General features: G+C 50.9%; 43 protein-coding genes and 1 riboswitch. Of the genes, 33 read left to right on the forward strand and 10 right to left on the reverse strand.

Features of this window, described 5'->3' with window-relative positions; all coding sequences use genetic code 11:
* Positions 1-934 precede the first annotated feature (934 nt).
* From ACNA6I_RS16505 to ACNA6I_RS16540, 8 genes are all read left to right on the forward strand, one after another.
* Positions 935-1,774, forward strand: coding sequence for a tyrosine-type recombinase/integrase (locus ACNA6I_RS16505; protein ID WP_053072235.1), 840 nt, complete (start codon positions 935-937; stop codon positions 1,772-1,774).
* A 70-nt stretch (positions 1,775-1,844) separates the two neighbouring features.
* Positions 1,845-2,045 carry a hypothetical protein gene (locus ACNA6I_RS16510; protein WP_048006601.1) on the forward strand — a complete coding sequence of 67 codons (201 nt, stop codon included), beginning with the start codon at positions 1,845-1,847 and terminating at the stop codon, positions 2,043-2,045.
* Positions 2,046-2,197: 152 nt separating this feature from the next.
* Complete coding sequence (locus ACNA6I_RS16515; RefSeq protein WP_048006618.1) at positions 2,198-2,506, forward strand: PTS sugar transporter subunit IIB; 309 nt, start codon at positions 2,198-2,200, stop codon at positions 2,504-2,506.
* A 16-nt stretch (positions 2,507-2,522) separates the two neighbouring features.
* Positions 2,523-3,827 carry a PTS cellobiose transporter subunit IIC gene (gene celB, locus ACNA6I_RS16520; protein ID WP_048006600.1) on the forward strand — a complete coding sequence of 435 codons (1,305 nt, stop codon included), beginning with the start codon at positions 2,523-2,525 and terminating at the stop codon, positions 3,825-3,827.
* 33 nt (positions 3,828-3,860) lie between these two features.
* The gene (locus ACNA6I_RS16525) at positions 3,861-4,190 is read left to right on the forward strand and encodes a PTS lactose/cellobiose transporter subunit IIA (protein WP_048006599.1); all 330 of its coding nucleotides are present in this window, start codon (positions 3,861-3,863) and stop codon (positions 4,188-4,190) included.
* Positions 4,187-5,563, forward strand: coding sequence for a glycoside hydrolase family 1 protein (locus ACNA6I_RS16530; RefSeq protein ID WP_416313780.1), 1,377 nt, complete (start codon positions 4,187-4,189; stop codon positions 5,561-5,563). Before ACNA6I_RS16525 ends, ACNA6I_RS16530 begins: the two co-directional genes overlap by 4 nt.
* A 38-nt stretch (positions 5,564-5,601) precedes the next feature.
* On the forward strand, positions 5,602-7,524 hold the full coding sequence (locus ACNA6I_RS16535) for a BglG family transcription antiterminator (RefSeq protein ID WP_416313781.1): 1,923 nt from the start codon (positions 5,602-5,604) through the stop codon (positions 7,522-7,524).
* A gap of 79 nt (positions 7,525-7,603) precedes the next feature.
* Positions 7,604-8,056 carry a PrsW family intramembrane metalloprotease gene (locus tag ACNA6I_RS16540; RefSeq protein WP_251528594.1) on the forward strand — a complete coding sequence of 151 codons (453 nt, stop codon included), beginning with the start codon at positions 7,604-7,606 and terminating at the stop codon, positions 8,054-8,056.
* 93 nt (positions 8,057-8,149) lie between these two features.
* Here the strand turns inward: ACNA6I_RS16540 and ACNA6I_RS16545 are convergent, their stop codons facing one another.
* Positions 8,150-8,638 (reverse strand): sigma-70 family RNA polymerase sigma factor, encoded by a 489-nt coding sequence (locus tag ACNA6I_RS16545; protein ID WP_048006597.1) that lies wholly within the window; start codon positions 8,636-8,638, stop codon positions 8,150-8,152.
* Between the two features lie 293 nt (positions 8,639-8,931).
* On the opposite strand from ACNA6I_RS16545, the gene ACNA6I_RS16550 reads away from it, so the two are divergent.
* From ACNA6I_RS16550 to ACNA6I_RS16560, 3 genes are all read left to right on the forward strand, one after another.
* Positions 8,932-9,726 (forward strand): SGNH/GDSL hydrolase family protein, encoded by a 795-nt coding sequence (locus tag ACNA6I_RS16550; protein WP_416313782.1) that lies wholly within the window; start codon positions 8,932-8,934, stop codon positions 9,724-9,726.
* 210 nt (positions 9,727-9,936) lie between these two features.
* Positions 9,937-10,075: riboswitch (cyclic di-AMP (ydaO/yuaA leader) on the forward strand.
* Between the two features lie 86 nt (positions 10,076-10,161).
* Positions 10,162-11,421 (forward strand): cation:dicarboxylate symporter family transporter, encoded by a 1,260-nt coding sequence (locus ACNA6I_RS16555; RefSeq protein ID WP_048013228.1) that lies wholly within the window; start codon positions 10,162-10,164, stop codon positions 11,419-11,421.
* Between the two features lie 109 nt (positions 11,422-11,530).
* Entirely contained in the window at positions 11,531-12,100 is a 570-nt protein-coding gene (locus ACNA6I_RS16560; protein WP_416313783.1) for a serine O-acetyltransferase, read from the forward strand.
* Positions 12,101-12,148: 48 nt separating this feature from the next.
* Here the strand turns inward: ACNA6I_RS16560 and ACNA6I_RS16565 are convergent, their stop codons facing one another.
* Together ACNA6I_RS16565 and ACNA6I_RS16570 are read right to left on the reverse strand one after the other, a co-directional pair.
* Entirely contained in the window at positions 12,149-13,033 is an 885-nt protein-coding gene (locus ACNA6I_RS16565) for a hydroxymethylglutaryl-CoA lyase (protein ID WP_416313784.1), read from the reverse strand.
* 14 nt (positions 13,034-13,047) lie between these two features.
* A complete protein-coding gene (locus ACNA6I_RS16570) occupies positions 13,048-13,701 on the reverse strand; it encodes a GntR family transcriptional regulator (RefSeq protein ID WP_048006593.1) in 654 nt (217 codons plus the stop codon).
* A 152-nt stretch (positions 13,702-13,853) separates the two neighbouring features.
* On the opposite strand from ACNA6I_RS16570, the gene ACNA6I_RS16575 reads away from it, so the two are divergent.
* Genes ACNA6I_RS16575 through ACNA6I_RS16590 form a run of 4 tightly spaced genes read left to right on the forward strand, consistent with a single transcriptional unit; the run spans position 13,854 to position 17,497 of the window.
* Positions 13,854-15,056, forward strand: coding sequence for a CaiB/BaiF CoA transferase family protein (locus ACNA6I_RS16575; RefSeq protein WP_048006592.1), 1,203 nt, complete (start codon positions 13,854-13,856; stop codon positions 15,054-15,056).
* 51 nt (positions 15,057-15,107) lie between these two features.
* Positions 15,108-15,365: a hypothetical protein gene (locus tag ACNA6I_RS16580; protein WP_048006591.1), complete on the forward strand. Its 258-nt coding sequence runs from the start codon at positions 15,108-15,110 to the stop codon at positions 15,363-15,365.
* 3 nt (positions 15,366-15,368) lie between these two features.
* Positions 15,369-16,877 (forward strand): sodium:solute symporter family protein, encoded by a 1,509-nt coding sequence (locus ACNA6I_RS16585; protein ID WP_048015838.1) that lies wholly within the window; start codon positions 15,369-15,371, stop codon positions 16,875-16,877.
* A 59-nt stretch (positions 16,878-16,936) separates the two neighbouring features.
* Positions 16,937-17,497, forward strand: coding sequence for a flavin reductase family protein (locus ACNA6I_RS16590; RefSeq protein ID WP_231578880.1), 561 nt, complete (start codon positions 16,937-16,939; stop codon positions 17,495-17,497).
* 34 nt (positions 17,498-17,531) lie between these two features.
* Here the strand turns inward: ACNA6I_RS16590 and galU are convergent, their stop codons facing one another.
* Both galU and ACNA6I_RS16600 read right to left on the reverse strand, forming a co-directional pair.
* Entirely contained in the window at positions 17,532-18,410 is an 879-nt protein-coding gene (galU, locus tag ACNA6I_RS16595) for a UTP--glucose-1-phosphate uridylyltransferase GalU (protein ID WP_053072161.1), read from the reverse strand.
* Between the two features lie 80 nt (positions 18,411-18,490).
* Positions 18,491-19,855, reverse strand: coding sequence for an FAD-binding oxidoreductase (locus ACNA6I_RS16600; protein ID WP_416313785.1), 1,365 nt, complete (start codon positions 19,853-19,855; stop codon positions 18,491-18,493).
* A gap of 119 nt (positions 19,856-19,974) precedes the next feature.
* Here ACNA6I_RS16600 and ACNA6I_RS16605 point away from each other — a divergent pair, with 119 nt between their 5' ends.
* From ACNA6I_RS16605 to ACNA6I_RS16645, 9 genes are all read left to right on the forward strand, one after another.
* Positions 19,975-20,625: a GntR family transcriptional regulator gene (locus ACNA6I_RS16605; RefSeq protein ID WP_063190582.1), complete on the forward strand. Its 651-nt coding sequence runs from the start codon at positions 19,975-19,977 to the stop codon at positions 20,623-20,625.
* 14 nt (positions 20,626-20,639) lie between these two features.
* A complete protein-coding gene (locus ACNA6I_RS16610; RefSeq protein ID WP_048006587.1) occupies positions 20,640-22,238 on the forward strand; it encodes a M20/M25/M40 family metallo-hydrolase in 1,599 nt (532 codons plus the stop codon).
* Positions 22,239-22,414: 176 nt separating this feature from the next.
* Positions 22,415-22,879, forward strand: a complete 465-nt coding sequence (locus tag ACNA6I_RS16615) for a competence protein ComK (protein ID WP_048006586.1) — start codon at positions 22,415-22,417, stop codon at positions 22,877-22,879.
* 237 nt (positions 22,880-23,116) lie between these two features.
* Positions 23,117-24,016, forward strand: coding sequence for an N-acetylmuramic acid 6-phosphate etherase (murQ, locus tag ACNA6I_RS16620; RefSeq protein ID WP_048013223.1), 900 nt, complete (start codon positions 23,117-23,119; stop codon positions 24,014-24,016).
* A 57-nt stretch (positions 24,017-24,073) separates the two neighbouring features.
* Positions 24,074-25,432: a PTS transporter subunit EIIC gene (locus ACNA6I_RS16625; protein WP_048015841.1), complete on the forward strand. Its 1,359-nt coding sequence runs from the start codon at positions 24,074-24,076 to the stop codon at positions 25,430-25,432.
* The gene (locus ACNA6I_RS16630; protein ID WP_367258142.1) at positions 25,429-26,442 is read left to right on the forward strand and encodes a MupG family TIM beta-alpha barrel fold protein; all 1,014 of its coding nucleotides are present in this window, start codon (positions 25,429-25,431) and stop codon (positions 26,440-26,442) included. The genes ACNA6I_RS16625 and ACNA6I_RS16630 overlap by 4 nt, the downstream gene beginning before the upstream one ends.
* A gap of 115 nt (positions 26,443-26,557) precedes the next feature.
* Positions 26,558-28,258, forward strand: a complete 1,701-nt coding sequence (locus ACNA6I_RS16635) for a LamG-like jellyroll fold domain-containing protein (RefSeq protein ID WP_416313786.1) — start codon at positions 26,558-26,560, stop codon at positions 28,256-28,258.
* Between the two features lie 162 nt (positions 28,259-28,420).
* A complete protein-coding gene (locus ACNA6I_RS16640; protein ID WP_416313787.1) occupies positions 28,421-29,593 on the forward strand; it encodes a beta-ketoacyl synthase N-terminal-like domain-containing protein in 1,173 nt (390 codons plus the stop codon).
* A 13-nt stretch (positions 29,594-29,606) separates the two neighbouring features.
* Positions 29,607-31,994, forward strand: coding sequence for a putative bifunctional diguanylate cyclase/phosphodiesterase (locus ACNA6I_RS16645; protein ID WP_416313788.1), 2,388 nt, complete (start codon positions 29,607-29,609; stop codon positions 31,992-31,994).
* 35 nt (positions 31,995-32,029) lie between these two features.
* Here ACNA6I_RS16645 and ACNA6I_RS16650 read toward each other — a convergent pair whose 3' ends face one another.
* From ACNA6I_RS16650 to ACNA6I_RS16660, 3 genes are read right to left on the reverse strand one after another with little or no spacing between them, the layout of a single operon-like run.
* Positions 32,030-32,959 carry a polysaccharide deacetylase family protein gene (locus ACNA6I_RS16650; RefSeq protein WP_416313789.1) on the reverse strand — a complete coding sequence of 310 codons (930 nt, stop codon included), beginning with the start codon at positions 32,957-32,959 and terminating at the stop codon, positions 32,030-32,032.
* The gene (locus tag ACNA6I_RS16655; protein ID WP_416313790.1) at positions 32,956-34,302 is read right to left on the reverse strand and encodes a glycosyltransferase family 2 protein; all 1,347 of its coding nucleotides are present in this window, start codon (positions 34,300-34,302) and stop codon (positions 32,956-32,958) included. Before ACNA6I_RS16655 ends, ACNA6I_RS16650 begins: the two co-directional genes overlap by 4 nt.
* Before the next feature lie 2 nt (positions 34,303-34,304).
* Entirely contained in the window at positions 34,305-35,126 is an 822-nt protein-coding gene (locus ACNA6I_RS16660; protein ID WP_416313791.1) for a family 16 glycosylhydrolase, read from the reverse strand.
* 461 nt (positions 35,127-35,587) lie between these two features.
* Between ACNA6I_RS16660 and ACNA6I_RS16665 the strand changes: the two genes are divergently transcribed.
* From ACNA6I_RS16665 to ACNA6I_RS16675, 3 genes are all read left to right on the forward strand, one after another.
* Positions 35,588-36,694, forward strand: coding sequence for a histidine kinase N-terminal domain-containing protein (locus ACNA6I_RS16665; RefSeq protein ID WP_231578877.1), 1,107 nt, complete (start codon positions 35,588-35,590; stop codon positions 36,692-36,694).
* A gap of 104 nt (positions 36,695-36,798) precedes the next feature.
* Positions 36,799-37,017 carry a DUF1659 domain-containing protein gene (locus ACNA6I_RS16670; protein ID WP_048015846.1) on the forward strand — a complete coding sequence of 73 codons (219 nt, stop codon included), beginning with the start codon at positions 36,799-36,801 and terminating at the stop codon, positions 37,015-37,017.
* A 36-nt stretch (positions 37,018-37,053) separates the two neighbouring features.
* On the forward strand, positions 37,054-37,272 hold the full coding sequence (locus ACNA6I_RS16675) for a DUF2922 domain-containing protein (protein ID WP_048006576.1): 219 nt from the start codon (positions 37,054-37,056) through the stop codon (positions 37,270-37,272).
* 52 nt (positions 37,273-37,324) lie between these two features.
* Here the strand turns inward: ACNA6I_RS16675 and ACNA6I_RS16680 are convergent, their stop codons facing one another.
* The gene (locus ACNA6I_RS16680; RefSeq protein ID WP_416313792.1) at positions 37,325-38,530 is read right to left on the reverse strand and encodes a M20 family metallopeptidase; all 1,206 of its coding nucleotides are present in this window, start codon (positions 38,528-38,530) and stop codon (positions 37,325-37,327) included.
* Between the two features lie 252 nt (positions 38,531-38,782).
* Between ACNA6I_RS16680 and ACNA6I_RS16685 the strand changes: the two genes are divergently transcribed.
* From ACNA6I_RS16685 to ACNA6I_RS16710, 6 genes are all read left to right on the forward strand, one after another.
* Positions 38,783-40,324: an AbgT family transporter gene (locus tag ACNA6I_RS16685; protein ID WP_231578875.1), complete on the forward strand. Its 1,542-nt coding sequence runs from the start codon at positions 38,783-38,785 to the stop codon at positions 40,322-40,324.
* Between the two features lie 274 nt (positions 40,325-40,598).
* On the forward strand, positions 40,599-41,777 hold the full coding sequence (locus tag ACNA6I_RS16690) for a galactokinase (protein ID WP_048006574.1): 1,179 nt from the start codon (positions 40,599-40,601) through the stop codon (positions 41,775-41,777).
* Complete coding sequence (gene galE, locus ACNA6I_RS16695) at positions 41,774-42,778, forward strand: UDP-glucose 4-epimerase GalE (protein ID WP_048013218.1); 1,005 nt, start codon at positions 41,774-41,776, stop codon at positions 42,776-42,778. The genes ACNA6I_RS16690 and galE overlap by 4 nt, the downstream gene beginning before the upstream one ends.
* A complete protein-coding gene (gene galT / locus ACNA6I_RS16700) occupies positions 42,775-44,262 on the forward strand; it encodes a UDP-glucose--hexose-1-phosphate uridylyltransferase (RefSeq protein ID WP_416313793.1) in 1,488 nt (495 codons plus the stop codon). The genes galE and galT overlap by 4 nt, the downstream gene beginning before the upstream one ends.
* A gap of 12 nt (positions 44,263-44,274) precedes the next feature.
* On the forward strand, positions 44,275-45,267 hold the full coding sequence (locus tag ACNA6I_RS16705) for an aldose epimerase family protein (RefSeq protein ID WP_053073027.1): 993 nt from the start codon (positions 44,275-44,277) through the stop codon (positions 45,265-45,267).
* 125 nt (positions 45,268-45,392) lie between these two features.
* Complete coding sequence (locus tag ACNA6I_RS16710) at positions 45,393-46,772, forward strand: Glu/Leu/Phe/Val family dehydrogenase (RefSeq protein ID WP_416313794.1); 1,380 nt, start codon at positions 45,393-45,395, stop codon at positions 46,770-46,772.
* Positions 46,773-47,744: 972 nt separating this feature from the next.
* On the opposite strand, the gene ACNA6I_RS16715 is transcribed toward ACNA6I_RS16710, so the two are convergent.
* Positions 47,745-48,020 (reverse strand): hypothetical protein, encoded by a 276-nt coding sequence (locus tag ACNA6I_RS16715; protein ID WP_416313795.1) that lies wholly within the window; start codon positions 48,018-48,020, stop codon positions 47,745-47,747.
* Between the last annotated feature and the right edge of the window lie 78 nt (positions 48,021-48,098).

The following is a 48,098-nucleotide window of genomic DNA, read 5'->3' on the forward strand; positions in this document are numbered from 1 at the left end:
AATATAGAGAAAAGTAGCTCATTTGATGGGCTGCTTTTTTTGTTGTTTTTTTTCGTTGGCGGGGAATGTTGATGGTGGTGATGTTGACCGTTTGAAATAGGGTAGGTAGAAAGATTTTGTTGTTGATTAGGAGGGCGAAATTACGGTTAGAGTATGGGATGATATTGGTGAGCAAGGGCGAAGAGACAGACTTTTAGAGCTTTAATGACCTGTGGGAGTATATGATGAGCCAAGTGGGATGGACAGAGGCGTTATCTGGAGATGAGGCTATGGGGGGAGTCACGCTTAATTGCGACTTTATTTCTTTTCTTGCGAAAGGGTAATGATACCTGCGGATAGGGTGCTTGTATCAGTGATGTTTTTCCAATAAATGTATAGGAGTTTGCGTGTGACCCAATTCGACATTCCTCGCAACGTCTTTTCACCATTTTGCGCACTCGAAGAACCGCCGTTCCCCTCCTGGCGTGAAAACACCTGCGCGATTCAACCATTTACTTGCGACATTTTTAAAATTATTTGTGGAATTCCACTTTTTACTTGCGAAACGTACCACTGTGCATTTTTCAATTTGCGATTCATTCTCCTTATTTGCGAACAACTCTATATACTAGCGACTGGATAATCGTCGATGCAAATGATTTTAATAGAAACATGGCCAATTGACTCATAAAAGCCGTTAGAGGTTTCATGACTTAAGATAATATGTAATCATTGAAGTGGAACGGTCAGTAACGGTGTCCGGAGATGAGGCCATGTCCGGAATCACGCTTATTTGCGAAATAGCTTCACGTCTCATTTTAGTTTGCGTTTATGATAGGGTACTTACATGAAACGCTCTCCACCATGATACCTGAACTTCACAGAAGTTGACTTCTTCCTTCCAATTCTCTAGGATTATACAAAAGAACGTTTTCGCTGTGAAAGGGTGGGTCTCTTGAGAGGAACTTCTGGCAGTACGATTGAATTGTTTTTAAGGTGGCTTGAGGAAGAGGGAAAGTCAGGCAAGACGATTTTGACGTATCAGCAGGAGCTTAAGAAGTTTGATCAGTGGCTGGGGGAGCGCGGTGTGGTCCTTGAAGAAATCGGCCATGATGATGTTCAGGAATATATGATTCATTTGGAAGAGCAGGGGAAGAGTCCGATTACGACCGATAAGGTGCTTGGTGTGATCCGGACGTTGACCCGTTTTTTGAAACGGCCGGACGTTGGCCTTGATATCAGGATCAAGCATGCGCCAAAGAAGGATGAGATTGATGTGCTGACCAAGGAAGAGTGTGAGAGCCTCCTTGCCGAGGTGCGGGAAAGTCGGAATGCACGTAATGAAGCAATCGTTCTCACTCTTCTTCACACAGGTGTACGTGTGTCGGAGCTGTGCGGACTGGATTTGACGGATCTGGAGCTGGACCGGGGAGTCGTGAGGGTGACGGATACCCATGGCGATGAGAGGGTGATCCCGCTGACGGATGCGTTGAAATCCGTTCTGAAAGCCTACCTGGATGAAGTGCAGCCTGTTGGACCCCTGTTTGTGTCGCGGTCCCGTGAACGATTGACGGAGAGATCGGTTCAATATATGTTGAAGAAGTTTCACGTCAATGCCCAGAAGCTGCGCCATACCTTCTGTCAGCAGCTTGTGGACCAGGGAGTGAGCCTGGAGGTGGTCTCAAGGCTTGCTGGTCACCGGGATATCAATGTGACGCGGCGATACGTGAAGACAGCGGTGGGGGGTTCTGAGCTAGAGCGTGCCATCAGGGAGACATTTTCCCATAAGGGATGAGGGCATCATTCTCCTCCGCGGTATGATATAGTAATAGGGAAAAATCGATACGTGATGAGAGGTGTCGCTTATGGATAAAGATGAATTGGCAAGGAAACGATGGATGGCGGTTCCGGCCCATATCCGTGAAAAGTTTGAAGGGAACGTATTTTGCCGGACCTGCGGGGTTACAAGGATTATTGATTACATCGTGGATTCGGCGGACTTTAAAGTCTTGTTGATAGGCACCTGCGCTCAATGTGGAGGGCCTGTTAGCCGCGTTATTGATTAAGAAGAGAGCACATGCAAGGCGGATGGGAGACCATCCGTCTTTTTTATTTGCCATATGGAATCACTTCCGTTGGATTAAGGAAAATCAATACGTGTTTATGAAAGCGCTTTTAAAATATAATCAAAGTACGATTGAAAGAGGGGATGATGACAGTGGTAAGAATATTATTGGCATGCTCTGCTGGGATGTCCACCAGCCTGCTTGTGTCGAAGATGAAGGAAGCAGCTGAATCAAAGGGGATGGAGGCAGAGATTTGGGCTGTGGCTCAGGATAAGGCCTTCGTCGACATGGAACGGGCAGATGTGCTTCTGATTGGGCCTCAGATGAGGTTCATGAAGCGGAAGTATGAGGAGAAGGCGAAAGACTATGGAATCCCGGTGGATTCGATCGACCCGGTTTCCTATGGAAGGGTAGACGGAAAATCGGTGCTGGAAAAAGCGATGGATCTTATAAAAAAATGATCAGGGGGGACCTGGGATGAACAAATTTATGCAGGTATTGGAAAATGTGTTGCTTCCGGTTGCGGATAAATTGAATAATAATCGGTATTTGACGGCGCTTAGGGACGGATTCATGGTGGCCCTGCCGTTGATCATCTTCGGATCGATCTTCGTGGTACTCGCCAATCTTCCGTTCTTGGATAAACTGATTGGGAAAGATGCCTATGCCACGTATCAGTCGGCACTCGGGCCTGCATCCGCTGCGACGCTTACGATCATGGGCTTGTTCGTGATCATCGGCATCGGAAGCAAGCTGACGGAACATTACGGGGGAGAAAGTCTTTATGGAGGAGTGGCTGCCCTTGCTGCCTTCCTGATCCTCACGCCGCAGACGTTTGAAGGGGTCAATGGGGTGATTCCGACATCAAGTCTGGGTGCGCAGGGGATGTTCGTAGGGATTTTGACTGCTTTTACGGCAGCGGAGCTCTACCGGTTCTTCACCCAGAGAGGGTGGACGCTGAAAATGCCGAACGGGGTCCCGGATGCCGTAGCCCGCTCGTTCAGCGCGTTGATTCCGATTACCCTGACCTTGAGTACCTTCCTGATTGTCCGGATCATTTTTGAATACCTTCCATATGGAAGCGTACAGAGCTTTGTATATGATGTGGTTCAGGCTCCCCTTACCTCGCTTGGTTCAGGACTTCCTGCAACCATCGTGGCGGTCCTTCTCATCCAGGTGTTCTGGTTCTTCGGACTACATGGACAGATCATCGTGAACTCTGTATTCGACCCGATCTGGTATGCCCTAGCGAATGAAAATCTGCAGGCATTCCAGGCGGGTGAAGAGCTACCGCATATCGTCAGCAAGCAGTTTATCGATTCCTTCATCGTGGGGATGGGGGGATCGGGTATGACCCTTGCCGTCATTCTCGGCATCTTCATCATCGGGAAGAGCAGACAAATGAAAGAACTGGGTAAGATCGGGGCGCCGGCCGGGCTCTTCAATGTGAATGAGCCGATCATCTTCGGTCTCCCCATCATCATGAATCCCCTTGCCTTCATCCCATGGCTGCTGGCACCGGTGATCGTGGCCGTGTTTACGTACTTTGTCATGGCAACGGGAATCGTTCCCCCACCGACAGGGGTCATCGTCCCATGGACTACACCGACGATCCTGAACGGGGCCCTGGCGACGAATTCATGGCAGGGTGGCGTGCTGCAGGCAGTGAATATCTTCATCGTCTTCACCATTTGGTGGCCGTTCCTGCGACTCATGGATAAACAATACTATGAGCTTGAACGCAGAGGAGAAGGATCAACGGATGTCAATAAGAGTGCATAACGCAATGCGATTTCAAAAAAGGTGGCGAATGTAATGGAACAGCAGCAAGCAGATCTTACGGAAATATCCTTTCAAATCATCCTCTATGCAGGAAACGGAAAGTCATTTGCCATGGAAGCCATACAGGAAGCGAAGCGGAAAGATTTCAAGCGTGCAGATGAACTGATCGTCCAGGCTGGGGAGGAACTGGCGAAAGCCCATGAGTACCAAACAAAGCTCATCCAGCAGGAAGCCATGGGGCAGAGCAATCCGCTCAATGTGCTGCTCATCCATTCGCAGGATCATCTCATGACCTCGATGACCGTCAGGGATCTGGCTGTAGAAATCATTGAAATCTACCGATACAAGGAGTGGGATAAATGAAAAGGGAATTTCCAGAGGGCTTTTGGTGGGGAAGCGCGACTTCCTCCACCCAGCTCGAAGGGGCCGCATCTGAAGGCGGCAAAGGAAAGAATATATGGGATCATTGGTATGAAATCGAACCCGGTCGTTTCTTTGACGGTGTGGGCCCGGAGCAAACGTCGGGCTTCTATCATCGCTATCGTGACGATATTGCATTAATGAAGGAGATCGGTCACAATACGTATCGATTCTCGATCTCATGGTCACGCCTCATCCCAGGGGGAGAAGGCCCGGTGAACGAAGAGGCGGCCACCTTTTATGGGAATGTCATCGATGAGCTCCTGAGGCATGGCATCGAGCCGTTCGTCACACTGTATCACTTCGATATGCCGAAGGAGATGCAGGATCAAGGGGGCTTTGAGAACCGCCGTGTCGCCGAGGCGTTTGCACGCTACGCAAACATCTGCTTTGAGCGGTATGGTGATCGGGTGAAGAAGTGGTTCACATTCAACGAGCCCATTGTTCCTGTTGAGGGCGGCTACCTGTATGATTTCCACTATCCCAATATCGTGGATGGGAAGAAGGCTTCTCAGGTGGCGTATCACACGATGATTGCAAGCGCACTGGCGATCTCGGAATATAGGAAAGTAGGAGACGGCAAGATCGGGATCATCCTCAACCTGACGCCTTCTTATCCGAGGAGTGAGCACCCTGCTGACGTCAAGGCGTCCAGGATAGCGGATCTTTTCTTCAACCGAAGCTTCCTTGATCCATCGGTTCTCGGGGAATATCCACAGGAACTGATCGATCTTCTTGCTGACTATGATCATCTTCCGGCTGTACTTGAAGGAGACCGGGAGCTTCTGAAGCAGAACACCATCGATCTCCTTGGGGTGAATTACTATCAGCCGAGGAGGGTCAAGGCGAAAGCGTATTTGCCGAATCCGGAGGCACCGTTCATGCCTGAATGGTTCTTCGATCACTATGAGATGCCGGGAAGGAAGATGAATCCGTATCGTGGGTGGGAAATCTACGAAAAAGGCATCTACGATATCATGATGAATCTGAAAGAAAACTACGGGAATATCGAGTCGTTCGTTTCCGAGAACGGGATGGGTGTCCAGGATGAGGGGCGCTTCGAGAAAGAAGGCATGATCCATGACGATTACCGGATCGACTTCATCCGGGGCCATCTCGAGTGGCTCCATGCGGCCATTCAAGAAGGATGTCAGGCGAAGGGGTATCATCTGTGGACGTTCATGGACAACTGGTCCTGGATGAACGCGTATAAAAATCGTTATGGATTCTATCAGGTGGATCTCGATACAATGGAGAGGAAGCCGAAGAAGAGTGCCCATTGGTTCAGGGAAGTATCGATGCAAAATGGATTCTGAGCAGTGGCAAGAAGGATGGCGGAAGGGAGGAACGGGGCATGAATACGCGATTCAAACGGATTTTAAAAGAATTGATGGCGGTTGACGGCCTGGTGACGGGCAGTCATCTGGCCGGTGTGTCCCGGGTTTCCTCCCGGACGGTCCGGGAAGATGTGAAGCAATTGAATGATTGCCTGGAGGGACACGGTGCCGTCATCAGGGCGGTCCGTGGAAGGGGCTATACCCTTGAGGTCAAGGAGGAATCCGTCTTTAAGACCTTCCTGCAGCAACTTCTTGAGGTCGGGACTGATAAGCCGGTTGCTCCTGAGCAGCGCGTAGGCTATCTTGTCAGACGCTTCCTTCAGACAGATGGCTACTTGAAGATCCAGGACCTCGCCGATGAGATCCACGTGAGCTTTTCCACGCTGCAGAATGATTTGAAGGATGTTAAGGATATCCTCAGCCGCTATGACCTGCTGCTGGTCAAAAAGCCGAATTACGGCCTGAAGGTGGAAGGCGAGGAAGTGAACGTCCGGTTCTGCCTTGCCGAATACGTCATCGATCGTACCACGCCGGTCCGCAGGCAGATCCAGACCCTTCCCGATCTGCATGATGAGGAGCGTCTGGCTTTGATCTGGACGGTGGTGGAAAAGTATGTGGATCGCCACGGACTTCAGATGTCCGATATTGCCATGAACAACCTGGTTATCCACATTGCGATTGCCTGTAAGCGGATGATGTCGGGGAATCTCATATCCGCCATCACCCTCCAGATGGAGGAGATCCTTAAGGAAAAAGAGTACACCATCGCAGAGAAGATGGTGGAGGAGCTCAATGAAGTGCTGGAGGTGCGTTTTCCGCAGGTTGAGATCGCCTATATTGCCCTTCATTTATTGGGTACGCGCCTTGTGACGGAGCAGCGGCTTGAAGTCGAGTATCTGCAAGATGTAAAAGGTGAGGGGTATGCCACGCTCGTTGATGATATCCTTCTCGCAGTCGAGCGTGAATGGAAGATCCGCCTGACGGAAGATGAAGAACTGCGCGCAGCCCTCCTCATCCATCTGAAGCCAGCCATCAACCGATTCCGCTACGGCATGAATATCCGCAATCCCCTATTGGACGATATCAAGAAGAACTATCCCGTTGCATTCGAAGCAGGGGTCGTCGCCGGCAGGATCATCGATGAAAACATGGAGGTGCAGATCGATGAAAACGAGATCGGTTACTTGGCTCTGCACCTGGGAGCGGCCATCGAACGGCAAAATCTAGCCGGATCAGGGCCAAAGCGCGTCATCATCGTTTGTGCATCCGGTGCAGGAAGCGCCCGTATGATCAAGTATAAGCTTCAATCGAAATTCCGCCATGAAATGGACGTAGTGGCCACCACCGAATACTACCATCTGAAGAACCACAACTTGGAGGAAATCGACTTCATCATTTCCTCCATTCCCCTGGAAGAAGACCTCCCCGTGCCCGTCATACATGTAAGAACCATCTTATCAGGAGAAGACTATGCCAGGATCCAGTCTCATCTGGATCTCCAGCCGCATTCACACCTGGCCTATTTGAGGAGGGATTGCCTGTGGGTAAATGAACACTATTCCACAAAGGAAGAAGTACTCTCCGGACTGACAGATAAACTGGTGAAAAAAGGGCTCGTCGACCCTACCTTTTTTGACAGCGTAATGCGACGGGAAGAGATTGCCTCCACCTCTTTCGGTCCTCTTTTGGCCGTTCCCCATCCGATTTCTCCACAGTGGGATGAGACCTTTCTCGCCATCTGTTCCCTTGAAAAGCCGGTAGTATGGAATGGTGAGCCTGTGCAGCTCGTCTGTATCCTGAATGTAAAAAAGGAAAGTACCGAAGACCTGCAAATGGTCTATGCCTTTTTAACCGGTTTGGTGGAGAACCAGGAGCTGGTCCAAAAATGTCTCAGGTCACGGTCTGTAAGCGAGCTGTGGGAGATCCTGACCGGCGTCTGAATATGCCATCGATCCCTTTTGACCTCATCCGCCCTGGGCGGTATAATCTGGTATGAATGGCTTTAGGGAGAGGATTCAGGTGCACGTCGAAGAAGTAAGGAAACACCTCCATGCTTTCAAGGATGATGCCGGCCAGGGAGTGATCCAAAAGCTCGACCTGGAAAAGGAGGAGCGCCTCCTGAACAGGATGGCGGATCTGGAACCCTGCGATGAGTGTGAATCGGGGCTGATGGAGCTTGGAGAAGAATATAAGAGATTGAGAGCAAGATTGCCTGAACTGGAGAAAGCGGATTTTCGTTCACATAGGAAAGTGCTGAACAAGCTGTTGAATCATGTCCATAAGGTTCATAAGGTGGTGCCCCAGAACTACTATATTGGTGTATTCATGCCGCTTGGCCTGACCTTCGGAATGCTGATCGGCCTGGGATTCCTCGAGAATATGGTCTATGGCTTCACCTTGGGGATTTCAATCGGTATCGCCATCGGTGCCGGACTTGACGCGAAAAGCAAAAAAGATGGATTGACGTTTTAAAAAGAAGGATGACGATAGGGTCATCCTTCTTTTTTGTTCTGTTATACGACCGTTTAAGCAAATGACATCCGGTTTATCAACAGGTTATCCACTTTAAACAAACGTTTGATTTAATAACGCCTGCCGGATCCGTTCCTTTGCCCCCTTTCGCCACTTCTTCACAGCTTCGGGTGACACACCTTCCATGTCGGCGATTTCGCTGATCGACAGCATATGAAGGGAGTGAGCGATGACCCACTTCTTCTGATTGGCCGTAAGGTTCTCGCAGTAGGAGAGGAGGATTTCCACCGATAGGGTGTCCAAATCGTCACCGCCTGCTTCCGTGGCTCCCTCCTCCAGTGCGACCCCACGCTCTTCTACCTGTACTTCCCTCTTTAGCTCAGACAGAATCCGTCCCCTGATATACGAATAAGCGAAGGACGTGAACGTTCCTTTAGATGGTTCAAATTTCATATATGCCTCCCAGAGGGCGATCAAGCCGGTCTGGTAATAGTCATGATGATTCTTATAGATGCGCAGGGTGTGGATGATTTTGTGGATCATCTGGCTGTACTGTTCATGGACGAGTTCAAATGGTTCCATCTTCGATTCCTTTTGAGCAGGCGCCGCTCTGTTTTCCCGGTATATCCACAGTAAGGGAGAAAAGGATGGGTGGCAAAAGCCCCAATCAGCCCTGCATCAGGGGGTAAAGCCGCTTGGACCTGTGGATAACGGAAGTTTCTTTTAAGAAAACCTCAAGTTTTCTGTCAATTCAAGAAAAGTGAAAATTGATTAATGAATTTGTCATAATTTATGGTGAGGTTGTCTACACAGATATACAAATATTGCCACTGTCTTCTTATATGATAGAGTTCATAGATTGGAGGGACGAGTGGATGAGAATCGGATTGGTTGTGTTGGGACTATTGACCTCCTCGGTGGTGATCGGAGGCAAGTATCACTGGGAAGGGGAGGTGAAGGAAGTGCAGGCGTCGGCTTATGCCTCGCACCAGGATGTGCTGGCAGGAGAACGTGCAGAAGCGGAGGAGAAAGCAGAAAAGGAAAGGCATCGGATGCAGATATTGGACAGGATCAATGGGTTACCACGTGATGTTCAGCCGCTCTTCAGGGAAAAAGCGGCCCAAGGAAAGCCTGTACGCATGATGATTGCCGGGTCATCCTCGACATCGGATGAAGCAGGAGCCTGGCCGGATACGGTGAAAGAGGCCTTGACGAAAGAATACGGAGAAGAGCTCCTCTCCGTCTCCATCCATGAAGTCGGAAGAAGGACATCCAGAGAGGTGGTGAAGGATGGACTTCATCTTCCACTGGCGAAAGAAAAGCCGGATCTACTCCTTTTGGAACCGTTTCTTCTTGCGGATAATAGTCGCATCGATATGAAGGAAAGGCTGAAGAATCTTACTGCCATCCTGGATGCGTTCAAGAAAGAGAATCCTGATATCATGATTCTTCTACAGCCTTCCAACCCCATCCCCGATGCTCACTATTACCCAATGGAAGAGAAGAAGCTGAGAGAGTATGCCAAGGATCATCACTATCCATACATAGATCATTGGAAGGCTTGGAAGGATGTCGAATCTCAGGTGACAAAGAAGGAGCTGCCGAATAAGGATGGGAATGCAGTATGGGCGTCCTTCATGGTGGATTATTTTGTGGATAAGTCCCATTGAACCCGGCGTGTGCCGGGTTTTACTTTTAGCTTTAAATAGATCTTTGTATACACGAAATATCCTGCAAAAGGTAAAAAACCTAATAAATAACTATTCTGAAATATCTTTATTTAAAAAACATTTGACAGTATATCGATTAAAGTTGTATATTATATTTTGTGGACTTCTAAATAAAACTTTATTAGGATAATAAAGTCAACCCACTACAACTAAATAGTATGGCTTAATCGATCGAGCGGAGGAATCATGCAAGTGGTATTTCAATACCTTGGGGTGAATCCTTTTACCAGGTAGGGAACTCTCAATCCCGAATCCGACAGTTAACTCCGTATGCCAGTTGAGAGAAAGAACCTTTATTTTTCAACCAAAAGGCTGTTCTTTCTTAAGAACGGTCTTTTTTTGCTTTACGCACATCATCCAAGAGGGGGACCATCTATGAAAAAAATTCGTTTCGGTTTAGCCACCCAGATCTTCGTCGGGTTGATCCTGGGTATCCTTGTCGGGGTCATCTGGTTTAATGACCCGCGTGTTGCTACGTATCTCCAGCCGTTGGGAGACCTTTTCCTTCGTTTGATTAAAATGATTGTCATTCCGATCGTCATCTCCACTCTCATCGTCGGTGTGGCAGGTACCGGGAACGGAAAGGCTTTCGGCCGTCTTGGGGCAAAGACGATCATCTACTTCGAGGTCATCACGACCGTCGCCATCATCCTCGGGATCATCCTGGCGAACGTGTTCCATCCTGGAAGTCACGTCAACCTAGGATCTGTTGAGAAGACAGACATCCAATCCTACGTGGATACATCAGAAGACCAGAAAGACAAAACCATCGCAGAAACCTTCCTGCATATTGTTCCGACAAACTTCTTCCAATCCATCGCGGAAGGGGACATGCTGGCCATCATCTTCTTCTCCGTGCTATTCGGACTTGGAGTGGCAGCCATCGGGGAACGGGGGAAACCGGTCGTTCAATTCTTTGACGCCGTTTCCCATGCCATGTTCCACGTCGTCAACATGGTCATGAAGGTCGCACCACTCGGCGTATTCGCCCTGATCGGGGTAACCGTATCTAAATTCGGGATCGATTCCCTGGTATCACTCGGCAAGCTTGTCGGCCTCGTCTATGCGGCCTTGATCTTCTTCCTGATCGTCGTATTGGGACTGGTGGCCAAATGGGCCGGAGTGAACATCTTCACTCTACTTAAATACTTGAAGGATGAGCTTCTACTCGCCTTCAGTACATCGAGCTCCGAGACCGTACTTCCACGCGTCATGGAGAAGCTTGAAAAGATGGGTTGCCCGAAGGCCATCGTATCCTTCGTCGTACCGATCGGGTACACCTTCAACCTTGATGGATCGGTCCTGTATCAGGCCATCGCCGCCCTGTTCCTCGCGCAGGTCTACGGCATCGACCTTTCCATCATGCAACAGATCACCCTCATCCTTGTCCTTATGGTGACATCGAAAGGGATGGCTGCTGTACCTGGTACATCCTTCGTCGTCCTCCTTGCCACGTTAGGTACCATCGGGGTACCGGCAGAAGGCCTTGCCTTCATCGCAGGGGTCGACAGGATCATGGATATGGCCCGTACCGTCGTCAACTTAACAGGTAACACACTTGCCGCTATCGTCATGTCCAAATCAGAAGGACAGTATGACGCAGATCATGGAAATGAAGTCATGAAGGCTGGTTAGGAAAAACCTCCGCTCAAGAATCGATTGAGCGGGGGTTTTTTTGTCATTCATTCTTTACAAATCCCTAATATCTCTTCCATATTCCCTTCATATCCAGGGGCTAGACTGGATGAAAAAGGCGAAGGATGTGGACCGCATGTTCCATTTGATCAAATCAGACTACAGGGCATATGGGTTATCCCCGAAAGGATTGATCATCAGCTTCTTCAATGCTTCGACCTTCTGGCTTGTTGTGATGTACCGGATCGGGCACGCCCTTCATGTAAAGCGGGTGCCGCTCATTCCCAGGATCCTCCGGTCGGCAGGTATCATCTTCTATGGTGCCGAGATTTCCTACGGTGCCAAAATCGGTCCCGGCTTCCGGATTGCCCACTCGGTTGGGGTGGTGATCGGAACGAAAGTGAAGGCCGGGGCAAACCTGGAGGTGTTCCAAAATGTCACGATCGGGGGCAGGGACCAGGAGCGGAATGGTCAAATAAAGCCGATCATCGGTGATAATGTGACCATCTTCACGGGGGCTGTCGTTGCCGGTCCCGTCATCATCGGGGATAATGTGTCAGTCGGGGCGAATTCAGTCGTGACGAAGGATATCCAGCCGGATGTGATCGTTGCGGGAGCGCCTGCCAGGCCGGTGGGGAAGGTAGAGGTGGCGCATTCTTTGAGGAGTATGAGCGTATAGGAAAGACCGTCCAAGAGATTGGACGGTCTTTTCTATACTATTAGTCTATCAAGCCGTTCCAGCTTTCAGCAGCATTCCATCAAGGGGTCTTCCCATGATGGTTTCTGTCCAGGATGATGTCTGCAATAATGTGGAGAGATCGGTTCCAGTATCAATCCCCATCTGATGAAACATATTGACCATATCTTCTGTGCACACGTTACCGACTGCCTTAGGGGCAAATGGACAGCCTCCGAGGCCGGAAATCGAAGAATCAAAGCGGCGGACCCCAGCCTGGTAGCCAGCCAACGTATTGGCAAGTCCCAGCCCGCGGGTGTTATGGAAGTGGAGGCCGAGTTTCATGTCTTCTCCAAACTCCCTGTGGAACATCTTCACCAGATCATGGACCTGCTGGGGATTCGCCATGCCTGTTGTATCGGCCAGGGTGATCCCTGTACATCCTGCATGAAGGAAACGTTCAGCCACATGAAGGACAGTGCTGGATTCCACCTTGCCTTCGAAAGGGCATCCGAAAGCGGTGCCGAGGACACCGAGCACGTCTTTGGAGGCAGCGGAGCCTTCAAGGATGACGTCCTCAAGCTCGGTAACCGATTGGGCGACCGTCCGTTTGACATTCTTGAGATTGAAGCTGTCGCTTGTCGTCGTGACGACATGGAGACAGTCGACATCCGTCGTAAGGGCCCTTGTCAGGCCCGAGCGACTCAGGATGAGTCCTGCGTATGTGACCCCGTCGCCTTTGGGGAGTGCGTTGAGCACCTCTTCTGCATCTGCCATTTGAGGGACGACGGTAGGGTTGACGAACGAAACAGCTTCGAAATAACGAACACCAGATTCAATCAGACGTGTAATCAGCTCGGCTTTTTCCTCAGTGCTGAGGATTTTAGGCTCATTCTGGAGCCCGTCACGTGGACCTACTTCACAGATTTCTATCATCCTGGATCCTCCTTTTACTGTTTGGCGCTTTTTATCTTATCCAAATGCTTCAAGACATGATCCCGTCCCTGGTAGATGTGTTCGTGCATGGCGATTCTGGCCCTTTCAGGCTCTTTATTCTGTATGGCCTGCAGAATGATTTTGTGGATTTCCAATGATCGTTTTAATTGATTGTCATCATACCAATAGAATGATCTATAAACGATAGGGACGACAACCACTTTCGACAGATGAAAATGCAGATGGGCGTTGTTCGCTGCGTGGATGATCACTTCATGAAACTGCTGGTTCACATCAACGATTTCCTTGACCCTGACCAGGTCGGATTCCCCATAATCTTGAATGACCTTTTCATATTGAATGTTCGCGCTCTCCATTTTGACTAAATCCTCTTCTGTCCGATGGATGGCTGCCTGGCTTGCAGCATACCCCTCGAGGAGAGTCCTGAGGTCATAGATCTGCCGGATGTCTTCATTAGTGAAGTTTCGGACACTCACGCCCCGTTTCAGGGGGACAACCAACCCGTCTGCTTCAAGGTGCCGGATGGCTTCCCTGATCGGTGTTCTGCTAAGATTCAGTTCCTTGGCAAGGAATTCTTCTCCCAATCGCATACCCGGGGTATAACGACCGTCAATGATTGCGCCTTTAATATATTTGTATGCATCCATACCAACACCTCATGTACATTGTATACAATAAAACTAAAATTCACAATATTTAATAAATAAAAGCGCTTTATTTAAATAGTTATTGACTAATTGTATACAAGAAGTTAAATTTGTATACAAGATTAAGAAAATTCTAACAAGGAGAGGATCATGTGGAGGAACAAAAGCTTCCATTGGAGGACTTGCGAGTGGTGGAACTGGGGACCTTGCTGGCCGGACCTTTCAGCGGCAGGATGCTGGCTGATTTCGGAGCTGAAGTGATCAAGGTGGAGCCTCCGGGCAAATCGGATCCCATGAGAAATTGGGGGAAGTCCAAAGACGGGATCGGTCTATGGTGGCCGATTCAATCGAGGAATAAGAAGTCGATCACGCTCAATCTCAGAGAAGAGAAAGGACAGGAAATCTTAAAGGAGCTTGTGAAAGAAACAGATATCATCATTGAAAACTTCCGACCTGGAACGATGGAAAAGTGGAATCTATCATATGAGGAACTCTCTGCCATCAACCCCCGCCTCATCATGGTACGGACATCAGGTTTCGGTCAAACGGGCCCATATAAAAATCGTGCGGGTTTTGGAAGTGTCGGAGAGGCCATGGGTGGGCTGAGGAATGTGACAGGATTTGAGGATCGTCCTCCCTCCCGCATAGGAGTATCGGTAGGAGATACGCTGGCCGCTCTCTTTGCCACGATCGGTTGTTTGGTGGCGGTACATGAGAGAAATCATTCGGGTAAAGGTCAGGTGGTGGATACGGCCCTGTATGAATCGGTTTTCTCCATTATGGAAAGTCTGATTCCCGATTATCTCCTTGCCGGGTATGTAAGGGAACGGATGGGGAATATCCTGCCGGGAGTAGCCCCGTCCAATATCTATTTCACAAAAGATCGCACCTATATCGTGATAGGGGCAAACTCTGATGGGGTATTTTCGCGCTTGTGTGAGGCAATGGGGAACCCTGGCCTTGCAGAGGATGAGCGGTTTTCCACTCATTATGCCCGGGGTGAAAATATGAAGCTCATTGATTCCATCATAGAGGAATGGACAAAATCCTTGGATGCACAAGAGGCACTGGAGATCCTTGCTGAGAAAGGAGTGCCTTCGGGGTTGATTTACACGGCAAAGGAAATCCTGGAGGATCCTCATTATAAGGAGAGGGAGATGATTCTCAAGGTTGACCATCCTGATCTGGGTGAATTCCCCATGCCTGGAATCGTTCCAAAGCTCAGTCGAACACCTGGAAGGGTCAAAGAAGCCGGGGCAGAGAAAATGGGCAAGCATAATATGGAAATCTATTCAGGCATGTTAGGGATGAAGGAAGAGGAAATGGAAACGCTCAAAAAAGAGAATATCATCTGAAAAAAATGTAAGCGCTTGATTTTATTCGTTCAAAGAACAGGAGGAGGAAGAATGAAAGAGAAATCGATTAAGGAACCGATTCGTAAGAAGTGGATTTGGGTCTTCATGGTTTTATTAGTCATGGCCGTAGTACCGTGGTACTTTCCCTCTGCTGCCGTTGAACCATTCATACTCGGCTTTCCCTTATGGGCGTTTATTTCCCTCATTTTTTCGATTGCTCTGTGTGGCTATTTGAGCTGGCTGTGCCGAACTCAGTGGAATCTTGTTGAAGATGAAGAAGAGTCTGAGCGAATGAAGGAGGAGCGATAAGGGATGGAACTTACGTTTGCAGGTGCTGATGGGATTATCATACTCTCGGCTTTTGCCGTGATCATGCTGGTGATCGGGTATTTTTCGGGCAGGGGTGAGAAGAACCTTCACCATTCTCTTTCAGGATATTATCTAGCTGGGCGGAATCTTGGAATCATCGCGCTATTCTTTACTTTATATGCGACTCAATACAGTGGGAATACGATAGTGGGGTACGCCCCTTCGGCCTATCGGACCGGATTTTCTTGGCTTCAATCCATTTCCTTCATGACCATCATCATCGGGATCTATCTTTTATTTGCTCCCAGACTCTATGTTGTAGCGAAGCGCCGCAACTTCATTACACCAACGGATTGGGTGCATCATCGTTTTCAATCAAAGGCCGTGACATTGTTGAGTATCTTTCTCATGCTGTGGGGTCTTGGAAACTATCTATTAGAGCAGCTTGTAGCGATTGGTCATGCGGTTTCAGGTATGACGGGAGGGACAATCCCCTATCAGATCGCTGTTCTTGCTTTTATCTTCGTGATGTTGGCTTATGAATGGATGGGAGGAATGAAAGCGGTTGCTTTCACCGATGTCATGCAGGGGATCATCCTAATGGTGGGCATCATTGTATTCCTCATCGGTGGTCTTTATCTTGTGGGTGGCAATTTTGCAGAAGTTACCCGGTATATTCATGAAATGGAGCCGGTCAAAACCGCCGTTCCGCCGACAGAAGTATCCATTAACTGGTTTAGCATGCTGCTCCTGGTCGGATTAGGTGCAAGTATATACCCACATGCGGTGCAGCGGATCTATTCGGCACAGAGTGAAAGGACGCTTAAGAAATCCTTTTCCAGGATGGCGTGGATGCCCCTCATTACAACAGGCTTGGTGTTTATCGTAGGTATTACAGCCATCATGTTGTATCCAGGCCTGGATACCGTCGGTTCAGAGCAGATCGTCGGCATGATGGCTAACGACATCGCGGCCATCAATCCATTTTATTATTGGATGATGATCATTTTCTTCGGTGGCATCGTGGCGGCCATCGTGTCGACTGCGGATTCAGTCCTTCTGAGCTTCTCTTCCATGATTTCCAATGATGTGTACGGGCGCTTTATGAATCCGCGTGCGTCTGAGCACAGGAAGGTCATGGTTGGAAAGGTGGTCGGGGTTGTGGCTGTCTTCCTGCTTCTATGGGTGGCGTGGAATCCTCCAGGTACTCTGTATGAAATCTTTATTTTGAAATTTGAACTGCTGGTTCAGGTTTTCCCGGCGTTTGTCCTCGGTCTTTATTGGAAAGGGCTTGATAAGAAGGCGGTTTTCTGGGGAATGCTTTTCGGTGCGTTACTTGCTGGGGTCCTTACTCTTACAGGCAATAAAACGATTTATGGTATCCACGGGGGTGTGATCGGTCTTGGATTGAACTTTGTCATCTGTGTGGTAGGATCATGGTTGCTTCCGTCGGCTGCCGATAAGCCGGTTGAACAGGAGGAATATCAAACATTACGCTCTAAAGCCAATTAGCAGGGAAGGAGAATGGCAGATTGATAGAATTCAACCCCAGTCAGTTACATGATAATCAAATGTATAAACTATTAAGTGGATCGGTTGTTCCAAGGCCGATTGCCTGGGTGTCGACCATTTCCGAGGCAGGGGGGTTGAATCTGGCTCCATTCAGTTTCTTTACGGTCGCTTCGCGTAATCCTCCGATGCTCTGTTTCTCCATCGGACCAGGTGTAGGGGAGAGGACAGGTACGGAAAAGGATACATTCGTGAATATAAAAGCGATCGGTGAGTTCGTCGTAAATGTGGTTCCTTCCTCTCTCGGGAATCAAATGCAGGTTACAGCTGAAAACGTGGAGGAAGCAATAGATGAATTTAAAAGGGCAGGCGTTACTCCTGTCGAGAGTCGTACCGTAAGGGCGAAACGGGTGAAAGAAGCGCCGATCCAGATGGAGTGCTGCTTGGAGCAGATGATTTCCCTTGGCTCTGACTGGTTGATCATCGGAAGAGTGACCCATTATCACATTCAGGAAGACGTGTATCTGGGGGATTATAAGGTGGACTTGGACCGTCTTTCTCCCCTGGGGCGCTTGGCAGGGAATTATAGTGAGGTGGGAGAGATCTTTACGCTTCCCAGATGACAAAAGGAAAAAGGCCGGATCCGGCCTTTTTCCTTTATCCTTGTCTCCCAACTTGCCGAAGGTAGGCACGCAGGTCGTCCCCGAGTCCATCCCTCTTCAACGCAAAGTCCACTGTTGCACGTATAAAGCCGAACTTATCGCCGATGTCATACCGCTCCCCGTCGAATTCCTGCGCATAGACTGGATGTGTCCTGCTATAGTGATTGATGGCATCGGTGAGCTGGTATTCGCCTCCTGCTCCGGGTCCGAGGTCTTCAAGGTAGGAGAAGATCTCGGGTGTGAGGATGTAACGGCCCATGATGGCAAGGTCTGATGGGGCATGGGAAGGGTCGGGTTTTTCAATGAGTCCGTCGACGAGGTGGCAGCCCGATCGCGCAGTTTTGGGACCTTTTTGGACGATCCCATATTTTCCGGTTTCGTCGCGGTTGATGCGCTGGACCCCGAGGATGGGACCGCCCAGCTCATCGTAAGCGCTGATGAGCTGCTTCAGGCACGGGACCTCGGAGTCGATGAGATCATCGCCGAGCATGACGGCAAAGGGGGAGTCCCCGATGAACGAGCGTGCGCACAGGACGGCATGCCCGAGTCCGAGGGGCTCCTTCTGCCTGATATAATGGATGTTTGCGAGGTTCGAAATCGATTGGATTTCTTCAAGCTCCTCCCATTTCTCCTTGTCTGCCAAGGTGGATTCGAGTTCATAGGATTTATCGAAGTGATCTTCGATGCTTCTTTTTCCCCGGCCGGTGATGATGATGATATCCGTGATACCGGAAGTGACGGCTTCCTCGATGATGTATTGGATCGTCGGCTTGTCGACGATGGGGAGCATTTCCTTGGGCTGCGCTTTCGTCGCCGGCAGGAACCGTGTCCCCAGACCGGCAGCGGGAATGATGACTTTCGTGACATTCTTCAATCCTATTAGCCTCCTCTTCTTTTTCTCCTATCTTATCAGAATAGGAGCGGGGATATGACATTGGATGCTCTCCTTCGCCATCAGTCGAAGATTTTTCCCGGATTCAGGATTCCTTCAGGGTCGAGGAGAAGCTTGAAGGATTTCATGACCTTGGCGGCCTCTCCATGTTCCTGCTCCTGATACTTTTTCTTGCCGATGCCTACACCGTGTTCGCCTGTGCTGGTCCCTCCTGATCCCAGAGCCTTCAATACGAGCTCTTCATTGATATGAAGGGCTTTTTTCCTTTCTTCCGGTTTCTTCGGATCATAGACGATGCTCGTGTGGAAGTTTCCGTCTCCGACGTGTCCGAAGACGCCCCCAAGGAGCCCGCTGTCTTCGATGAGAGTCCGGGCATGGACGACGAGTTCGGCAAGATGGGATAGGGGAACGCACACATCGGAGCCGAGCATCTTCTTCCCGGGAATATGGCTGAAGGCATAGGAGAGCTCATGTCTTGCCCGCCAGATTTCGCTCCGTTCCTTCGAGCCCGCAGCTCGTTCCCAGTGGCTGCATCCTGCATCCTTCATGAGCTCTTCTGCGAGACTTGCTTCTTCCTCAGCGCCGCCCTTCGTTCCGGCGAATTCGAAGAAGAGGGAATGTTCCTCGGGGAACTCGTACTGACCATATGCATTCACCTGACGGATGCTCTCGGAGTCGACCAGCTCGATCCGCTGGACGGGGATCCCGCTCATGAGGATCATGTGGGCCGCTTCTGCACAGGCTTTCGGGGAAGGAAACGTACAACGCGCGGCGATCAGATGCTCCGGCGTTCCATGCAGCTTCAGGGTGATGCCGGTGATGATGCCGAGGGTTCCTTCTGATCCTGTGAAGAGGCCATTGAGGTGATATCCGCTGGAAGATTTTTTGGCACGGCTGCCGGTGTGGATGACTCTGCCGTCAGCCAGTACCACTTCAAGGTCGAGTACCTGATCCCTCATGGATCCGTATCGGACGGCCGTTGTCCCGCTTGCGTTCGTTGCAGTCATGCCGCCGATGCTTGCATCCGCTCCCGGGTCGATGGGGAAGTAGAGACCATGGCGGTTGATCTGTTTGTTCAGGGCAAGGCGGGTGATGCCGGGCTGGACGGTGACGCTCATATCCTCGGGGCTGAAATGGAGGATGCGGTCCATCCGCGTGAAATCGAGGGAGATTCCGTTCTGGACCGGGATTGCGCCTCCGTCCAATCCGGATCCCGCTCCGTATGGGGTCACGGGGATCCCGTACCGGGAAGCGGTTCGAAGAATGGCCACTACACCTTCCGTATCTTTCGGTGAAGCGACCACATCCGGGCTGACCCCGGGATGATAGGACTCATCATGGCTGTGCTGAAGCAAGGCGGTTTCGTTGATGGTTACGCCGTCTGCTCCAATTGCTTCTATTAATTCATTGATCCATTGGGGATCCATGGGATCACACCTTCCTCGTTTTACTAATTTTCAAAAAAGTCTATTTACAGGTAGGGTATCATACCGTACGATACATGTATACGGTATACCGGGAATGATTCAAACGAGGGGGGACGGGTTTGATCATAAAGAAAACACTTGCAGGTCAGGCGTTCCAGATGCTCAGGAAACAGATTCTTTCAGGGGAGCTGTCCTCAGGGGATGAGCTTCCGGAGAAAAGGCTTGCCGAAGAATATGGGATCAGCCGGACGCCGATCAGGGAAGCGCTGAGGAAACTCGCCGCCGAGGGGCTGGTGACGATTTCTGAAGCGAAGGTCGCCGTTGTCGCTTCCTTTACCGAGGAGGATGGGCTGCAGCATCTGGAGATCAGGGAGCTTCTCGAGGTATATAACCTCGATGTGATCCCGGGATTGGGTGATGGCCTCATGGGTGAACTTGATGACAATCTGGAAGCACAGCACCGTGCGATACTCGAGGACCGATACGATGCATTCATTGACCTGGACCGGCGCTTCCATCTCCTGTTGGCAGCGCCTAATCCGAATCCGAAGCTGAAGGAAATGATCAAATCATCCAATACGGGAGTGAACCGAGCCTTCCTCGGTCTGTCGGGAAGGCTCAGGATGAGTGCGATGGAAGCCTACGAAGAGCATGTTCGCCTTGTCCGATTCCTCAAGGTCGGCGACCGGGAATCAGCGAAAAGGCAAATGCGTCATCATATGACTCAGATCAGACAGCGCATGCAGGGATACTATAGAGAAGATCGATAAAAGGGGGAAGGGTCATGGCACAGTGGCAAACGCCGGAAGCATTGCGGGCACTGCTTTGTGAGCTCGTCAGCTGGCACAGCAGGACATTGACGGAAGGGGAAATCGAGTTCCCGAGGAAGCTGATGGAGAAAATGAAGGGCATTTCGTATTTTACCGAGCATCCGCAGCAGCTTAAGCTTGGGGAAGCCGATCTTGGACGGTCGTTCCTGACGGCCCTTTATAAGCATCCGCAAGCAACGAAGACCATTGTCCTCATCAGTCACTTCGACACGGTGAGTACGGAAGAATACGGGGTGCTCGAAGCACTTGCATTCAATCCAGAGGCGCTCACAAAAGAGCTTCCTCAATATGCGGCCGAACTTCATCCCGAAGCGAAGAAAGATCTCGAAGCCGGCACGTTCCTGTGGGGACGCGGCACGATGGACATGAAGGCGGGACTCGCCGTCCATATGGCGACCATCGAGAAAGCTTCAGCAGAGGGGTGGCCGGTGAATCTGGTCCTTTTGACGGTTCCGGATGAGGAGATCAACTCTTCCGGTATGAGGGCTGCCGTGACGGCCCTCAATGACATGAGGGATGAACATGGACTTACGTACACCCTCTTCCTGAACGGGGAGCCGGTCTTTTCCCAGAACCCGACGGATACGGCTTATAAGATCTATTCGGGCTCCATCGGGAAAATCATGCCGTCAGCGCTTTTCTATGGGAAGGAAACCCATGTCGGAGAGCCTCTCAGCGGGTTGACCTCATCGTTCATGGCGTCATTCCTGACCCGGAAGATGGAATGGAATCCCCTGTTCCGGGAAAGCGACCAAGGAGAATCGACACCGCTTCCCATCACATTGCTCCAGGAAGACCTGCGCCTGAATTATTCGGCCCAGACGCCGTTCGGTACCGTGGCCATGTACAATGTGTTCACGATGAAGCGTTCGGCCGCCGATGTGATGAATACCTTTGAAGAGGTGGCCAGGGAAGCGGCAGAAGAGTGCAATGAGTGGTACCGGGAGCTGTGCGAAAGGGAAGGGATCCCGTCGATCGGCGACGTATCCGTCCTGCGCTACGGGGAGCTTCTCCGTTATGCCGAGATGAAGATGGGGAAGGAATATATCGAAGCATTGAAGCAGGATATCCGCTCATACATCGGGGATGATCGGGAGAAATCATTCAAGATGGCCGACACCCTTCTCATCGACTGTCAGGAGTTGACGCCTGCCATCGTCTTGATGTACACCCCTCCGTATTACCCTGCGGTGAACACGTCTGACCATCCGCTTGTGCAGAAGCTGGTGGAGAAGGTGACCAAGGAGGCGGAGAAGTCTTTCGGACTGGAGGTGGAGCAGATCCACTACTTCAACGGGATCTCAGACTTGAGCTATGTGAATTTCAAGGATGAGCATCACGGCTGGACCGTGTATGAGGAAAATACCCCGGTGTGGGAAACGACGTACTCCATTCCGTTCGATGCCATGACAAGCCTTGACGCCCCCGTCCTGAACGTGGGACCGTTCGGGAAGGATGCCCATAAGCGCACCGAAAGGCTTCATATCGAGAGCGCATTTGTGAAGACGCCTGCTTTTGTGGAAGCTGTGATCAAAGAGGTAATGAATGATTGAATGACCGCGATCAGGGATCATCCCCTGCGCGGTTTTCTTATGGGAAAATGGCGACTAAAAACTTTTTTTACAAATAAAGTTAAACTTTTTAACAATATAGTGGAAGTTTTTAATGGTATACCTATAATAATGATAAAGTTCTAGTTCTTTAGGACTAAAAAATATGGGGTGATCATGTGAAAAAGTTTGAGGTGTTGATAAACGGAAGAACGGCAGCGATTTATCCTTCCTATGACGGAGTGCATCAGTCAAAGGTTGTCGATTGTTCAGGGGAAATCACGTACAGCAAGAAGTCTGTGAAAGAAGTGCTTGAAGAATCCTGCATCGTCCACGGGTCCGATTATAACGGACGAATCAGGGCGGTTCGAAGAGTATTGTCGTACGATCGAAAAACGCCGCTTTTGGTCAGTCTGATGGACTACATCCTGGCCATCCCTACACAATCACCCGATAATGATGATTGCATCTGGTTATTCTGCCGTCATATCCATTCAACGACCGTCGCCTGCGGTAAGACGTTTGTCCATTTCTCCAACGGGATGAAAATGGAAGTGAATTGTTCGTATGACGTGCTACATAGACAGCTCCAACGCGGCGCGGTGACGATGAATTATTTCAGCCGCTATCCGAGACCGCATTGAAGCTTTTAAAGATCCGTATGAAATAGAATCGTTTCTGCTGGAACCCTGTTGATCAAGGATGGCATAAGGAGAACTTTCTCTTCTTTGACTGTCACCATTCCTTGATGAACCGGGTTTTTTAGTTGTCGAGGTAATGTTAAAATATAATTTTATGAATTTTACAAATCCGTTGAAATATAATTTTAAAAGGGATTATAATAAGAATGAAAGCGCGTACGAGATTTAGGAGGAATTGAAATGCAGGATAATGTGTATGAACTGGGAACCGAGAAGGTCAATCCGGATACGTTAAAGATCGATACTGCCAGTACCGGTGAAGTGTTGCGGATGATGAATGACGAAGATCATAAAGTGGCGGAAGCCGTTAAAAAAGTCCTTCCCGTCGTGGAAGAAGTCGTGGATAAGGTGGTAGCTTCCATCTCTGCCGGGGGCAGGCTCATCTATATGGGGGCAGGTACAAGCGGCAGGCTCGGCGTCCTGGATGCTGTGGAATGCCCACCGACATTCAGCGTGGGGAGCGATGTGGTCGTCGGCTTGATTGCCGGTGGTGAACGGGCGTTCGTCAAAGCGGTAGAGGGAGCGGAAGACAATGAAGGGCTCGGTGCATCGGATCTTGCTGCACTTCAACTTGCTCCTGAAGATACGGTCGTTGGGATTGCGGCAAGCGGGCGGACACCGTATGTCATCGGGGGACTCAGGTACGCAAGGGAAGTCGGGGCCGTTACCGTCGCGCTCTCCTGCAACGAAGGGGCGAGAATATCTGAGGAAGCCGAGCATAAAATTGAAGTGAATGTAGGTCCCGAAGCACTGACGGGTTCAACCAGGCTCAAAGCGGGGACTGCTCAGAAGCTCGTGCTCAACATGATCTCCACTGCCTCCATGATCAAACTTGGAAAAGCTTACGGCAACCTCATGGTTGATGTGAATATCAGCAACTATAAGCTGGAACGAAGGGCCGTCGGCATCATCCGTGATATCACGGGGACCGACGAAGATACGGCGCTGAAGACGTTGAAGCTTGCCCATAATGAGGTCAAGGCATCAATCGTCATGATCAAGCTCGGCTGCGGGTATGACGAGGCGAAGGACCGGCTGCGGGATGCCAACGGGTACGTTCGGGTGGCTATTGAAGAATAGTCCCACCCGCTGGCGTCAGATATAAAAAATAAAAGGGGTCGAGAGGAGAGGGTCGCAGTGACAAACAGAGAACTGGCAGCGGCGATATTGAGGAAGTTCGGTGGTGCGGGGAACATCACGAGCTATGAGCATTGCATGACAAGGCTTCGTGTGAAGGTTGCCGATGAAAGCCTTGTCGAGAAGGCAACGATGAAAGACATCGACGGCGTCATCGGATTTGTGGAAGATGACACCTATCAGGTCATTTTGGGACCGGGGAAAGTGAACAAGGTTACGGAAGAGTTCGGGAAACTCGTTGCAGAAGATGGCAGTGACATCGACCTGAAAGCACGGGCCGCCGATCGGAAAGCCGAACTGAAGAAAAAAAACAGTACACCGGTCAAGCTTTTACTGAGAAGGATTGCCAATATCTTCATCCCTCTCATTCCGGCCCTGATCGCTTCGGGTCTGATCACAGGCTTCACAAAATTCTTCGTCCAGGCCGGATGGCTGAATGGTGAATCTAATCTTGTCATGATGCTGTCCGTAATCGGTAGCGGGTTGTTTGCCTACCTCGGCATCCTTGTCGGGGTGAATGCTGCCAAGGAGTTCGGTGGTTCACCGGCACTCGGGGGCCTTGCGGGGATTCTGATCATCAATCCGGCCATCGGTGACATCGCCCTCTTCGGGGAAAATCTCCTTCCGGGCAGGGGCGGCTTGATCGGGGTCTTGATTGCAGCAGTCTTCATGGCCTTCGTGGAGAAGAACGTACGGAAGATCATGCCTCAGGCCATCGATATCATTTTTACACCGACAATTGCACTCTTGGTCACAGGTTTACTGACATATACCGTATTCATGCCTGTGGGTGGATTCATATCTGATATTATTACTAAAGGATTATTATCATTGATCGAAGTCGGCGGAATCGGTGCAGGATTCGTCCTTGGGGCGACATTCCTTCCCCTCGTCGTGACCGGACTGCATCAGGGCTTGACGCCTGTGCATCTTGAGCTCATCAATTCCATCGGGGATGATCCCCTTCTGCCGATCCTCGCCATGGGTGGGGCCGGTCAGGTTGGAGCGGCCTTTGCCATTTTCTTCAAAACAAAGAAACCGAAGCTGAAGCGGGCCATCGGGGGGTCCCTTCCTGCCGGGATCCTCGGCATCGGTGAGCCGTTGATCTTCGGGGTGACGCTGCCTCTTGGCCGTCCGTTCCTGACAGCTTGTCTCGGCGCCGGTTTCGGCGGAGCTTTCCAGGCGCATTTCGATGTGGCGACTTTCGCCATCGGTGTCTCGGGTGTACCGCTGATCTTCCTTGTGAACGCAGGGGAAATCCTCTATTATGTCATTGGATTGCTCATTGCCTATCTCGCAGGCTTCCTGTTGACGTATGCATTCGGATTCAAAGATGAGATGGCGAGTGAGTTTGAATGATCGGTATTTCGATTTATCTGTCTGATCCACGTGCAGAAGAACGAATCATCCGGGCCTCTGCCATGGGGATCAAACAGGCTTTCACATCCTTTCATATTCCGGAGGAACCTGCCGGGCAGGAGCGGATACGCCAGCTCCTTTCCCTTTTCCATGATGAAGGTTTCGAAGTGTTCGCCGATGTCTCACGGCAGACTCCGGAGATGCTCGGCCTTACATGCTTCAGGGAGATGAGGTCGCTTGGGGTCACGGCACTGAGACTGGATGATGGGTTCTCACGCGAGGATGTGGAGCATCTTTCCCATCACTTCAAGCTTGCCATCAATGCCAGTACCGTCAGGAAGGAAGAAGTCGAGGACTGGTTGGGGATGGGAATCGATCCTTCCGCCCTGATCGCATGGCACAATTTTTATCCGCGAAGGGAAACGGGGATCAGCTCAGCGTTTTTCCGGTCCCAGCAGAGGATGTTCGACTCATTCGGGATTCCCGTGTATGCTTTCGTACCCGGTGATGAGGAACAGAGGGGACCGTTATTCCAGGGGCTCCCGACGCTTGAAGATCACAGGTACGGGAATCCGTATGTACATGCGGCCGGTCTTTTCCATGAAGGGGTCAGCGGTGTATTCATCGGTGATCCTGGATGGTCGGCAGAGCTTCTGCACCATCTTCACGAGCTGGACGGGAATGGGATCATCACCCTTTCCTATGAAGGCTCCAGTGAGGTGGAGGGTGAGTATTCCCTAAGGCCGGATCCGGGGCGGGATGTTCTCAGGATCATGAACACAAGGACGGCTGCCGGCGTTTCGCCTGAAGCATGCATTGAGCGCACGCCGGGAGCCATCACGAGGGATAATGATGACTATGGGCGCTACCGCGGGGAGATGGGGATCGTCATCCGCCCATTGGAAGCCGATCCTTCCGTCAACGTGGTGGGCTGGGTCCATGAACGGCATATGCCGCTCCTTCAATTCTTGAAACCGTCCCAGCGGATTCGCTTTAAAAAATATATTTGATCCAGTGGACCCTGTCTTGGCGGCAGGGTCCTTTTTGTAATGGAAAAATGGCACATACATACACCCTCTTCGTCCATACTAAGAGCAAACCATTCACGACGGAGGAGGGGGAATAGTGAAAAGAATATGGGTGGCATGCGTCCTTGTCGCGTTCGTGGGTCTGGGCTCTCCCTTCACGGCTGAAGCCGGCAATGATAGCACGGTGGCTCATTGGCGTTTCTCCAAAAGTGAAGTGAAGAGCGGATCCCTTGATGGGGGAAAACTGATCTTGAAGGATCGGAGCGGGAAAGGAAATGAGCTCGTCCTGGTCAACGATGGAACGGACGGGCTCTTGAACTGGTCGAAGGACGATATCGCACGGAAATTCATCGTGGGGAGCCTCGACTTTCATAACCGCAAAAGCTTGAAGGGCGGCCAATACTTTCAGACAGGGAAAGATGCTCCCCTCAATGGGGAGGCATTCTTGAAAGGCTATACCATTGAAGCGGTCATCAAGCTTCCCGATCCGTTCACAAGGGATGAATACAGTGGAATGGGGATCCTCGGCAGGAAGGGGTCTGAGCTGACCATCACCCATTTCAAACAGGTGCAGTGGACGGGAACACCTGCAAACGGCAAGAAATCAAGGGTCTTCGGATCCTTTGCCCTCCCGGGGAAAAAGGACTGGTATCACATCGCGGTGGTCAATGACGGTAAGAAGACGAGGGTATTCATCAACGGCGCGGAAGATTTCCGCCAAAATGCATCCACCGTCACCGGACTCCTGGCACCCAATAAGGGGGTATGGACGGTCGGGAAGGGAAGCGGCAAGGGTTCATTATTCGCCGGAAGCATCCAGGAAATCCGCATTTCGGATCAGGCACTCCCAAAAGGGAAGTGGCTCATTCCAGAACCGAGGAAAAACAATCTTCGCAGCGGGATGAGCAGCAAAGGTCATCTTCTCGGCAACAAGGAAAACTACAACTTCCTCTTTGTGCCCGATCCGCAGAAGACGGTCCGCTATATGCCTGCGTTGTTCCATCAGCAGGTGAAATGGATCTCCACCATGCAGGAGAAGTTGAATATCGCCATGACGGCATTCCTTGGAGACATGGTGGATCAAAGTGATTCGGCCAGGCAGTGGGAGCACTCATCCCTTAGCCTCAGCGTCCTCGACCGACGCCGGGTTCCCTATATCACCCTCGCAGGGAATCATGATTACGGGCTTGGCAACCCCTATCTCTACTATTACGGACCGAAGCGCTATACGGATAAGCCTTATTATAAGGGAACGTCCCCCTCAAAATTCAGCTCCTATTCCATTACAGAAGCCGGAAGTTATGAATATCTCTTCCTCTCAGTGGATATGGGCCATCTGAAGAAAGACCTGCCGTGGGCCAAAAAGGTACTGAAGGAGCACCCCGGGATACCGACCATCCTCTTGTCCCATGAGATCCTCACAAGCGACGGGACGTTCCCTGTCGATACGAATCGCGGCAGTCGCCTGTGGGAAGGCCTTGTGGATGGGAATGATCAGGTCTTCATGACGGTGAACGGACACCACCAGGGAACCGTGCACCGGATAAAGGAAAACCGTTTCGGGCATCCCGTCATCCAGGTCCTCGTCGATTATCAATCAAGCTACAACGGCGGGAACGGTTGGATGAGGCTCGCTGAGTTCGACGAAAAGCATGATAAGATCCGGTTCAAGACCTATTCCCCTTGGGCCGATTCCATCTCTGAAAAGGAGCGGAGCTATTTCGATGCCCCTTATCTGACCGGTGATGAACATCAATTCACGGTCCCATTTCGATTTAAAGAACGATTTGATTTTTAGCGTCCGGACTCCGGGCGCTATTTCTATTTTCGGATCAACGTTTTCCCTGCATCGTAAGCAGGGACACTCCTATTTATGTCGAATTATAATGGAATATGTCTCTTTTCCTTATATAATATGTATTGTGGGTATATGTTCAACTATATGTAAAGGATGGTTCGATTGGAAGATATAGTCGTGACCGGGTATGGTCTGAAGATACCCGGTGCCAACAATAAACAGGAATTCCATCACATATTGGAGAAAGGGATCTGCACGCATTCCATCCTGAAAGGAAAGGGAAGGAATCAGGGGGATATCATTGCGGGGCTGATCGACGATGAGTTCGAGACGCTTGGCAACAGGAACTACCGGCGGTATCCGAGATCGGCAAGACTCGCCGTCGCAGCGGCACGGGATGCAGTCGACATGAGCGGATTGTCGGCGGATCCCAGGCGGATCGGCGTCATCATCGGTACATCGGCAGGAGCGATCCTGGAAGTGGAAGCATATGCTCCAGTGGCATCAGGATTAAAAGGTTATCCGGTCCACGGGGTGTCCATCGTGGATTCGCACACGATTTCCTCTACGGTATCGGAGCATATCGGGGCAAAAGGCCCCGCCTATACACTTACTACAGGCTGTACGGCGAGTCTTGATGCGGTGTCCCTCGGGAAGTTACTGCTTAAGACCGGTCAGGTCGATGCCTGCCTTGTCGGGGGGACCGATGCTCCTCTTGGACAGTGGAGTATCAATGGCTTCCTGAAGATGAAAGCCATCCAATCAGCACGCTCCATCTCGGATGCTGGCGTCCCCTTCTCTAATCAGCATGACGGCTTTGTCCTTGCAGAAGGGGCGGCCATCCTGGTCCTCGAAAGAAGGGAAGATGCGCTGAAGAAGGGGCACCCGATCCACGGCAGTATCGGAAAGGTGGTTTCACGCAATGAAGGGAAGCCGATGCTCCAAGTGGACGATACGGGTGAAGAAATGCTCTCGGTCCTCCATGATGCCATCGGGGATGTGACCCCCACCTATGTGAACAGCCAGGCACTCGGCCTAAAGGTGAATGACCGGATTGAATCCATGAATCATCATCGCATGTTCAACAGGGATGTGCCCATCACCTCGATTAAAGGAATGACGGGTCATTCCTTTGCCGCCATGGGGGCGATCCAGACGATCTCTTCCATCCTCTCCATGGAGTATGGGTTTATCCCCCCCACCATCAAAACCAGTCAAGAAGGATTTGAGTCCCTTCCTTTGGTAAGAGAGACGCGCTATCAGCCGGTTTCAACTGTCAGTATCACGACACACGGCATAAGCGGAAATAACGCCTGTATGTTAATTTCGAAGTAGGAGGGATGGCATCATGTTTTTTTTATACTCAATTATCGTCGCATTGATCCCGATCATCATCGGCGCCACCATACTTCGTATGTTCAAGGGAAGCAGTTTGTCGAGGGTGCTTTTCTTATTCCTGGTTTTCGCCACATTCTGGCAGTTGGATGTATCGGTATTATTTGCTTATACGTTACTCCCTGAGGAAGTGGTCGAGTTTCTCTTCAGGCTCTTCCGGTTCGGGAGCATCATGATCGCACCGATTCTCTTCCATGTGGCTTACACCGTCTATATGCAGGAGCTGAAGCACTTGAAGGGGACCAGATGGCGCTTCTTCATGAATAGGGGCATACTCGTCTTCTTCTATTGCTGGAGTTTCATCGTGTATGTGATCGGGTGGACAGAGAAGGGGGTCGCTTCCCTGCGGGTGATCAATCCCGGTCATGCATTCCCCTTCTACTTCCCTGTGCCGGGCGAGTATTCGTGGGTGTTTTACCTGAATACGATCATGTTCGCCGTCAGTCTGGCCGTATCGTATTTGTTATCGAGATGGATCGAGAGTCCGGCTCAGCGTTCTTTCCTGATCCACTTCACCATCTCCACCGTGGTGGGTTATTCCCTTGGCGTGTTGAATCTCTATCCCGGTTCCATGTTGCTCCCGAGTTCATTCGCGGTGCTGCTGTTCGCCATTTCCATCCTGATTTTATCGAATCGCATCCACGTTGAAACCGTGAAGAAGATGAATGAACGGATCGATGAGCAGCATACCTTCCTCAGGACGGTGATCGATATGAATCCGAGCTATATTTATGCGAAAGATGAGGACGGTCGGTATTCCCTGGTGAATCTCGCGTATGCCTCCCTGTTCGGACTCTCCAAGGATGAGATGATCGGAATGACCGATCTTGAGCTACAGGAGAGCAGACAGACGGGCAGGGATATCGTGGAAATGGACCGGTTCATTCTGCGGACGATGAAGGGGATCGATGTCGAAGAAGAAAAGTTCGTCGACACGTGCGGCGGTGTCCGCTGGCTCCAGACGTCAAAGATCCCCATTGTGACAGATGACACTACCCTGGTACTCTGTGTTTCCACAGACATCACGGAGCGGAAGGAGCATGAAGAAGAGCTCGCTTACCAAGCGAACCACGATGTACTGACGCGTCTCCCGAATCGCCGGCAGTTCAATGACGACCTTACGGGGTTCCTCGAGGACGCCTCCAGGGGAGCCCTCATGCTCATTGACCTGGACCGATTCAAATACATCAATGATACCCTCGGTCACGACTTCGGGGATCTTCTCCTCATTGAAGTTGCCGAGCGTTTGGCAGCCTTCCTGCGGCCGTATGGGGCGAACGTCTATCGTCTTGGCGGCGATGAGTTCACTCTTCTCTTCCCGGATCGTTCCAAAGAGGAGGCGGTGGTGATCGCCAATGACCTGCTCGATCAGTTCAGGAGGGAGTTCTGGATCCAGGGGCAGGAATATACCATCACACCGAGCATCGGGATCAGCCTTTATCCTCAAGATGCCCGAGATGCCAAGACGCTCATGAAAAATGCCGATACGGCCATGTACTATGTGAAAGAGAAAGGCAAGAACAGCTTCCAGTTCTTCTCTGATGAAATGAACCATCAGTTTTACCGAAAAATGGTGATTGAGAAAGAACTCCGATCGGCCCTCTCCCGCAACGAATTGATCTTGCACTATCAGCCGTCCTGGAATCTTTCTTCCGAAAAGGTATGCGGGATGGAGGCGCTCCTGCGATGGACGAACCAAACCCTCGGTCCGGTCTCGCCGTCTGAGTTCATCCCGGTCGCTGAAGAAACGGGACTCATCATTCCAATCGGGGAATGGGTGCTGAAGGAAGCATGCAAGCAAAACGTACGCTGGCAGCGTGCTGGTTACCCTCCGATGAAGGTGGGGGTCAATGTATCGATCAAGCAGCTCCTCGACGAATCATTCGCCTGCATGGTGAAGGACGTTCTGAGCCGGACGGGCCTCAATCCAGATTATCTTGACCTTGAAGTCACCGAGAGCATCGCCATGTACGAGCTCGATATCATGATCCGGAAGCTGAATGAACTGAAGGCGATCGGTGTGTCCATCTCCATGGATGATTTCGGTACAGGCTACTCAAGCTTGAGCTATCTGAAGCAGTATCCACTAGATACGTTGAAGATCGACCGTTCCTTCATCAAGGGGATCACCTCCCACGAAGACCACAAAGCCATCGTCATGAGTATCATTTCCATGGCAAAGCATCTGCAACTGAAGGTCACAGCGGAAGGGGTCGAGGATATGGGGGAATACGACTTCCTGAAACAGACTGAGTGCGATGTGATCCAAGGGTATGCCATCAGCAGACCCTTGTCTCCTGAGGACTTCGAGAAGAATGTCTTCGGCAAGATGAAACTATAATGAAAGCCGTCCCGATCATTCCGGGACGGCTTTTTTCAATGATGGGGCCTGAAGATGGATTGGAATCGGGTCATGGTGGTATCGTGAAAGATCGAATGCCGCGGGAGCTCATAGAGATGATCGTCTTGAGAAGCGTCACGCTCTTCCGTTGTGAAAGCCATGTCGATGCCGAGTTCATTCAGGATCCTGATTGACTTGGGTGAATACTCCCCGTAAGGATAAGCAAAAGCAAGGCTTTCCCCCTTCAGGACCCCGATGCTTTTCGCAACATCTTTTCTGATGGCGCCTGCTTCTTCCGTGATCAAAAAGCTTTTTTTATCCTTCGTGGAAGACCCTTTCCGGTGATGGAAGTCAAAGGTGTGACTGTAATAGGAAAAGACGCTACAGGCGGAGGCAAGTTCTTCCGTGGTCGCGTACTGTACGTACTCGGGGGTGAAGGGACGATCTTCCGCAGTGATCATACCTGCGATCAGGAAGCTCGCAGCTTGAAATCCGTACTTCTTCAAGATCGGATATGCTTCGATCACGTTGTCCTTATACCCGTCGTCGAAGGTGATGACCACGCTTTTCTTCGGAATCTCCTGTTTGTTTATAAGGAATTCATGGAGCTCGGGAAGGGTGAGGGAGGTGAACCCTTCTTCTTTCAAAAACGCGATCTGTTTCTCGAATTCCTCCTTTGTGACAATCATCTGGTTCACCCTTCCATCGACCATGTGCCGGGAAGAGAGGTCGCTCTCATCCACGATGCGATGATAGGTGAGGATCGGGACCGTACCGTCATGTCTCGTGCTCGCGTTGAACCTCCTTGGCTCCTTCGCACAGGAATCGATCTCGATGTTGCTGTCTGCCGAGGCAGTGGTGACAGGCTCAGGGAGGTGAAGCTCGGTGAGATACAGGAAGATGCCTGCGAAGATGCTGAAAAGAAGGGCGAGGAAACCGGATGCAAAAAGGCTCTTCAGAATCATGCCCGTTTCACTCCCTTCCAGCCCACCGTACCGCTCCGTTCAAACTTATCCCATGACTGGGGCTGATGGAAGTAGGAGAGGGTGCCGTACACGACGAAGACAAGATTGATCATCCGGTAAACGCCGATTTCCACAGGGAGGAAGCAGAGGATCCGGATGATGTCCCGTTTGGAAAACCGGATGCCGTGAAGCCTGCTGATATAGATGGTGGTGATGCTTTGATACATGAAGAGCATGACGGCCGTCAGCCCGAGGAACAGGAACAGCGTCATCCCATCATGGCGGAAGATGAAGACGATAGGTGCCGCGATCACAGTGAAAGCATTCAACGTACCGATGACGAACTGGTCGACCAGGAAGAAAAGAGAGAATCTCCAGGAAAATCGGGTGAAATAGGAGGAGCGGTAGTGAATCAGGCAGTCGATGAACGCCTTTTGCCAGCGGACCCGCTGCTTGAACATGGACTTTAATGTATCGGGGCATTCCGTGTAGCAGACAGCGGAAGGTACGAAGGAGATCCGGGAACTGCGGCCATTCTCTTCGATCCATCGGTGAAGCTTGAGGGTGATATCCATATCTTCACCGATCGTACTGCGGAAGCCTTGTATGTGGAAGAGGGTTTCCCTGCGGAACGTGCCGAAAGCCCCTGCGATGACCGTGATGGCTCCGACCGCTGCCTGTGCCCGCTTGTGGAGAAGGAAAGCGGTCAGATACTGGAGGAACTGATAGCGGATCACATTCGGGATCGTAAATGTTGGCTTCAAATGGCCCATCTCACCGGAGAATGCCTGAGAGATCAGCACGTTTCCACCGCAGGCGATGACCCTGTGATCCTGGAAGGCAGCGTTCATCTCCACTAATGCATCTTCCCCGAGGATGCTGTCGGCATCCAGGGTGATTACCAGCTCATTGCGGCTGAAAGTGATGCCTGCATTCAGGGCATCGGCTTTCCCGCCGTTCACTTTATCTAGGACATAGATCGATGGGTGGAGGGAAGAACGGAAGACATTGATGACCTCCTTATGAACCAATCCGCCTTCACACGGTCTATGGTAAAGATGTAGATCGAGCAGCTCCTTCAGGACATCGAAGGTGGCGTCGGTCGACCCGTCGTTCACGATGATGAGCTCTGCATCCCCATGGGCCTGATGCAAATATCCTTGAATGCAATTCTCGATCACCTTCTCTTCATTATAAGCGGGAACGATGATGGAGAAGGAGTGCTGTCTTGTAATGGGGCTCCGTTTCTTCTTTTCATTCTTGAACAGTGGAATCAGGATATAGACGGTTTGAAACAGGACGAAGGCGATAAAAAGTGTGAAGGTGAGTAAGAGCAATACCATATTCATTCCTCCCCGCGGTGTTGATAGACCCGCACATAGTCGATCAGGAATTCTTCATGTAAATCCCAACGCTCGGGATCCCCCGGCCACGTTCCGCCGATGGCGGTATTCATATATAGAAAGAGTGGAAGATTCGGAGAGAAGGAGGTGGTTTCGAATACTACCTCTCCATCAAGCGTCCAGGAGACTCTGTCTTTTTCCCAAATCATCCCGTACGTATGGAAATGTTCATAAAAGGCTTCCTTTCCTGTATAGGTGAAGTAATCCCGCTTCTGAACGTCTTGATCATCTTTCCAGTGAAGGACGAAGTAGAGGTTGTTCGGTTCCTGTCCGATGTTCTCCATTACATCGATCTCCGGCAGCCAATCCCCGGTTTCGGAGTTCACTAGCCAGAGGGCGGGGAATACCCCCCTTGATGTAGGGAGCTTTGCACGTATTTCCACTTTACCGTACGTGAATTCAAACAAATCTTCCGTGGTCACGGCCCCTGATGTATAATGTCTGCCTTTATACCGCTCCGACTTCGAGGAAAGGACAAGGTATCCGTTCTTCGTCGAGACATTATCGGGCGTATAATACTGGAGTTCCTCGTTCTTGTCGGAAGGCCAGTCCTGGATGTTCCATTTATCTCTCCATGCGTCCCCGCTGAATTCTTCTTCAAAGATCATGGTCCACTCTTCTTGGGGATGGGGGCGTGGGGGAGAATCCCGCAATGTAAGAGGGAAGGGCTCGTCTGTCTGTACTTCAACGTGGCGCTCCGGTGTCACGTCGGATGTGAGAGAGAGGATAAGCGATAGGAACAGAATACCGATGATTACCTTCAACGAAATCACCTCAAGTTCTTAATAGTGAACAGAAAAACCTTGATGGGCCGATCGTTCATATTCGAATGGGGGTGTGAGAGTATAGTGGCTTCAAGATTCATACGTGAGAGTGAGGGATAAGAGGGTTTGTTCTTGATTAAGAACTATAGTAGCAGGTATTTTTCATCAGGTAAAGAAATAGTTTGCAAAGAACCTTGTCATATAGTGTCGTTTTTTGTGTTTTATTATACGTTTACTAGTTCTTTATAATGAAATATTCTATAGAAATAGGAGACTAGCAGAGGAATACACAGTATTCTGCCGGGTGGAAGGGGAATTCCACTTTTTACAGTAGAAGAAAGTATCACCAAAAACCAAACTCATCCATTTACCGCCTTTATTAATGGTATGATAGGGTTATTACTAGTGAGTATCGTGTTTGAATGAAGGAGATTGACCAAAAGATGACTAGTCCCAGTGAAATGATGATAGATTTTTTGAAGCGGCACGAAAATGAGATGATCCAGAACTGGCTCGATGACATCGTGATTTCAGATACAGATAAGCATAAGGAAGAGGTTGAGCGAAATGCGAGGCGGATGTTCCACCTTGTCGTGCGCGCGGTGGAAAGGCCACTGACGGAAGAGGAAATGCTCTTCCTTGCCAATAAGACAGCCCAGGAGCGTGTCGATGCCGATGTGAACATCAGTGAGTTCGTGTACAACGTCAACATCGGGAAAAGCACGATCATCAAATGGTTGAATCACTCCTTTATGGAGCATGGTGGATTTCAGCCCAAGCTCGACTTTGTGAATGAGCTGTTTGATCGTTTTTCCTATCTGGCGGTGAGACGGTATACGGAGATCAAGGATCAGGTGCTGAAGGAAAAGGAGCTCTATATCGACCAGACCCATAAAGAGCGTTTGACCATCCTTGGACAGATGAGCTCAAGCTTTGTCCATGAATTCAGGAATCCCCTGACCTCCATCATCGGATTCATGAAGCTTTTGAAAAATGACTATCCCGAGCTCCCATACATGGATATCATGCAGCATGAGCTTGATCAATTGAACTATCGCATCTCCCAGTTTCTCCATGTTTCCCGTAAGGAGCTCATCGAAAGCAAGCAGGAAAGCATGAGCCTCATGAGCCTTCTTGAAGAACTGATCGAGTTTCTCTATCCAACCCTCCTGGATGGAGATGTGTCTATTCAGAGTCACTGCTCCCCGGATGTAACAATCGTGGGGAACAAGGATGAGATCAGACAGGTATTCCTGAATCTGATCATGAACTCCATCGATGCGCTTCAGGAAGTGCAAGGATATCGCCATATCAATGTGAGCTGCGAAATGAAGGAGGATGATGTGGTGGTCACGTTCTGCAATAACGGGCCCCGCATCGAGGAAGAGAGAATCGAAGCGATCTTCGAGCCTTTCTTCACAACGAAGGATCTTGGTACAGGCATCGGTCTTTACATTTGCAGAAAGCTTGTGGAGAAGCATAACGGCACCCTCACCTGTCGTTCCACCGACGAGAAGACGACTTTTATCATACGCATACCGGTTGAATCATCCGTTTTTCAACCATGATCTGCCGGCTGATGCCGGTTCTTTTTTTGTTTGAAAAAAGTTTACGGGGCAGGTACCCCTAAACGCTCCCGAATCCTATATAAAGGGTGAAGGGGGTGATAAACATGGCAGCGATCGACTTAAAGGATACGCGTCTCCGATTCCAGTTTTATGAAGGACTTGATGGTGATGGCAAGCCGGTTTTCGAGTACAAGTCCTACAGCTACATCAACGGAACTGCATCTGCAGATGATGTCAACAGCGCCGCTGAATCATTGGCGGGTCTTTCGGAAAAGACGCTTTCCAATGTGGAAGTGGTCAAACGATTCGACGTGAACGCGTAATGCATGTGCTTATCATGAAGAGGGGAGGGGAAAAGGATGGCAAAAACATTGGAATTGATTTTCAAGAACGAAATGGGCAAACAGGCTAAGATCTCCGTTATCGAGCCGAAAGAGCCGGTGGATCAGGACGCGGTGAAAGCCGCCATGGAGAATCTGATTGCAAAGGATGTCTTCGGAAGTTCAGGCGGATCGCTCGTTTCCATCGAAGGAGCGCGCATCGTGGAACGGAATGTAACTGACTATGAACTGATGTAATCAAAAAGGGGAGTGTGTCTATCGACACACTCCCCTTTTTGATATGGATCCGTCAGCTTTCTTTCACTGCAGCTTCCGGAGTGGAGGCCGCCTTCTCCAAGTATGAAACGGATGCGCTGAGAAGGACCTTGGCTGCATTCATCATGGCATCCTCATCGATATCGAACTTCGGGTGATGATGCGGGTAGATGGCATTCTTCTCGGGGTTGCCGGCACCTGTGAAGAAGAAGGTGCCAGGCACCTCGTTCAAATAGTGGGAGAAGTCTTCTCCACCCATCATCGGTTCAAGTTCGAATACGTCGTCCCCGAAAAGCTCCTTCGCACATGAAACGAGGTGTGCCGTTTCGGCTATATGATTGATGACCGCTGGATATCCTTTATCGTACTTGAATTCGTACGAAGCGCCACTGCCTGAGCAAAGGGCATTCAAGAAGGTCTCCATCTCTTTGATGATGAATTCCTGGGTACCCTCATCGAATGTCCGCACCGTTCCGACAATGGACGCTTTGTCGGCAATGATATTGAATGCATCCCCTGCGTGGAATGAACCGACGGTGATGACCGCCGGGGACAATGGATTGATGCGCCTGCTTACGATCTGCTGCAACCACTGGATGTAGTTCGTGCCGAGCATGATGCTGTCCACGGTCTCGTGGGGAGACGCACCGTGACCACCTTTACCCTGGATGGTCACCTCGAACTTATCAGCTGCCGCCATGATCGGACCTGCATTGTAGCCGATCTTCCCGACAGGGATCGTACTCCATAAATGGGTGCCGAAAATGGCATCCACTCCGTCCAGGCAGCCGTCCTCGATCATGGGCTTGGCTCCGCCCGGGGCGATTTCTTCCCCGAATTGATGGATCAGGACTACGTCGCCCTTTAGGTGCTCCCGGTTCTGCTGGAGGACTTTTGCTGTGACCAGAAGGGTTGCCGTATGGGCGTCATGGCCGCATGCGTGCATGGCGCCGTCAACCTTAGAGCGGTACGGGACATCCTTTTCATCGTGAAGGGGGAGGGCATCGAAGTCCGCTCTAAGGGCCACCGTCTTCCCTGGCAGTCCGCCCTTGATCTTCCCGACGACACCGTTCCCGCCTATTCCGGTCCGCACCTCGATGCCGAGCTCGCTCAGGTAGTTCGCGATGTATTCAGGCGTATGGACTTCTTGGAAAGAGAGTTCGGGACGTTCGTGCAAATAACGGCGAATCGAGATCATTTCCTGTGCATGCTGTTCAAGCTGACTGAGTAGTTGTTCCATGAAAAAACCCCTTTTCGTTATGTAGTGTGAAATAGTATAAATAGTTTGAATAATAGGTAAAATCATATCAAAAATTACAAGGATTGTGGGGATTATTAGGGAAAAGTTTGAATGTAAACGATTAAATCTGAAAATTTGTATGATTACACAAAAAATTAGCTTCTATTTTGTGGAATATCACATGGCAATTTTCATTCACTCCTTTATAATCGGTCGTAATACAAATTTTCAGAAAACAACAGGAGTGATCAGATGGAATCGGTTCGAAAGACGAATCAGGAGATGAACAGAACAAAAAAGAACTGGTTTGGAAAAATGCTAGACGTTGTGGAGAAAACGGGGAATAAGCTTCCCGATCCCGTCACCTTATTCATCCTCTTCGCCTTCATTGTCATAATCGTATCCTACATAGGCTCTGCAGCGGGCTGGAGAGCAATCCATCCGTCCACGGGTGAAGAAGTCACCGTGGTCAGCCTCCTTTCGGCAGAAGGATTGCAGCGGATGATGACCAATATGGTCAAAAACTTTGCCGATTTCCCGCCACTCGGGGTGGTACTAGTTACCATGATTGGTGTCGGTGTCGCAGAAGGAGTCGGGCTCATTTCAGCGCTCTTGAAAAAGGTTGTCTACTCCACGTCACCTAAACTGATCACCATCAGTATCGTCTTCTCGGGAATCCTGGCCAATATCGCCGGGGACGCCGGATTCATCGTGCTTCCTCCGATCGCTGCCATGGTGTTTGCAAGCGTCGGGCGGCACCCGATCGCCGGAATGGTGGCTGCGTACGCTTCGGTCGCGGGCGGTTTCAGTGCCAATCTCATCGTCAACATGCTTGATGCCCTTTTGGCCGGCTTCACTGAGTCATCGGCTCAAATCATCGACAAGGATTTCGTCGCAAATCCGGCCATGAACTGGTACTTCCTCATGGCATCCTGCGTCATCATCATTCCCGTTGCCGTATGGGTGACTGAAAGAATCGTCGAACCGCGTCTGCCTGCCTATACGGGACCGCAGATGAAAATGGACAAGCTGTCGGCCCTCGAGTCCAGGGGATTGAAGTGGGCAGGAGTCACAACGCTTCTGTTCCTCGCACTCGTCGCCTGGACGATCGTGCCGGAAAACGGTGCCCTTAGGGGAGAGAATGGTTCCATCATCATCTCCCCGTTCATGAACTCCCTTGTACCGCTGATCATGGGATTGTTCCTCCTCCCGGCAGTGGTCTACGGCTTCATCACGAAAGAGCTGCGCAACGATAAGGATGTGGCACAGGCGATGGCCACCTCCATGGGGACAATGGGGATGTATATCGTCCTCGCCTTCTTCTCGGCACAGTTCATTACCTATTTCAACTGGAGCAACCTGGGTGTCATCCTTGCCATCAAAGGAGCGGGCGTCCTCGAGGGCCTTGGACTTGAAGGGCTGCCCCTCATCCTTGGATTCATCGCCATCACGGCCTTCCTCAATCTTTTCATCGGAAGCGCTTCGGCGAAATGGGCCATCCTCGGACCTGTATTCGTCCCGATGTTCATGATCCTCGGCTTTGACCCGGCCATGACGCAGCTCGCCTACCGGATCGGCGATTCCATCACGAACCCGATCACACCGATGTTCGCCTACTTTGCCATCCTGCTCGCCCTAGCGAAGAAATACGATAAGAACCTCGGACTCGGCTCACTCATATCGGTGATGCTTCCGTATACGATCTTCTTCGCCATCTCCTGGGCATTGTTCTTTGTCCTATGGTATTATCTCGGATTACCTCTCGGACCTGGATCAGGGATATTCTTGAAATGAAACAAAGTAAAAGCCCGAATTCACTTGCTTGATCGCAGGCAAGTGAATTCGGGTTTTACTATGACTGAAACACGTTTGTCCCAGGCTCTGTTTATAGTTTGAATAGGAAGGGGTATCCTGATTTCCGGATGCCGTTATTCTCTTCTTCCCCCATTTGCCGTCATCGTTCTAAAGACTCGATTAGTAAAAGTTTTACTAAAATAAATTGACGCTTTTACCCGACTTCATTTATGATTTAAATGAAAGCGATTTCTATTGTGCGTGAAAGTGGGGGATCAGGGTGGAATTACTGAACGATTTTCAACGGGTGTTTGGGTCCGCGGCAGACCGGGTGTTCTTTGCTCCGGGCCGGGTCAATTTGATAGGCGAGCACACTGATTATAACGGAGGCCATGTGTTTCCCTGTGCCATCAGTCTCGGCACATATGTGGCAGCGAAGAAACGGAAAGACCGGCTGGTCAGGGTACATTCCCTGAACTTTTCCGAAGCGGGGATCATCACGTTCTCTGTTGATGACCTGAACTATGATAAAAGCGATGGATGGGCCAACTATCCAAAAGGGATGATGGCTTCCCTTATACAGGATGGGCATCGGTTGGAAACGGGTATCGATCTCTTATTCTACGGAAATCTTCCCAACGGAGCGGGATTGTCTTCTTCAGCATCCATTGAGCTTGTGACGGGGGTGGCTTTACAGGAGTTGTTTCACCTCGATGTGGATCGGATCCGATTGGTGCAGCTGGGCATGAAGACGGAGAACGACTTTATCGGTGTGAACAGTGGGATCATGGATCAGTTTGCTATCGGCATGGGAAGGGAAGGCTATGGGATCCTTCTGGATGTCCAGTCCCTTGAACATGAATATGCTCCGTTACCCTTTGAAGGGCACAGCCTTATCATCGTGAATACGAATAAGCGCCGGGAGCTCGCTTCTTCCAAGTACAATGAGCGCCGGCAGGAGTGTGAGGAGGCACTGTCTTATCTGCGACGGATTGTCGGGATCGAGAGCCTCGGGGATTTGAGCCTTGGTGAGTTCGAGAAGTACGAGCATGCCATCCCGGATGCCGTCCTGAAAAAAAGGGCCCGGCATGCGGTATCAGAGAATGTCCGCACGGTGAAGGCGTTCCATCTGTTGAATCAGCATCGATTAGCTGAATTCGGGCAGCTCTTGAATCAATCCCACGTCTCCCTGAAAGAAGACTACGATGTGACGGGACGTGAACTGGATGTCCTTGTGGAGGCGGCATGGAGACAAACCGGTGTACTCGGGGCGAGGATGACGGGTGCAGGGTTCGGAGGGTGTGCCATTGCCCTCGTGGAGAATGATCATGTTCAGGCGTTTGTCCGGTCGGTAGGGGATGAATATAAGAGAGTGATAGGATATGAGGCATCATTTTTTACAGCAGAAAGCGCAGATGGCGCCAAAGAATGGAAAGGGAGGGTGATCGTATGAGCATCTTGGTACTAGGAGGAGCGGGATACGTCGGGTCCCATGCCGTCAAGGCGTTAGTGGAAAGAGGATATGACACGGCAGTCGTAGATAACCTCGTAACAGGTCATCGAGAGGCGGTAAGCGAGAAAGCGAGATTCTATGAGGGGGATATAAGGGATCAGTCATTTTTGACATCGGTATTCCATCGGGAAGACGTGGAAGCGGTCATTCATTTTGCCGCCTCTTCCCTGGTTGGGGAATCCGTGACGGAGCCGCTTAAATACTGGGATAATAACGTCTCGGGTACCCGTGTGGTCCTGGATGTGATGAAGGAGGCGGGCGTGAAGCATATCGTGTTCTCGTCGACGGCTGCGACGTATGGAGAGCCGGAACGTGTCCCGATTACAGAGGATATGCCGGAGCGACCGACCAATCCGTATGGCGAAACGAAGCTGGCCATGGAAAAACTCATGCGCTGGTGTGATGAAGCATACGGGATCCGCTATGTATCCCTGCGCTACTTCAATGTGGCGGGAGCCGGTGGTTCGATCGGGGAGGATCATGATCCCGAAACGCATCTGATCCCGCTGGTACTGAAGACGGCACTGGGGCAGCGGGAGAGCATCTCGATTTTCGGGAACGATTATGACACTCCAGATGGAACATGTATCAGGGACTACGTTCATGTAGAAGATCTCATTGATGCCCATCTTCTTGCGATCCGCTACCTCGAAGAAGGCAACGGGAGTGGGATCTTCAACCTCGGGAGCAGCCAGGGGTTTTCCGTCAAGGACATCATTGAAACGTCACGGCAGGTGACGGGGAGGCAGATCCAGGAGAAGGTTGCTCCGCGAAGGAAGGGCGATCCTGCAAGGCTGATCGCTTCTTCTGACAAAGCACGGTCTGTCCTTGGATGGACTCCTTCCAGGACGACCATCGAACGGATCATCTCAGACGCGTGGGAATGGCATAAGGGCCATCCCCGTGGATATAACGATCAGAAAGGTGCTGATCTTTCATGACGATCAATCGCCTGCTCCATTCCCTCGTTGGTAAGGGGTTTTTAGCGGGACTCATAAGGGAAGAAGATACGGTATACGTCAGGAACCGGCTCCTCGCCGTCCTTGACCGGGATTCCTATGTAGAAGAAGGGGGAGTGGATACGGAAATGGACATCCCCGATCTGCTTTCCGCCCTTGCGGCGGAAGCCCTGGATCAAGGGGTCATCGAGCCGGGAGGGGAAGAGGTGTTGATGGCTGAGCTGATGGACTGCTTCATGCCGAAGCCGTCCGAAGTGAATGCCCAATTCCGCACCCTCTACAGGGAAGATCCCATCCGGGCGACGGACTATTTCTATAAGTTGAGCCGCCTGAGCAATTACATCCAGACGAAACGCATTGCCCAAAATGTCCATTACAAGGTAGATAGTCTGTATGGTGAACTCGACATCACCATCAATCTGTCGAAGCCGGAGAAAGATCCTGCCCAGATCGCGAGGGAACGGCTGTTGCCGAAGCACGATCACCGTTACCCCGCGTGCCTCCTCTGTGTAGAAAACGAAGGATATAAAGGCAGGTTGGATCATCCCGGGAGAGCCCATCACCGCATGATCAGACTCGGTCTCGGCGGGGAGGACTGGATGCTTCAGTATTCGCCGTATGTGTATTATGACGAGCATTGCATCATCCTCTCAGAGGAGCATCGACCGATGGAAATCAACCGCGATGGCTTTGGGAGGCTCCTGGATTTCGTGAAGCAATTCCCGCATTATTTTGCCGGTTCCAATGCCGACTTGCCGATTGTGGGAGGTTCGATCCTTTCCCACGACCATTATCAGGGTGGACGTTACGAATTTGCCATGGCAAGAGCGGAGGAAGAGGCGACGTATCCTCTTACGTCCCATCCGTCCGTCCGTGCCGCCATCGTAAAGTGGCCGATGTCGGTCGTGAGGCTGAGCGCAGATGAAGCGGGACCGCTCCTCGATGCCGCAGATGATATCCTGCAGGGATGGAGGGCCTATAGTGATCCTTCCGTAGGTATCTTCGCATCCACAGATGGAGAACCCCATAATACCATCACCCCCATTGCCAGGAAGCGGGATGGGCGATATGAGCTTGATCTCGTCCTCCGCAACAATCGGAAAAGTGATGAGCATCCCTCAGGCATCTTTCATCCCCATGAAGATGTCCATCATATCAAAAAAGAAAACATCGGCCTGATCGAGGTGATGGGGCTGGCCGTCCTCCCGGCACGTCTGAAAACAGAGCTCTCACTGGTGGAGGATGCCCTTCATGGAAATGTGGAAAAGGCTCCTGCCCATCACCGGGAATGGGTAAGGGAGATCCGGGAAAGGCGTGGTGAAGAGATTACTGAAGACACTTCAGCGTCGATCGTCAAGGAAGAACTGGGGAAAAAGTTCTCCAGGGTGCTGGAGGATGCGGGGGTATTTAAGTGGACAGAAGAAGGGATGCAAGCATTCCGGCGGTTCATGGCTCAATTTGAATAAGGTGGGATACGCATGATGAAAAATGAAATAGGCGAACACAACGGAGAAGCGGTATTTGAATACACGCTGGAAAATGCCGCGGGCATGAAGGTATCCATCCTGACCTATGGCGGCATCATCTCCTCGATCATGATGCCGGACCATGAAGGGAATCGTGCAAATGTCGTGCTCTCCTACGATTCCCTTGAAGGGTACCGCAGGGATGAGTATTGTATCGGGGCGATGATCGGCCGGGTGGCCGGTCGCCTATCCGCAGCCCGATATTCGTATGAGGGCAACGAATTCCTGCTTGATCGCAATGAAGGGGAAAATCATTTACACGGAGGATGGAACGGACTCAATCAAAAGGTGTGGTCGGAGAAAGAAGTGACGGAAAATTCTGTGACGTTGGAGGTCGCATGTGAAGACGGGGAAGGCGGTTACCCCGGAAACGTCATGATCCAGGTCACGTATACCCTTTCCGACAAGGATGAACTCACCCTTTCTTATTTGGCCATCCCGGATCAAGATACCCCGATCAATCTGACAAATCACAGCTATTTCAACCTGAGCGGCGATCCCCGCTCCGATAGTACCGATCACGAGCTTCGGTTGAAATCCAAGAGGTTTTTGGAGCTTGACGATGAGCAGCTTCCCACCGGGAATATCCTTCCCCTGTCACAAGGAGGCTTCCGGTTTGAAGGGCCGTTTTCGGAAAACAGACCCGACATCGATCATCCCTTCCTGCTTGATGAGCACTTCAGTGAAGAAATCTCTTTGCATCATCCCGCTTCTGGGAGGAAAGTGGTCATTGAAACGGATCAGCCTGTCGTCATTGTCTATACGGGTACCGATCTGGAGGGGGCTCAGCTTGCTGGTGGAGATGGTAGCCGTCATCCCGGGATTGCTCTTGAGGCCCAAGGCTATCCTGATGCCCCGAACCATTCCGATTTCCCGACTATCATGGTCAGAGCGGGCGGAGAGTACCGGGCAAGGACCAGGTATCGATTTATGCTTCAGGATTGAACGGAGGGTGTGCTGTGTCGGCGCACTCTTTTTTTGCGCTTCCATCTTTTTGAGCTTGAAATGTTTTTAACATATACTGGAGGGGAAGGTGATAAAGAAAGCATTTTCATACTGGGAGGGATTGCGTGATCAGTCAAACAAGGAAGATCGTTCAAAAATCATTGGATGCACTGCTTGAAGATGAATCATTTTTACCCGGGGTGAAGGGTGAATCGAGGAAGAAGGCATTCAGCTCCCTCACCTCGATCCTGTCGACCCCCAATCATATACATAAGTCCTTCCTGAGGATCGCCCTCGAGGACGGCCGTGTCGAAAGGATCCCTGCATTCCGAGTGCAGCATAACAATGCCCTCGGTCCTTATAAGGGAGGGATCCGCTTCCATGAATCCGTCAATGAAGAGGAAGTGGAGAATCTCGCTTCCCTCATGACCCTGAAGAATGCCCTTCATGACGTGCCGTTCGGAGGAGGGAAAGGGGGCATCCTCCTTGATCCGAGGGACTACTCCGAGAAGGAGCTTCATCTGATCTCAAAGAAATATGTCCAATACTTCAGTGATATCCTCGGTCCCGACAAAGACATCCCGGCGCCCGACATGGGATCCGGGGAGCGGGAGATGGACTGGATGATGGCAGAATACAAAAGCATCCGCCCCGGGCACCCATACAGGGGGAGCTTCACGGGCAAAAGCGTCGTGAACGGGGGCTCCCTCGGCAGGAGGGAAGCAACCGGGAAAGGGGTATTCTTTTCATTGAAGTATCTTCTCCATGACTTCATGAAGGATAAGAAAAGCTTCCTGACGAAAAACGATGGCCTATTCGCCAAAAATCTGTTGAAACATGAAGACCGCCCCTTGAAAGTGGCCGTCCAGGGATTCGGAAATGTGGGATCGGTCGCGGCCCTCGAAGCGCATCAGTCCACCCACCTGTCCATCAAGGTCGTGGCCGTCAGCGACCGGAATGTGATGCTATACAATGAAGACGGACTCGACATACCGGGTCTCATCGAATACGCCCAGAAGAACCGCGGCGATCTGCCTGATACAGAGGTGGCCCTGGAGGAAGCAGAGGTCAAAGCCGAGGTCCACGACCGAGACGACGTGCTCTATCTCGAGTTGGATGTGCTGATCCTGGCCGCGCTGGAAGACCAAATCCATAAGGATAATGTGGAAAAAGTGAAGGCGAATATCATCGTTGAAGGAGCGAATGCCCCGATTGAGTCGGAGGCCGACGCTTCTCTCAATGACCGCGGTGTCATTGTCATCCCGGATATCTTGGCGAATGCCGGCGGGGTGATCGTGTCGTACTTCGAGTGGCTGCAGGGCCGGGAGACGCAGTTTTATTCGGAGGAAGAAGTGTTCAAGATGCTGTATGAAAAGATGACGCATACGTTCGATACGGTGCTTCCGATGTTCTTCGGCGACCCGTTCTCCCTGCGGCAGAATTGCTATATTCATTCCGTCATGAAGCTGTCCACCGTGCTGTATCGGCAGGGGAAGCTGTACTGATGGAGGAGAGACCCCTTTGGTAGGGGTTCTTTTTGTTTTGGTTTGTAGAGATGGGGTGAGTGGTTCTATCCGCAGACTACCCTTCTTTTTTGAAAGTGGGATGGAGGGAGAGGAAAGATGGGTGCGTTCCGTTCCGCTGCGGCCGTCCGCTTTCCGAGGGGAGTGGGTCGAGCTTCCTCGTGCCTGCGGGATCTCTCCCGCACTCTATTCCCTTCGGAGTCGGCCGGCCTCCGCTGCACTGCACTTTTTGGTGAAGATGGGGTGAGTGGTTCTATCCGCAGACTACCCTTCTTTTTTGAAAGTGGGATGGAGGGAGAGGAAAGATGGGTTTGTTCCGTTCCGCTGCGGCCGTCCGCTTTCCGGGGGGAGTGGGTCGAGCTTCCTCGTGCCTGCGGGATCTCTCCCGCACTCTATTCCCTTCGGAGTCGGTCGGCCTCCGCTGCACTGCACTTTTTGGTGAAGATGGGGTGAGTGATTCTATCCGCAGACTACCCTTCTTTTTTGAAAGTGGGATGGAGGGAGAGGAAAGATGGGTTTGTTCCGTTCCGCTGCGGCCGTCCGCTTTCCGAGGGGAGTGGGTCGAGCTTCCTCGTACCTGCGGGATCTCTCCCGCACTCTATTCCCTTCGGAGTCGGCCGGCCTCCGCTGCACTGCACTCTTCGGTAAAGGTAGGGTGAATGGTTCTGATTGCGGGCACCCCTTTATTGAAATTGGAATGTAGGGAGTGGAAAGATGGGATCGCTCCATTCCGCTGCGGCCGTCCTTCGCTACACTGCACTTTTTGGTAAAAATAGGGTGAGTGGCCCTGATTGCATCCAGCTCCTGGATTAATTTAATAAGGTAGAGAAGTGATGGGGGGCGTTCCAGGATAGGGTAAGTAACTCTGTCCGAGACTCACTCTCCTTTTTTAGATGCAGATAAAATATTTTAGTAAAGTAATAGGTTAAGATCTCTGAAACTCGTTCTTTCCCGTTAGGCTATCCGCACGAAAGGTCTCTCCCCATAAAGAATGGCCACCATCATCCCAACCAAGAGCGTATTGAAGCGGAGGCGGCTCGACTCCTGCGGAAAAAGAGGCAAGGTTGAGACCCTGGAGGCGCAGCCGAAGCGGCTCAACTGCCTCCCGCCGGAAAGCGAGCCGCCGCAGCGAAAAGGAGCGTCCTTATCGGCCATTGAATCCAGATTCCATGCTAAATCTTCCGTGCATTCATCATCCTTCCCCAAGCAGGCACCCTCAAGGTCTATCAATCTCTAATATTTGAGCTTGTACCAAATACATAAGGTTTGTTTTACTCTTAACCAAGAGCGCATTGAAGCTTAGGCGGC

This window comes from Rossellomorea sp. FS2 (genome assembly GCF_047915635.1).
Taxonomy (GTDB): domain Bacteria; phylum Bacillota; class Bacilli; order Bacillales; family Bacillaceae_B; genus Rossellomorea; species Rossellomorea marisflavi_A.

What these genes read in the sequence shown, in the direction of transcription:
- ACNA6I_RS16510 (WP_048006601.1), top strand. Translation starts at nt 1,845, where the DNA reads ATGGATAAAGATGAATTGGCAAGGAAACGATGGATGGCGGTTCCGGCC.
- celB (WP_048006600.1), top strand. Translation starts at nt 2,523, where the DNA reads ATGAACAAATTTATGCAGGTATTGGAAAATGTGTTGCTTCCGGTTGCG.
- ACNA6I_RS16525 (WP_048006599.1), top strand. Translation starts at nt 3,861, where the DNA reads ATGGAACAGCAGCAAGCAGATCTTACGGAAATATCCTTTCAAATCATC.
- ACNA6I_RS16530 (WP_416313780.1), top strand. Translation starts at nt 4,187, where the DNA reads ATGAAAAGGGAATTTCCAGAGGGCTTTTGGTGGGGAAGCGCGACTTCC.
- ACNA6I_RS16535 (WP_416313781.1), top strand. Translation starts at nt 5,602, where the DNA reads ATGAATACGCGATTCAAACGGATTTTAAAAGAATTGATGGCGGTTGAC.
- ACNA6I_RS16545 (WP_048006597.1), bottom strand. Translation starts at nt 8,638, where the DNA reads ATGGAACCATTTGAACTCGTCCATGAACAGTACAGCCAGATGATCCAC.
- ACNA6I_RS16550 (WP_416313782.1), top strand. Translation starts at nt 8,932, where the DNA reads ATGAGAATCGGATTGGTTGTGTTGGGACTATTGACCTCCTCGGTGGTG.
- ACNA6I_RS16555 (WP_048013228.1), top strand. Translation starts at nt 10,162, where the DNA reads ATGAAAAAAATTCGTTTCGGTTTAGCCACCCAGATCTTCGTCGGGTTG.
- ACNA6I_RS16560 (WP_416313783.1), top strand. Translation starts at nt 11,531, where the DNA reads ATGAAAAAGGCGAAGGATGTGGACCGCATGTTCCATTTGATCAAATCA.
- ACNA6I_RS16565 (WP_416313784.1), bottom strand. Translation starts at nt 13,033, where the DNA reads ATGATAGAAATCTGTGAAGTAGGTCCACGTGACGGGCTCCAGAATGAG.
- ACNA6I_RS16570 (WP_048006593.1), bottom strand. Translation starts at nt 13,701, where the DNA reads ATGGATGCATACAAATATATTAAAGGCGCAATCATTGACGGTCGTTAT.
- ACNA6I_RS16580 (WP_048006591.1), top strand. Translation starts at nt 15,108, where the DNA reads ATGAAAGAGAAATCGATTAAGGAACCGATTCGTAAGAAGTGGATTTGG.
- ACNA6I_RS16585 (WP_048015838.1), top strand. Translation starts at nt 15,369, where the DNA reads ATGGAACTTACGTTTGCAGGTGCTGATGGGATTATCATACTCTCGGCT.
- ACNA6I_RS16590 (WP_231578880.1), top strand. Translation starts at nt 16,937, where the DNA reads ATGTATAAACTATTAAGTGGATCGGTTGTTCCAAGGCCGATTGCCTGG.
- ACNA6I_RS16600 (WP_416313785.1), bottom strand. Translation starts at nt 19,855, where the DNA reads ATGGATCCCCAATGGATCAATGAATTAATAGAAGCAATTGGAGCAGAC.
- ACNA6I_RS16610 (WP_048006587.1), top strand. Translation starts at nt 20,640, where the DNA reads ATGGCACAGTGGCAAACGCCGGAAGCATTGCGGGCACTGCTTTGTGAG.
- murQ (WP_048013223.1), top strand. Translation starts at nt 23,117, where the DNA reads ATGCAGGATAATGTGTATGAACTGGGAACCGAGAAGGTCAATCCGGAT.
- ACNA6I_RS16630 (WP_367258142.1), top strand. Translation starts at nt 25,429, where the DNA reads ATGATCGGTATTTCGATTTATCTGTCTGATCCACGTGCAGAAGAACGA.
- ACNA6I_RS16645 (WP_416313788.1), top strand. Translation starts at nt 29,607, where the DNA reads ATGTTTTTTTTATACTCAATTATCGTCGCATTGATCCCGATCATCATC.
- ACNA6I_RS16650 (WP_416313789.1), bottom strand. Translation starts at nt 32,959, where the DNA reads ATGATTCTGAAGAGCCTTTTTGCATCCGGTTTCCTCGCCCTTCTTTTC.
- ACNA6I_RS16655 (WP_416313790.1), bottom strand. Translation starts at nt 34,302, where the DNA reads ATGGTATTGCTCTTACTCACCTTCACACTTTTTATCGCCTTCGTCCTG.
- ACNA6I_RS16665 (WP_231578877.1), top strand. Translation starts at nt 35,588, where the DNA reads ATGATGATAGATTTTTTGAAGCGGCACGAAAATGAGATGATCCAGAAC.
- ACNA6I_RS16670 (WP_048015846.1), top strand. Translation starts at nt 36,799, where the DNA reads ATGGCAGCGATCGACTTAAAGGATACGCGTCTCCGATTCCAGTTTTAT.
- ACNA6I_RS16675 (WP_048006576.1), top strand. Translation starts at nt 37,054, where the DNA reads ATGGCAAAAACATTGGAATTGATTTTCAAGAACGAAATGGGCAAACAG.
- ACNA6I_RS16680 (WP_416313792.1), bottom strand. Translation starts at nt 38,530, where the DNA reads ATGGAACAACTACTCAGTCAGCTTGAACAGCATGCACAGGAAATGATC.
- ACNA6I_RS16685 (WP_231578875.1), top strand. Translation starts at nt 38,783, where the DNA reads ATGGAATCGGTTCGAAAGACGAATCAGGAGATGAACAGAACAAAAAAG.
- galE (WP_048013218.1), top strand. Translation starts at nt 41,774, where the DNA reads ATGAGCATCTTGGTACTAGGAGGAGCGGGATACGTCGGGTCCCATGCC.
- galT (WP_416313793.1), top strand. Translation starts at nt 42,775, where the DNA reads ATGACGATCAATCGCCTGCTCCATTCCCTCGTTGGTAAGGGGTTTTTA.
- ACNA6I_RS16705 (WP_053073027.1), top strand. Translation starts at nt 44,275, where the DNA reads ATGATGAAAAATGAAATAGGCGAACACAACGGAGAAGCGGTATTTGAA.